The 57,671-nt window shown below is 46.0% G+C and carries 55 protein-coding genes and 1 pseudogene (1 of these 56 running past the window's edge); 32 read left to right on the top strand and 24 right to left on the bottom strand.

Features of this window, described 5'->3' with window-relative positions; genetic code table 11:
- Positions 1 to 1,243 carry the 3' portion of a sodium:proton antiporter gene (locus tag C7Y66_RS02485; RefSeq protein WP_106218140.1) on the top strand. The gene continues 374 nt to the left of window position 1, outside the view, so the window shows 1,243 of its 1,617 coding nt (coding positions 375-1,617); its start codon lies off the left edge, out of view; its stop codon occupies positions 1,241 to 1,243.
- Between the two features lie 33 nt (positions 1,244 to 1,276).
- Here the strand turns inward: C7Y66_RS02485 and C7Y66_RS32810 are convergent, their stop codons facing one another.
- From C7Y66_RS32810 to C7Y66_RS02470, 4 genes are all read right to left on the bottom strand, one after another.
- A complete protein-coding gene (locus C7Y66_RS32810) occupies positions 1,277 to 1,408 on the bottom strand; it encodes a hypothetical protein (RefSeq protein WP_255409926.1) in 132 nt (43 codons plus the stop codon).
- A 392-nt stretch (positions 1,409 to 1,800) separates the two neighbouring features.
- Positions 1,801 to 2,301: a GNAT family N-acetyltransferase gene (locus tag C7Y66_RS02480; protein WP_106218139.1), complete on the bottom strand. Its 501-nt coding sequence runs from the start codon at positions 2,299 to 2,301 to the stop codon at positions 1,801 to 1,803.
- A gap of 289 nt (positions 2,302 to 2,590) precedes the next feature.
- Positions 2,591 to 3,940, bottom strand: coding sequence for a relaxase/mobilization nuclease domain-containing protein (locus tag C7Y66_RS02475; protein WP_106544345.1), 1,350 nt, complete (start codon positions 3,938 to 3,940; stop codon positions 2,591 to 2,593).
- Positions 3,915 to 4,373 (bottom strand): plasmid mobilization relaxosome protein MobC, encoded by a 459-nt coding sequence (locus C7Y66_RS02470; RefSeq protein WP_106218137.1) that lies wholly within the window; start codon positions 4,371 to 4,373, stop codon positions 3,915 to 3,917. Before C7Y66_RS02470 ends, C7Y66_RS02475 begins: the two co-directional genes overlap by 26 nt.
- A gap of 19 nt (positions 4,374 to 4,392) precedes the next feature.
- Between C7Y66_RS02470 and C7Y66_RS30420 the strand changes: the two genes are divergently transcribed.
- From C7Y66_RS30420 to C7Y66_RS02430, 9 genes are all read left to right on the top strand, one after another.
- Positions 4,393 to 4,599, top strand: coding sequence for a hypothetical protein (locus C7Y66_RS30420; protein ID WP_146139808.1), 207 nt, complete (start codon positions 4,393 to 4,395; stop codon positions 4,597 to 4,599).
- Between the two features lie 184 nt (positions 4,600 to 4,783).
- On the top strand, positions 4,784 to 5,227 hold the full coding sequence (locus C7Y66_RS02465) for a hypothetical protein (protein ID WP_106218136.1): 444 nt from the start codon (positions 4,784 to 4,786) through the stop codon (positions 5,225 to 5,227).
- A complete protein-coding gene (locus tag C7Y66_RS02460; RefSeq protein ID WP_199197209.1) occupies positions 5,224 to 5,958 on the top strand; it encodes a hypothetical protein in 735 nt (244 codons plus the stop codon). Before C7Y66_RS02465 ends, C7Y66_RS02460 begins: the two co-directional genes overlap by 4 nt.
- Positions 5,955 to 6,719 (top strand): hypothetical protein, encoded by a 765-nt coding sequence (locus tag C7Y66_RS02455; protein WP_106218135.1) that lies wholly within the window; start codon positions 5,955 to 5,957, stop codon positions 6,717 to 6,719. Before C7Y66_RS02460 ends, C7Y66_RS02455 begins: the two co-directional genes overlap by 4 nt.
- Before the next feature lie 221 nt (positions 6,720 to 6,940).
- Complete coding sequence (locus tag C7Y66_RS02450; RefSeq protein ID WP_199197208.1) at positions 6,941 to 9,055, top strand: helix-turn-helix transcriptional regulator; 2,115 nt, start codon at positions 6,941 to 6,943, stop codon at positions 9,053 to 9,055.
- 364 nt (positions 9,056 to 9,419) lie between these two features.
- On the top strand, positions 9,420 to 12,752 hold the full coding sequence (locus C7Y66_RS02445) for a plasmid replication protein, CyRepA1 family (RefSeq protein WP_106544344.1): 3,333 nt from the start codon (positions 9,420 to 9,422) through the stop codon (positions 12,750 to 12,752).
- Between the two features lie 65 nt (positions 12,753 to 12,817).
- Entirely contained in the window at positions 12,818 to 13,642 is an 825-nt protein-coding gene (locus tag C7Y66_RS02440) for a DUF4351 domain-containing protein (RefSeq protein WP_106218133.1), read from the top strand.
- Between the two features lie 519 nt (positions 13,643 to 14,161).
- Entirely contained in the window at positions 14,162 to 14,422 is a 261-nt protein-coding gene (locus C7Y66_RS02435; RefSeq protein ID WP_106218132.1) for a hypothetical protein, read from the top strand.
- Between the two features lie 370 nt (positions 14,423 to 14,792).
- Entirely contained in the window at positions 14,793 to 15,416 is a 624-nt protein-coding gene (locus tag C7Y66_RS02430) for a hypothetical protein (RefSeq protein WP_106544343.1), read from the top strand.
- Positions 15,417 to 15,524: 108 nt separating this feature from the next.
- On the opposite strand, the gene C7Y66_RS02425 is transcribed toward C7Y66_RS02430, so the two are convergent.
- Positions 15,525 to 16,118 (bottom strand): type IV toxin-antitoxin system AbiEi family antitoxin domain-containing protein, encoded by a 594-nt coding sequence (locus C7Y66_RS02425; protein WP_106218143.1) that lies wholly within the window; start codon positions 16,116 to 16,118, stop codon positions 15,525 to 15,527.
- A 646-nt stretch (positions 16,119 to 16,764) separates the two neighbouring features.
- On the opposite strand from C7Y66_RS02425, the gene C7Y66_RS02420 reads away from it, so the two are divergent.
- Together C7Y66_RS02420 and C7Y66_RS02415 are read left to right on the top strand one after the other, a co-directional pair.
- Entirely contained in the window at positions 16,765 to 17,739 is a 975-nt protein-coding gene (locus C7Y66_RS02420; protein WP_106218130.1) for a site-specific integrase, read from the top strand.
- Positions 17,740 to 17,911: 172 nt separating this feature from the next.
- A complete protein-coding gene (locus C7Y66_RS02415) occupies positions 17,912 to 18,394 on the top strand; it encodes a hypothetical protein (protein WP_106218129.1) in 483 nt (160 codons plus the stop codon).
- Here C7Y66_RS02415 and C7Y66_RS31560 read toward each other — a convergent pair.
- Both C7Y66_RS31560 and tnpA read right to left on the bottom strand, forming a co-directional pair.
- On the bottom strand, positions 18,371 to 18,886 hold the full coding sequence (locus C7Y66_RS31560) for a hypothetical protein (protein WP_199197207.1): 516 nt from the start codon (positions 18,884 to 18,886) through the stop codon (positions 18,371 to 18,373). The genes C7Y66_RS02415 and C7Y66_RS31560 overlap by 24 nt on opposite strands.
- Before the next feature lie 93 nt (positions 18,887 to 18,979).
- On the bottom strand, positions 18,980 to 19,423 hold the full coding sequence (gene tnpA / locus C7Y66_RS02405) for an IS200/IS605 family transposase (protein ID WP_106218128.1): 444 nt from the start codon (positions 19,421 to 19,423) through the stop codon (positions 18,980 to 18,982).
- A 14-nt stretch (positions 19,424 to 19,437) separates the two neighbouring features.
- Between tnpA and C7Y66_RS02400 the strand changes: the two genes are divergently transcribed.
- From C7Y66_RS02400 to C7Y66_RS02370, 8 genes are all read left to right on the top strand, one after another.
- Positions 19,438 to 20,448 carry a hypothetical protein gene (locus tag C7Y66_RS02400; protein ID WP_199197206.1) on the top strand — a complete coding sequence of 337 codons (1,011 nt, stop codon included), beginning with the start codon at positions 19,438 to 19,440 and terminating at the stop codon, positions 20,446 to 20,448.
- Entirely contained in the window at positions 20,421 to 20,777 is a 357-nt protein-coding gene (locus tag C7Y66_RS31555; protein ID WP_199197205.1) for a hypothetical protein, read from the top strand. The genes C7Y66_RS02400 and C7Y66_RS31555 overlap by 28 nt, the downstream gene beginning before the upstream one ends.
- Positions 20,778 to 21,130: 353 nt before the next feature.
- Positions 21,131 to 21,880, top strand: coding sequence for a ParA family protein (locus C7Y66_RS02395; RefSeq protein WP_106218127.1), 750 nt, complete (start codon positions 21,131 to 21,133; stop codon positions 21,878 to 21,880).
- Between the two features lie 2 nt (positions 21,881 to 21,882).
- Positions 21,883 to 22,278 (top strand): hypothetical protein, encoded by a 396-nt coding sequence (locus tag C7Y66_RS02390; protein WP_106218126.1) that lies wholly within the window; start codon positions 21,883 to 21,885, stop codon positions 22,276 to 22,278.
- Between the two features lie 323 nt (positions 22,279 to 22,601).
- Positions 22,602 to 22,811: a hypothetical protein gene (locus tag C7Y66_RS02385; protein WP_106218978.1), complete on the top strand. Its 210-nt coding sequence runs from the start codon at positions 22,602 to 22,604 to the stop codon at positions 22,809 to 22,811.
- A 99-nt stretch (positions 22,812 to 22,910) separates the two neighbouring features.
- Complete coding sequence (locus C7Y66_RS02380) at positions 22,911 to 23,303, top strand: ion channel (protein WP_106544342.1); 393 nt, start codon at positions 22,911 to 22,913, stop codon at positions 23,301 to 23,303.
- A gap of 34 nt (positions 23,304 to 23,337) precedes the next feature.
- Positions 23,338 to 23,976, top strand: coding sequence for an NAD(P)H-dependent oxidoreductase (locus C7Y66_RS02375; RefSeq protein WP_106218980.1), 639 nt, complete (start codon positions 23,338 to 23,340; stop codon positions 23,974 to 23,976).
- Complete coding sequence (locus tag C7Y66_RS02370) at positions 23,966 to 25,828, top strand: monovalent cation:proton antiporter-2 (CPA2) family protein (protein WP_106218981.1); 1,863 nt, start codon at positions 23,966 to 23,968, stop codon at positions 25,826 to 25,828. Before C7Y66_RS02375 ends, C7Y66_RS02370 begins: the two co-directional genes overlap by 11 nt.
- Before the next feature lie 67 nt (positions 25,829 to 25,895).
- Here the strand turns inward: C7Y66_RS02370 and C7Y66_RS02365 are convergent, their stop codons facing one another.
- The 3 genes from C7Y66_RS02365 to rppA form a co-directional block, all read right to left on the bottom strand.
- Entirely contained in the window at positions 25,896 to 26,573 is a 678-nt protein-coding gene (locus tag C7Y66_RS02365) for a TrkA family potassium uptake protein (RefSeq protein WP_106544341.1), read from the bottom strand.
- A 265-nt stretch (positions 26,574 to 26,838) separates the two neighbouring features.
- On the bottom strand, positions 26,839 to 28,125 hold the full coding sequence (locus C7Y66_RS02360) for a cell wall metabolism sensor histidine kinase WalK (RefSeq protein ID WP_106544340.1): 1,287 nt from the start codon (positions 28,123 to 28,125) through the stop codon (positions 26,839 to 26,841).
- A gap of 16 nt (positions 28,126 to 28,141) precedes the next feature.
- Entirely contained in the window at positions 28,142 to 28,819 is a 678-nt protein-coding gene (gene rppA / locus C7Y66_RS02355) for a two-component system response regulator RppA (RefSeq protein ID WP_106166097.1), read from the bottom strand.
- A gap of 165 nt (positions 28,820 to 28,984) precedes the next feature.
- On the opposite strand from rppA, the gene C7Y66_RS02350 reads away from it, so the two are divergent.
- Positions 28,985 to 29,371, top strand: coding sequence for a hypothetical protein (locus C7Y66_RS02350; protein ID WP_106544339.1), 387 nt, complete (start codon positions 28,985 to 28,987; stop codon positions 29,369 to 29,371).
- Positions 29,372 to 29,384: 13 nt separating this feature from the next.
- Here the strand turns inward: C7Y66_RS02350 and C7Y66_RS02345 are convergent, their stop codons facing one another.
- Positions 29,385 to 30,107: a bacteriorhodopsin gene (locus C7Y66_RS02345; protein WP_106544338.1), complete on the bottom strand. Its 723-nt coding sequence runs from the start codon at positions 30,105 to 30,107 to the stop codon at positions 29,385 to 29,387.
- A gap of 192 nt (positions 30,108 to 30,299) precedes the next feature.
- Between C7Y66_RS02345 and C7Y66_RS02340 the strand changes: the two genes are divergently transcribed.
- The 3 genes from C7Y66_RS02340 (at position 30,300) to murJ (ending at position 35,413) form a co-directional block, all read left to right on the top strand.
- Positions 30,300 to 33,014 carry a cation-transporting P-type ATPase gene (locus tag C7Y66_RS02340; protein WP_106218918.1) on the top strand — a complete coding sequence of 905 codons (2,715 nt, stop codon included), beginning with the start codon at positions 30,300 to 30,302 and terminating at the stop codon, positions 33,012 to 33,014.
- A 92-nt stretch (positions 33,015 to 33,106) separates the two neighbouring features.
- A complete protein-coding gene (locus C7Y66_RS02335) occupies positions 33,107 to 33,637 on the top strand; it encodes a hypothetical protein (protein ID WP_106218917.1) in 531 nt (176 codons plus the stop codon).
- A 174-nt stretch (positions 33,638 to 33,811) separates the two neighbouring features.
- Positions 33,812 to 35,413: a murein biosynthesis integral membrane protein MurJ gene (murJ, locus tag C7Y66_RS02330; protein WP_199197204.1), complete on the top strand. Its 1,602-nt coding sequence runs from the start codon at positions 33,812 to 33,814 to the stop codon at positions 35,411 to 35,413.
- A 134-nt stretch (positions 35,414 to 35,547) separates the two neighbouring features.
- Here the strand turns inward: murJ and C7Y66_RS02325 are convergent, their stop codons facing one another.
- A complete protein-coding gene (locus tag C7Y66_RS02325; protein WP_106544336.1) occupies positions 35,548 to 35,856 on the bottom strand; it encodes a DUF3181 family protein in 309 nt (102 codons plus the stop codon).
- Positions 35,857 to 36,010: 154 nt separating this feature from the next.
- On the bottom strand, positions 36,011 to 36,283 hold the full coding sequence (locus C7Y66_RS02320) for a 2TM domain-containing protein (protein WP_015157092.1): 273 nt from the start codon (positions 36,281 to 36,283) through the stop codon (positions 36,011 to 36,013).
- Positions 36,284 to 36,507: 224 nt separating this feature from the next.
- Between C7Y66_RS02320 and C7Y66_RS02315 the strand changes: the two genes are divergently transcribed.
- On the top strand, positions 36,508 to 38,133 hold the full coding sequence (locus C7Y66_RS02315; RefSeq protein ID WP_106544335.1) for a response regulator: 1,626 nt from the start codon (positions 36,508 to 36,510) through the stop codon (positions 38,131 to 38,133).
- 145 nt (positions 38,134 to 38,278) lie between these two features.
- Here C7Y66_RS02315 and C7Y66_RS32805 read toward each other — a convergent pair whose 3' ends face one another.
- Positions 38,279 to 38,413: a hypothetical protein gene (locus C7Y66_RS32805; protein ID WP_255409925.1), complete on the bottom strand. Its 135-nt coding sequence runs from the start codon at positions 38,411 to 38,413 to the stop codon at positions 38,279 to 38,281.
- Here C7Y66_RS32805 and C7Y66_RS02310 point away from each other — a divergent pair.
- Positions 38,394 to 39,944 (top strand): response regulator, encoded by a 1,551-nt coding sequence (locus C7Y66_RS02310; RefSeq protein WP_106544334.1) that lies wholly within the window; start codon positions 38,394 to 38,396, stop codon positions 39,942 to 39,944. The two genes, C7Y66_RS32805 and C7Y66_RS02310, sit on opposite strands and share 20 nt — an antisense overlap.
- A 27-nt stretch (positions 39,945 to 39,971) precedes the next feature.
- Here the strand turns inward: C7Y66_RS02310 and C7Y66_RS02305 are convergent, their stop codons facing one another.
- Together C7Y66_RS02305 and rpe are read right to left on the bottom strand one after the other, a co-directional pair.
- Positions 39,972 to 40,211, bottom strand: a complete 240-nt coding sequence (locus C7Y66_RS02305; protein ID WP_106544333.1) for a hypothetical protein — start codon at positions 40,209 to 40,211, stop codon at positions 39,972 to 39,974.
- A gap of 205 nt (positions 40,212 to 40,416) precedes the next feature.
- Positions 40,417 to 41,124 (bottom strand): ribulose-phosphate 3-epimerase, encoded by a 708-nt coding sequence (gene rpe, locus C7Y66_RS02300; protein WP_106544355.1) that lies wholly within the window; start codon positions 41,122 to 41,124, stop codon positions 40,417 to 40,419.
- Positions 41,125 to 41,389: 265 nt separating this feature from the next.
- Here rpe and hslO point away from each other — a divergent pair, with 265 nt between their 5' ends.
- A complete protein-coding gene (hslO, locus tag C7Y66_RS02295; RefSeq protein ID WP_015157098.1) occupies positions 41,390 to 42,286 on the top strand; it encodes an Hsp33 family molecular chaperone HslO in 897 nt (298 codons plus the stop codon).
- Positions 42,287 to 42,498: 212 nt separating this feature from the next.
- Positions 42,499 to 44,640, top strand: coding sequence for a chromosome segregation ATPase (locus C7Y66_RS02290; RefSeq protein ID WP_233222490.1), 2,142 nt, complete (start codon positions 42,499 to 42,501; stop codon positions 44,638 to 44,640).
- 72 nt (positions 44,641 to 44,712) lie between these two features.
- On the opposite strand, the gene C7Y66_RS02285 is transcribed toward C7Y66_RS02290, so the two are convergent.
- Complete coding sequence (locus C7Y66_RS02285; protein WP_106544353.1) at positions 44,713 to 44,976, bottom strand: hypothetical protein; 264 nt, start codon at positions 44,974 to 44,976, stop codon at positions 44,713 to 44,715.
- Positions 44,977 to 45,195: 219 nt separating this feature from the next.
- On the opposite strand from C7Y66_RS02285, the gene ggt reads away from it, so the two are divergent.
- The gene (gene ggt, locus C7Y66_RS02280) at positions 45,196 to 46,836 is read left to right on the top strand and encodes a gamma-glutamyltransferase (RefSeq protein ID WP_106544332.1); all 1,641 of its coding nucleotides are present in this window, start codon (positions 45,196 to 45,198) and stop codon (positions 46,834 to 46,836) included.
- On the opposite strand, the gene C7Y66_RS02275 is transcribed toward ggt, so the two are convergent.
- From C7Y66_RS02275 to C7Y66_RS02265, 3 genes are read right to left on the bottom strand one after another with little or no spacing between them, the layout of a single operon-like run.
- Entirely contained in the window at positions 46,833 to 47,750 is a 918-nt protein-coding gene (locus C7Y66_RS02275) for an isopenicillin N synthase family oxygenase (protein ID WP_199197203.1), read from the bottom strand. The two genes, ggt and C7Y66_RS02275, sit on opposite strands and share 4 nt — an antisense overlap.
- A gap of 17 nt (positions 47,751 to 47,767) precedes the next feature.
- The gene (locus tag C7Y66_RS02270) at positions 47,768 to 48,151 is read right to left on the bottom strand and encodes a cupin domain-containing protein (RefSeq protein WP_158265853.1); all 384 of its coding nucleotides are present in this window, start codon (positions 48,149 to 48,151) and stop codon (positions 47,768 to 47,770) included.
- A gap of 25 nt (positions 48,152 to 48,176) precedes the next feature.
- Positions 48,177 to 49,574 carry an AtzE family amidohydrolase gene (locus C7Y66_RS02265; RefSeq protein WP_106544330.1) on the bottom strand — a complete coding sequence of 466 codons (1,398 nt, stop codon included), beginning with the start codon at positions 49,572 to 49,574 and terminating at the stop codon, positions 48,177 to 48,179.
- A 191-nt stretch (positions 49,575 to 49,765) separates the two neighbouring features.
- Here C7Y66_RS02265 and C7Y66_RS02260 point away from each other — a divergent pair, with 191 nt between their 5' ends.
- Positions 49,766 to 51,460 carry an NAD(P)H-quinone oxidoreductase subunit 4 gene (locus tag C7Y66_RS02260; RefSeq protein WP_015157104.1) on the top strand — a complete coding sequence of 565 codons (1,695 nt, stop codon included), beginning with the start codon at positions 49,766 to 49,768 and terminating at the stop codon, positions 51,458 to 51,460.
- Positions 51,461 to 51,648: 188 nt separating this feature from the next.
- On the opposite strand, the gene crtO is transcribed toward C7Y66_RS02260, so the two are convergent.
- From crtO to C7Y66_RS02240, 4 genes are all read right to left on the bottom strand, one after another.
- Positions 51,649 to 53,337, bottom strand: coding sequence for a beta-carotene ketolase CrtO (crtO, locus tag C7Y66_RS02255; protein WP_106544329.1), 1,689 nt, complete (start codon positions 53,335 to 53,337; stop codon positions 51,649 to 51,651).
- Between the two features lie 72 nt (positions 53,338 to 53,409).
- A complete protein-coding gene (locus C7Y66_RS02250) occupies positions 53,410 to 53,778 on the bottom strand; it encodes a pentapeptide repeat-containing protein (protein ID WP_106544328.1) in 369 nt (122 codons plus the stop codon).
- A gap of 45 nt (positions 53,779 to 53,823) precedes the next feature.
- Positions 53,824 to 56,058: a Piwi domain-containing protein gene (locus C7Y66_RS02245; RefSeq protein WP_106544327.1), complete on the bottom strand. Its 2,235-nt coding sequence runs from the start codon at positions 56,056 to 56,058 to the stop codon at positions 53,824 to 53,826.
- Complete coding sequence (locus C7Y66_RS02240) at positions 56,055 to 56,873, bottom strand: PD-(D/E)XK nuclease family protein (protein WP_015157108.1); 819 nt, start codon at positions 56,871 to 56,873, stop codon at positions 56,055 to 56,057. Before C7Y66_RS02240 ends, C7Y66_RS02245 begins: the two co-directional genes overlap by 4 nt.
- 140 nt (positions 56,874 to 57,013) lie before the next feature.
- Here C7Y66_RS02240 and C7Y66_RS02235 point away from each other — a divergent pair, with 140 nt between their 5' ends.
- Positions 57,014 to 57,361: a helix-turn-helix domain-containing protein gene (locus C7Y66_RS02235; RefSeq protein WP_015157109.1), complete on the top strand. Its 348-nt coding sequence runs from the start codon at positions 57,014 to 57,016 to the stop codon at positions 57,359 to 57,361.
- Positions 57,362 to 57,372: 11 nt separating this feature from the next.
- Positions 57,373 to 57,671, top strand: a pseudogene (locus C7Y66_RS02230) (Zn peptidase); the annotation flags it as partial.

The raw sequence follows: 57,671 nt of genomic DNA, 5'->3' as shown, positions 1-57,671 counted from the left end.
GAAATATGGGCTTGGACTAGCTTGGATACCAGCGTCCCTCATGGGAGTCATTCTGGCAAACACGGATACAGTCTCAATGATTGCCGTCTTTAAAGAGATTCGCGTGCCCTCCCGTCTTTCCACCATTGTTGAAGGAGAAACCTTATTTAACGATGCTGCTGCCCTAGTTTCGTTCAATCTAATTTTGACAATATATGAAACAGGTTCCCTCACCTTCTCAACAGGAGTTCAACAACTGCTGATTGTCGCCTTGGGGGGTAGTTTCTTGGGGTTAGTTATAGGCTATTTGAGCGTACCTATATTCATTCGTTTAGATAACCCCCTTAGCAGTCTTTTACTAACAGTTGCAATTTCATTAGGCACCTTTCAGGTAGGACAATTTTTGGGGGTATCAGGTGCAGTGGCAGTGGTCGTAGCGGGACTAATTTTCGGAAATGTTGGGCTTTCACGTAGTACTTCCGCCTCCGATCGAATCACCTTGTTTAGCTTCTGGGAATATGCCAGTTTTGCTGTCAACACCTTTATTTTTCTGCTAATTGGCATAGAGATCGACCCAATGACGCTGTGGAGAATGTTGCCAGCAATCCTTTTGGTTGTTCTAGCGTATCAAGTAGGACGTATTCTCTCGGTCTATCCGCTGTTAGCTGGAGTCCGCTGGTTCGACCGTCCAATTCCCTGGCTCTGGCAGCACGTTCTGGTTTTAGGTAACATCAAAGGCTCTCTTTCGATGGCACTGGCTCTGAGCATTCCTTTGACTTTGCCAGGACGAGAAGAAATCATCACTCTGGTCTTTGGCGCAGTACTGTTCTCCCTGGTAGGACAAGGGTTAATCCTACCCTGGCTGATCAAGGGATTGAAGCTGTCCAAGGTTTCAAGTATTAGGCAACAGGCTGAAAAATTACAAATTCAATTGATTGCTTCTAAAGCTGCTCAGGATGAGTTGGATAGCCTGCTCAAGGCAGGAGTTTTACCAAGGGCAATCTACGAGGAGATGCGGGCTGCTTACCAGGTAAGGGTGGCAACGTCCGAAAGAAGTCTGCGCGACCTTTACAACCAAAGTTCAGGGCGCTCTGCTAGCGAGCCTAGCGATCGCACCAAATTAGATGCTATTCGCCGCCGCTTGCTGCTAGCTGAAAAAGGCGCGGTGAACGATGCGCTACGCAAACGCATCCTCTCAGAGAACTTAGTACAGGCTTACGTTCAAGAACTCAACGAACAGCTTCTCAAGTTAGAAGACGATTAGCGCATGACTCGCTCTCGTCGATATTCCATCTACCTATGGCATCTTACGGATTTGGATAGTCATGTCAATTAATACCGTACAACCATCGGTATAACCAAATACATTTATTGTCCAAAAGGAGTGAACTGTTTCCAGAATTTCTCCCAAATCCAGACTAAGAGGCATAAGTAGCAAACGAACAGAAAGTATGCTAAGGCTGAAATGCTTGCACATAAGTATTTCAGCTATCTAATCTCAGTGGCTCCCGTGATTTAATTGATAAACCAAACTTATAGCTAAATAGCGATTTTAGAGGCTTTAGGCAGAAAATCTATAATTATACGTTATTATTTTACTTCAAAATTTAACTACTTGCCTCATTAGCGTATGTTCTTGTTCGACTGCTACTTAGGTATTGAGCCGAGATATGACCAAAAACCTGTATTCCGGAGTTCACTCATGCTTGATTTCTCATTGTAGGTAAAGGTATTGAACGACAATTAAATAGGGTTCTTGGCAGCTTTTGGTGATGACTAATCTGATAAGAGTCCAAGCAATGCGACACCCAACTCTTGTTTCTACAAGAACCGTTCGATTAGGATTTCGTCTACATACTTTCCATTGATCTTGGCTTGTCTCTGGGCTGTTCCAATGATGCGAAACCCTTGGCTAAGATAGGCAGCTAATGACGCGATGTTGTCTGCACGGACGAATGCAGATAGCTTCTCGTATCCCTTGCCAAGAGCAGCCTCAAACGTCGCTTGAAACAGACTTCTACCAATCCCCTGTCGTCGATAGCACAAATCGACGTAGGTTCCAATTACTCCGACATGATCGAAAGCACGAGTGTAGGTCGCAAACGGCTCTGTGTTTTGAAACCCCACGACCTTTTGTGTATGCTCACATACCGCTACATGAAAGATACCCCGTGGGGGAAAGTTCAATATAAACTCCCGTTCCGCCTCTACAGAAAACGGGGTAGACAGCGCTGTGTATACTCCAGCTTTGATGATTGGATTGAGGATACTGACAATCGCCTCAGCGTCCTCAAGTTGAGCTTCTCGAATTAACAAATCCAAGCCACTACCTCCTCATACTATGAAGCATTCTTGTCGATTAACGCGATTCTTGAGCTTTTGTCCGCTTTTTGCAGGGTTCTATTTTACTGATTTGCCGCTTAGTTCCATGCCCCATTCCTTCCAAGTATCACCAAAAGCTAATAAGAACCCGATTAGCTTACCAGACAATGTGGTTCGCACCGTTACCGAAAACTGTCAAGTTTTGAAATTTACAAGTTAAGAATTTGAGAATGAATGACGGTTGCATATCACCTGATAAAATCGCAGTTAATTGGTTGAGAGAGCAAACCTATAAACTTATTCCTCTGTCCTGATTTCGTTCGGATTTCTGCTGTTGTTGCCGCTGTTGTTGTTGAAGGCTTTCCCGCTCTTGCTCCCAGTGCGATCGCACAAACGATACTATTAATTTTGCTTCATTCCGCGTCCAATCAACAGGGCTAGCGGCAATTATTTCTTCCACTTCCTCTGCCTTTAGACCCCGATGAAATGCTCGTGCAGCAATTTGTTTGTCTCGGTCGGTCGGTAATAGATTTTCAAGTCCACGGCTGAATGCTTTATACATTGCAGCCGAACGCTTTGATTGATACTGACGTTTCTGCTTGGCTTCTGGCTCTGGGGAAATCGGGGATAGAGTATTTTTAAGTTTGGGTACTGGGGTGGATAAATTCTGCCCTCTATCTTGCTCGATTGGGTGAAGCTGCATCATTTCATTGAGATTTTTAATCAGCTTGTCATCACGTCCTGGCTCGTAAGTCACCCCTAATTCTGCTTGTATTTTCTTAAATGAATACTTATATTTATTGAGATTATTCCCCTGTTTCCATAGCAGACGGGGGGAACCATCCGAGTTTATCTGTCCAATATCAATGCCATACTTGATACCTCTTACCCCGCCGTGGCTGTAATAGCTCACCTCTGCCACGATCTGATGCTCTTGCCATAGTCTGCTAATTAGTTCCGGCAATGTGGGACGATCTGCTGCAACAGCATCAATCGCACGCCGCATGATTTCTTCACCAGGAAGTCCATCCCGCTCTATACGTTCTCGTTGATTGCGAGTCATGGCTTTCTGCTTGCTCTCCCAACTGCTTTGTACTTGGGTCAGGTTAAATTCCCGCTCTAGCAGTCGGGCAGAATGTTCGGAATGCGCGTAATTGTTCCAGGTGCGGATAGATAATCCATTCAAATTATTGACTCTGGAGGCAACAATATGGGTGTGGTCGTGTTCCTTATCTTCGTGCCGTGCTATGAAAAAATCATAAGCTGGCAGTTCTTCTGCTATGAACCGATCGACTAACTGATTTAGCTTGGCATCGGCTATCCTTTTTTCTGGCTGTTTTACCTTGGCTTCATCGCCCTCTAGCCGAGATAGCACAACTACAGTGGCAAAGTGACGCTCGGATATTTCGGCTAATTTTTCATCGCAGAGCGCACCATCCGTCTTTGGTGCAGACAGCATTAAGTGATAGCAAGGGTTTTTGAGTTGGGGGTTAAGATGAGCTGACAATGTAAACTGCTCCACCAATTCGTCTGTGGTAGAGCCATACATATTCCCACCAATAATTTTGGCTTTCTCCTTCTCCAGTACATACTTGGTAGTACCGCGAAAAGATTTATTTGCTTTGGTTTTTGCAATCATCCCTCTGCCCTTCTGCTGGGATAGCTTGGGTAAGCGAAGCACGAGTTTGTTCTAAAAGCGCTGCCAATTCTTCTATTGTTTCCAAGTAGCATTTGACCGAACTATTTAACGGCTGGCTACCAATTTTCACAGCTTCGTTGATTGCCTTGGTCTGCTGGTTTAGGTTGTTGCCGATCTTCTTTAGTTCATAGATAACTTGCCGATTAACTTCTGGAATAACCGACTTAGATTGTGGCAAGGGATGGTCAAATAATCTGGCTCTAATGTAGTCGCTAGCCACCACTCCACTACACCGCTGTTCTAGCCGTTGCTTCTCTGCTGCGCTCACTCTAAACGTGATAGTTATTTCTCGCTTTTCATCAGGAATAACCGAGCGATTCTTTAGCACGTCGGCTAATCGATTGCTTAATTGACTGCGCGGATCTGTTGACATAAATATCTAATTAACTGACGTGAGAGCATGGGGGTTTGGGGGACACCCCCAACAAGCAATCACGCCGTCATTCGTTTACGAATGGGAGCGCGTTAGCGCGTTACGGCGTATTGCTTGCCTCTGCGAGGAGCCGGAGTCATTGGGGGAGTGGAGTGGAGGACGGGGTGTGGATACCTACAGTCAAGCTCTAGGGCAGATCGGGGAATTGTGGCTGTTCGCAGTATAACTGTGATTTGGTCACAAGGGGTACTTTTACCCACTGTCAAGTGGGGATGTGGAAACTATTGTCAGACTAGTAGCTATAAGTAGAGGACATCTACATTAATCTTATTGTTATCACAGCGGGAAATGCTTTTTGGAAAAAAGAAAAAATTGTAGGATAAATTTACCGATACTTTAAAAGCTATTATATGCCGAGAAAGCCCAAGGCTATTAGTAAAAATAAGATTCCCGAAATTGCTGCTAGTTTGAAAGTTAAAGCCGCGACTCCTATCACCGTCACCATCGAGGAGCTAGTACGCAGTCTTGCTATACCAATTCAAGAGATGTTAGATGCTGGGTACTCTTATGAGGATATCGCGGCGGTGTTTGCCGAGCATGGAGTAGAACTGGCAGCTAGTGGGATCAAAAGCTATCACAAGAAAAGCCAAAAAAATCCGCCACAATCCGCATCGTCTGACTCGAAACAATCATCGTCAGAGCCATCGCCACAATCTGCATCGTCTGAGGAGACTCAACTCCAACCAGAGATCCTAGAAGCAGAGCTGCACGAGCTGGAGGAGCCAAATGACCTACCCAAGTCTAAGGTCAGTGCTAAATCGAAATTTAACATCACTGATAGGAGGAACATTTGAAACGTATAGTAATGATTCTTGGGGGTAAGGGTGGCACTGGGAAGACCGCCTTTTTGCGACTGTTACTAGATCAGTTAGTGTCCTTATCCGTCAATTATTTAGCTTACGACGCGGATACAGAAAATCCAAATTTGTACGAATACTATAAAGAGTTTGGCACTGGAGTCAGGCTGCTTAACTTTCTGGAAGTGGCTGAAGCCAAGCGCTTCTTCACCGAAGTAAAAACCGAATCTCCCGATGTAGTTGTCATGGATATGCCAGGAGCAGTCGGTAACAAGACCAGGGAAATTATCAAAAGGTTTGGTCTATTCAAAATTGCAGCAGATTTAGGATATCGGGTCACTTTAGTCACGGTACTTAACCTAGACTATCCGGTAATAAATTCGCTTCGGGCTATGGTCGAATTTTGTGGTGACTCAGTTGATTATGTAGTCGTGAAAAATCTCTGCTGGGATAAAGGGTTAGGATTTCGGCGCTGGGATGACAGCAAAACTAAGGTGGCGGTGACGACGGAATTAAAGGGCATAGAGATTGAAATGCCGGAACTAGAGTATTCCACTTTTGATACCCTGATTGAGCAGGGGCTACCCTATTCGGCGGCTACGGAAGAGAATGGCTTTCCTTACGGAGATTATCTACTGGTGAGTGGCTTCTTAGACCAAGCTAAGCCAGAACTGGAGAAAGCAGCAGAATATCTAGGACTGAAAATCAAAACTTCGAGAGCCAAATGAGTGAAACTAACGGTCAAAGCAACCCGTCACCACCGACGACTAATTCGAGCGATGAAAGTGAATTCCTACTGACTTCTGGTGGCATCGGAGAAATAAAAGAAGCACTGGGCAGATTATACAAAAAAGTTAATGAGTTAGAAATCAATCAAAAAGCTGAGCGAGCGCAAGACAGAGCGGAGTTAAAAGCATGGGCGCAAACGAATTTAATTCAGACTCAACTGATCAGCAAACAGACAGCAGCGATCGAGCTTTTGACTCAGGAGTTGAAGAACTCCGAGAACTCCAAGCAGCAGTCAGAGCTTCACAGAGAGAACTTGCTTCAAGAATTAGCGCTCTTGAAGAATCAGTTACAGAATATGCCCAAATCCTCGCCGCAAATAGGGAGCGTAGAGCTGAAAGGGTTGAAGGCAGAAATCTTGTCGTTGAGGCAAGCTTTGAGCAGTATCCCGACCAAGTTAGAGCAGATCGACAAGAATCAGAGCGGTATAGAAACCCGACTGTTAAGCATAGAGGATCGGAAAATAATCAGCCAGATAGAGGAAGAGGGCTGGAACTATAACAGCTGGCGAAAAGCTGGTCAAACTGCCCTAGTTTTCTTGATTCTATTTTTCATTCTATCTGGAATTGGGTCAGCAATATTTCCTGCTCGTACCCCCGCTGATACTATGGCATATCTTCAAGAAATCTGGGAGCGTACTGGTTGGGCAAATACAAAGCTCCAGCGGTTAGAGAAAAAATTCAGGACAGATCCAACCCGTTAGTTTTCACTGAATGGACTAACGCTCCGGTGGTATTCTTAGATGATTATGCCTAGATAAAATGGGTAAATTTGGCGTAGAAAGTCGGAACTTATTTGCTATCCCAACTTTGATTCTAACAAACTGACTCTCACCCCAAAAAGGCTTTGAAACTCTAAAATTTTTGTTAACTAAGCTGCTCTTATTACTATTGCCTGCAGGAAACCCAGGAGTGTGTTAAAGTCATGAACGACAAAAATGATAACGACGTTTTTGAGTATGACCCAGCAAGTTTCTGGAAAAATACACCTTACTATCAGCCCACGCCTTACGTTCCCGTAGTCAATCAAGATACAGGAGAAGTTGTAATTGTTCCATCTGAAAGATTAAAAACAAATAGCAAAGAACAAATTATTCAACAAGTCGATAAATTTTACTATCGTCTAAATTATTTTAGAAAAAATCTCAAACCCGAACTGGTTCAGCAAATCGCACAATGGGTACGTGAAGAAAGTAATCTTTTGCGTTTGGTGGCAACTCAACTCTGCTTCCATTTAGTGAATGTATATGACCATTTACTTAAAATAGGCTTAGAAAACGGACAATTGTTTGACAAAGGACTTCCTCACTTTTTACTCATTCTCGATAAAGAGCATAATCCTATAAACATCAAATTAAACCTAAGTGAAGCAGGAGTTGAAGAAGTAATTTCTTATTTAGAAGAATCGATTAAATCTCGCTTTGAAACATCGGATATTTGGACTAGCTGTGCCAAGAGTATATTAAGCTATCAAGCAGTATCCGCAACTGAAAAAATGGAAGATGACTTAGGGGAAAAAGCTGTTGATGAAATGAGTGCTGAGAGTTGGCAGGAAAACTTTTACAAATATATCCACGAGCAATCCTCTACATCTTCTTTAGAAGAGCAACTGTCTGCACTTGTACGTAGATTTTCTGATGAAATCGTCCAAGTGATTATTAAAGGGCTAGACTTACCAAACATTTCTCTGGCGGAGTTAGACAAAATTCTTGGGTTAAGTCTAGACGAGGCTACAAAATCAATACCAGTTACAGAGTCTAAATTAACGGACGCTACCTTAGCCGTCCCTACTTTCGCTGCTTTCGCCAGCGCAATTACTGCTCAAACGAGAAAAGACCTATGGCGTAAAGATGCAAGTGGACTTGCTTGCTTTCAACATCAAGCCAAGGGCAATCCAAATAATTACATCGAACACTACATCACTAGCCCTGGTGATATTGCAGTGCTTCCCTGGAATCAGGCTGAGCAAATCATAGACAAGTTTGGTTTCAATACGGTGAAGCTGCATTTGATTTTTGCAGCTCATACAATGAATCAACCTGTACCTTGGGAGGGCAAATTCAGTCTCAAGGCTAGCGATGTAGTCAAGTACCTGGGTTGGGATAAACGGACGGATTTGCCAGTCCATGAAAAGCTAAACGAGATCGCCAAGGCTGCGTTTGTTCTAGACTGTTTGCTGGTGAAATCTGTTTGGGTTGAAGGCAGAAACAAAAAGGGCGGCATCAATGCCAGTACCCCCACGGGTAGAATGTGGAGTGTTGTGGTTGACCCGCGAGGGCAGCTAAACCTAGAAGGGAAGGTAGAAAAACCGGAAGAGGTTTACATCACGGTGCAGCCAGGTTTAATCTTCCAAAGTTTTCTGAACAAGGCTGGCAGCAGACTTAAAGAAGCTTTGTACCAATTTGGCTACTTGGCTCAAGATATTCTCAGAATTGACCCCTACCATGATGAACTGGCGCTACGGCTGGCAATCCACTTAACGATGGATAGCAGAATTCATGCTATCGGAAAGTATCGGGTAGCAACTTTGCTAGAGGCAATGCTGCCCCATACCGTCATTGATGCAGCTCGTAGTAACAAGCATAAAGCATATGACCTAAAGCAACGCTGGGATAATGCCTTGAAACTACTACTGCAACTTAGATGGCAGATCCAGTTTGATGAAACTTACCCAGAGTGGCTACAGCCTGGTGGAAACAATGCTCCAAAGCCGGAAGACTGGAGAAAGATGAAAATTATAGACTGGTTGCTTCAAGCCAAGTTAACTATCAACCCTCCAGAACCCATACCAGAACTGCTTATAGCTAAGATAGAGCCAAAACCCAAAGCCCAGAAGAAGCTACAACTAGCAGCGACGACAACCAAGCTAACGGGCAACCAAATACGTAAGGGTAGGGAAGCCAAGGGCTGGACGCAAAGGCAGCTAGCAGGATGGATAGGAGTTACCCAAACATTGGTTGGCTATTGGGAAAAAGGCAAGCGTACCCCATCTCCAGACATGGACGCAAAGCTGAGGCAGTTGCTGGAGATAGCAGACTAGCTGCTGGATGCTTCTAGCGTTTCAGCAATAGTCTTGTCTTGTTTTCAGGGTGGTTTTGTTTTCAGAAACATTTGTTTATGTTTTCAAAAAAGTTAGCATATAAAATTGGCTTCAAAGCTTTACTATGTATAACTTTGAGCTTGAAAACAACGACTCTAGTATCCCCCGACCAAACCTCTAGTATCCCCCGACCAAACCTCTAGTATCCCCCGACCACTCATTTTTGAAACCTCCATCTGATAAGGGTTTCATCGTCTTGAAAACACCCTAAGTAGTCTGATAAGACTAATCCACTTGAAAACAGCCGCTAAACAAATCTGAGAAGATTTGCCCCTGTATCTCTACACCAGGGACAAACTGCTTCATGCTCGACGACCAGCCGCATCTCACACTCCAGCCGCCCCACCTCAACCCCAAGCATCAGGAAGAATGGTTGCAAAGCGCTGTTGCCCATGAAATTATCTGGGACAATATCAAAAGCTTAGTTGGGACAACGCCCTACGAATACCTTTGCTACTCGGAGAAGCTGGAGCGCACCAACACGGGGCGGTTAGTCTCTCATCTCATCCGGCAGTACGAGCATACGGAACGAGGCGGCTGGTGGTGTGCTGGTCTAGATCCGCTCGACAACTGGCAACCGATGTTGTGGGGGTGCTTGAAACCGGATCGCCCTCGGCTCAACCGCAACAATGGCAAGCCCATCAAGTACGAGCATCCGCCCAAAACCCCAACTCGTGCCTTTTTCCTCCAAATTCCAGACCGCCTGTGGCTAGAAATCGCCATTCGCTATGGAGTAACCGCTGCGTGTACGGAAGGGCAGTTGCATCGATTCGTCAACGACGGTACAACCACTTGGTTGAGAGAGTCTTTTGAATTTTGGCAGTGGGTGCTAGAGCATCCTGAAATTCCCATCGTGCTGGTAGAAGGGGCAAAGAAAGCGGGTTGTTTGTTGAGTTTGGGATACGTGGCGATCGCCCTACCTGGAATTTTCAACGGTCGGCGGGTGACACGGGATGAGTACGGTAAAATCTGGGCTGAGTCCCTCATTCCCGAATTAGAATTATTTGCGAATGCCGGTCGTCGTTTCTACTTCTGCTTCGATCGCGACACCAAACCCAAAACCGTCAAAAACGTCAATCTCGCCATTCTCAAAACAGGTAAACTGCTAGAGCAAAAAGGTTGTGAAATTCACGTCATCTCCCTACCAGGACCCGAAAAAGGGGTAGACGACTTTGTTGTTGCCAATGGCGCTGCCGCTTTTGACGCTATCTACCAGCAAGCCCTGCCCTTGGTTTCCTGGCTGTGGAGGGTGAGGAAACAAGCCGAGTTAACTTACACCCCCTGGCTGCAACTGGACGTGAAAGAACTAACGCTCAAGCAACTCCCATTCGCCCCACCGCAGACGGCTACAGGGGGGCAGGAGCGCTCGAATCTCCCAGACTCCCCCGACGGCGGGATTGTTGTCCTTGCCTCCGGTAAAGGCACGGGCAAAACCAAATTCATCAGCCGCCTGGTGCAAAATGCTCCCAAAGCGATCGCCGCCGGACACCGCATCGCCCTGATGCGTAATCTCTGCGCTCGGATGGGATTAGACTACAAAGGCGATGTAGATCGGGTCAATGGCGACTTCATCACTGGGTCAGCCTACACTCTGCGCTTGGGGCTGTGCGTAGACAGCCTGCTCTCGATTCACCCAGAGAAGTTTGCTGGCTGCGTGCTAGTGATTGACGAGTTCATGCAGGTGTTTGCCCATTTACTCACCAGCTCCACCTGCAACAAAGACGGCAAACGCGCCGCCCTCCTCGCCAGATTGCATTGGCTGATTCGGGTGGCAAGCTGGGTAATTGTGGCGGATGCGGATGCAGCAGATATCGGAATCGACTATCTCCGGTCGCTGCGAGGGGCAGCAAGCCCTGTCTACTTGATTCAGAATGTCTATCAACCTGAAGGCTATTCGGTGCGCTTTCTAGACGCTGCTGGAGACGATGCGATTATCGGGGAGTTACTGGCTGACCTGAGGGCGGGATTGAAAATCTTTGTTGCCACCGATGCCAAGCGGGGATCGCTCGCCCTCAAGCATCTGGTTGAAACCATACAAGGTGCTTCAAAGCAGGGAAGAACAGCTAACTTGGTTTTGATTAATAGCGACACGTCGGGGGGCGAGTATGAAGTGGAATTTATTCGCAACATCAACCAGCGAGTCCTAGACGCAGATACTGTCATTGCTACCCCTAGCATGGCAACTGGAGTCAGCATCGAAGTGGAGCATTTTGATAAAGTGTATGGGCTGTTCTACGGCACTGTGACCGATGCTGATGCCGCACAAGCCCTGAGTCGGGTTAGAGCTAATATTCCGCGCGTCGTCTGGTGTGCTAAAACTGGCAAGAACTTCAGCAAGGTGAGCCAGAGCGAATCCCCGTTCCAGTTAAAACAAGCCCTAAAGACCCGCTGGGAGGCAGAAATCTCTATCATCCGCACCAGTCTCAGCCCCGATATGATTCCTGGGGTCGAAGCCTTTGATTGGGACGACAACCCCCACCTAGATTTGTGGGCTAAGCTGACTGCCAAGACCAACGCCGCGATGTGGAACCTACGAGCTAACCTACTAGAACGGCTGCGCTACGAAGGGAATACGCTGGAAGTTGTGCGCCAGGAGCAGAATTCTCCGGTCAAAGCAGCAATGGCGGAAGCTAGAAGCACGGTCAAGCAAGAGTATTATCACCGAGTCGCTGCGGCTAAATTGCTGAATAAATCAGAACTAGCAGCTCTAGAGCGCCAGGAGAATATTAGTCCCTCCGACCAAAGAGCGATCGAAAAAACCCAAATCGCTGAATTTTACTGCGTGGAAAACGTCACCCCCCAGTTAGTCGCTTATGACAACGGCGGCAAGCGCCGAGGGCAGATCGTAGAATTGGAAGTGCTGCTAGCCGGAGCAGAAAGCTCGACCAAACGCGACCTTGATGCCCTAGAGCGTCAACTTAAGTGGGGGCATGGGGTGCTACCTTTCGACCATCCCTGCTACGAACTGCGGCGATTTGCTAGAGATGCGCTCGGATTGCTGCCATTCCTCGTCCCTGGAAGGGAATGGACGGATGCAGAGCTAGAACCCTTGGGAAAGAGAGCTAGGGCGTGCAGCCGACAGGTGCAGGCGTTCTTTGGCTTTTCCATTCCCAACGATCCCCTACACGCTAACAACATTTGGATTTTCCGGCGGCTATTAGAGCCATTGGGGATCGAGACAAAGGCGCGGCGCGTGAGCAGAGCGCAATCTCGCTGCGTCAAGATCGACGAATCTGCTTGGGATGAATTGCTGTCGATTTTATCAAAGCGTCAGGCTAAACGGTCAGCCCTAGCAGTAGCAACTCCTGTGGCATTGACGGACTCGTTTGATGTTGTAACCCCCCCCTATATAAATAAAACAGAGGGGGTTACAACATCAGGATCGCAAACCCCGATGCCAAAGCAAGAACCGCTAACCCCAATCGCTTTCCAAACTGGGATCGAGTTGTTGGGTGAAATCGCCCAAACGGAGGCGGTAGAAAAGTTGAAAAACTTCACTCCTTGGACTCCACAACAGTTGCGGCAATTGTGGCAAGTCGTACCTAGTTGGGTGAAACAGAAAATCCGCTCCTTCGTCAACGGCAGCGGGGGACGCGCTGACATCTCGCCGTTCCAGCTAGACTGGGGGATGACGTAAGCTCTTGAATTCGCCGCCAATAGGAGCGAAAATCTAGCCAAATCTTTCGTAATCCGCTATCTAAATTGAGTTTTGACAATATCTGCAAGTACCTAGCTGCCTCGTATCCAGAGCCTTTTGTCCGCTGGCTCCTTGCCTCTAATGCCACCGACATTCAACTCCTGCCAAGCGAGCTTTCCCGCGACCCCATTCGCGCCGATGCGGTCATCCGACTGCAATCTACCAACTCTATCTTGCACTTGGAATTTCAAACCCTGCCGACATCCACTCCCCCTTTACCCTTGCGAATGCTTGATTACTGGGTGAGGCTATACCGACAGTATGAATGCCCCATCGAGCAGGTTGTCATCTTCTTGCAGGAGACAACGAATAATGCTGCCTATACTAACCAGTTAAGCGTGGGCAATACCCAGCACCGTTATCGGGTAGTGCGCCTGTGGGAGCAAGACGCTGCTCCATTACTGACCAATCCGGCTCTCCTACCTTTAGCAGTGCTGGCTCGGACGGACTCAAGCGCCGCCTTGTTAGAGCAAGTTGCGACGCAGGTAGATATGATTGAAGAACCCCAGCAACAGCGCAATATCTCCGCTTGCGTAGAGGTGTTGGCTTCTTTGAGGTTCGAGCCGGATTTAATTCGACAATATCTGCGAGAAGAACTTATGCGAGAATCTCCTATCTACCAAGAAATTATTCAAGAAGGCGTGCAACGAGGAAAGCAGGACACTGTAATTCGTCTACTCACGCGCCGGATTGGAACTGTCCCCCCCCAGTTGCAAGCACAGGTTCAAAGCTTGTCTATCGAGCAATTAGATGAATTGAGCGAGGCACTGTTTGACTTTGCTAGTGCTACCGACTTAACAGCATGGTTGCAGCAAGAGCTTATGAGATAAAGCTAAACGGTTTGGGGATTTGAGGCTCAATTTTCGCGCTCGGCAAAGCGGCGAAGCGAAAGTAGCGGCATTTTTAGAAAATCGCTCGTACATCTAGCTAAATGACTGGACGCGGCTGTAAAAACTAACGACACCGTGTAGAGAAAATATATTTGTTGCAGCCCAATGGCAATCGAGCGCGTGAGTTTTGCGCTCGTGAAATATGAAATCTTGGTTCAGTTACACGCAGCCACAGCAAATTTCCTTGACACTCTTGCCCCTTGTATTGCAAAGCAGCAGCGCTGAAGATTTATCAGATATTTGTCTCCCACTGACAACCTCTACAGTCATCGGAAATTACCAGCAGGTGGAAGTTTTAAGGGGCGCAACTGAGTCACGCCACCTGAAAGTTCAAAATTTGTGTGCCAAAAGAAGCACACAAGTTCAAAAGTGTGCTAGTATTGGTAAAGTTTCTACTACAAATAGCAATAGGAGGTCATTTCCTGGTAGGCTACAAAGTTCAAAAGTGTGCTACTACTTATGCCTACCGACAATCCTCGACTCGTTGCCTATCCAGATCGCGCTCTCTACGAGCGGCTGAAGCAGTATCAGGAAGATCTAGGCTTAAAAACTCTTTCCAAAGCTGCAATTACAGCTCTGGAAGACTATTTCAGGCAGCTAGATATGCCCAAAAAAGCAGAGGACGATGAAATCGAATCAATCAAACGCGAATTGGCTCAATTGCGCCAACGCCTAGAGCAACTTTCCCAAAAAGTCGTTCGCTTGGAACAGCAGCTTTAGGAGCAGATGAAGCGCTTGCCAGCAACGAGCTAGCTATACTTTTGACACTTCATGAATTCCTTGACACTCTGCGCTCAAATTATCAGCCTCAAGGGATGATTTCATGCGGTTTTTAAAAGAGTGCAGCTAGATCTGTTTTGCATGGCGTTCCAACAGTGCAACTGAGTCCTGCTATTTTTCCATTCCAGTTTTAAAACCAGTTTGGAGTTAGTCAATTAATCTAAAGCGGCTGCCAAAACTCAGCAGCAATCTCAGGACAACTCAAAAATTCCTGAAAATTCAGTTCGGATAGAAATGGAGCGGTTCTGTTGCCAGTCTATTTCATTAGAAGCGATTTGCTATGCGTAATAGTTAGTTGGAAATGAGAGATATGTCTTCTTACCAAAAAAAACTCAAAGGCAAAATAGCGAGACTTCAGGTAGTTTCCAGTAATATACTAGTAGTTCCCTTTCCAATAATTCACTCTTTTTTTTCCCAGGAGATAGCAGCTGAGGGCAGCTATAGAGGTGACGTTCCTTTGATGTTTCTCTTTCCCAACTCTAAACGGGGAGAAGCTACGCCAGAGGCGATACAAGAGCTGTTTGCGGAGCTGCAAAAAGTCAGAGAACGCCAGCCACCTACCATCGTAGATTTTGCTGAGACTGGAATTTATGTGGATGTTGGTCTAATTGATATCCCAGTATTTTTCCAAGGCGACGAGTCAGATATCTTCTACCTAATGAAGACTAACGGTCAGGTTTTTTTTCAAGAGAATTTAAAACAACTCGATTTAGTTCTAGGAGAAAAATGCCTAAAATATATGTCAACAAGAAGCGAACGAATTGTCACGATAATGGCGCTTCAGTGTTATGCTCCCGATCGGACTTTTCAGCTAAAGTATCACAATGTTATTTTTAATTTAACCAAGAATGGTAGCGAACTGAGCTATCTAAACGTGCGTTTATTCCTATCGGAGTTAGCAAGAGATGGAAGAATTCTCTCTTTAGTAGGTTGACGCTGCTTTGTGCGTATTCGTTCCGGCTGAATCTACAGTGAAACTAGTAGAAAGAGCGCCAGTCTGACATGGGAAGCCAACTCTGGTATAGTGTCACTTCCTCGATCGTTACAGCGATTCCAGATAAGGGCGAATTACATTCTGCACTCGGCATATCTTGGCATAGTGCCAGAGTTCGTCCATCGTGCAGCGTCGTTGCTGCCAACAAGACCGCAGCGCTTCAAGAGCAACATCAAGACCTATTTTGTTGCGATACTTAAAGCAGTCTGCAACCGTTTTGGCAAGACAGTACACTCGCACTGGCACTCCTTCAATGGAGTGTAACTCAATCCCAGCGTATAGTGCTTGACCGGACATATAAACAATTCGTAGAGGCAGAATAGCCTCCTTGGGAGAACGTGCTTTTTGGTCTATAGCCAGCCAAATTTCAAAAGGCGCTTGAGTCGTCAATTCGTGAAAGCTAAGTGCAGAGAGCAGACAAATAACTCCATGAGGAACTCGTTTAGCCGCCTCGACCAGGCTATGCTTCTCCGTAATCTCAGCGTCAGCATAAGTATAAATTCCCCGTCCAGACCGAATCAGCAATCCTTGCTGTTCCAGACGCTTGAGATACTGACGATGGATTCCTTTTGCCTCCGCATCTTTGGCGGCGATCGCGCCTACCTCACGGGCAAGCTCCAGTAGAAGCTGTGTCTTTGACATACGAAGATCGAGCGTCAGGAATGCCGAGCGTTTTGTGATAAAATGTTGGTATGTATTTACATCTACCAACAGATTAACACATGACTCGACGAAATCCACTTGTTTTGTGACACAACTAACGGTAATTATTTAGATTAACTAACGGTTTATCACTTGATTATGAGTTAGGGTGCGTTCGACTCAACCCCAGACTCTTGGTTACAGTTGCAATCCTAGAAAGTAACGCGGTTGGAATTGCAGAAGCGATCGCGCACCATACTCCCGCTGTCGGTTTGCACATAAGTTGAAAAATTAACTACGGCAGAATAGCACTTTGAGCCATCACATTTGCACATAAGTTGAAAATAATTGACGCAAAAGGTGAAAATTTCCTACCCAATTCGTGCATAAAGTGAAATTTTCCGACAACTAGGGATATATAGATTGATAATTTATGCTGAATAAGGGTTTCAAGCTTTTTAAGAGATAATGTGAGCTCTCACCTCATACGACAGCATAAGGGTTACGCGGACAGGATTTTCATCTTATGAGCAAAATTTTCAACTTATGGGTCACGATTTTCACTTTATGTGCAAACCGACACCGCGATCGCCCCTTAAATGTGACAATAAGTTTTAGTCTCTAGAATTGATGTTCCAAAGACTAAATGCCCAAAATAGATCGCGCTTCTGATGCTGCTCAACTAAAGTTACTCGCGCCCGTGCCAGCGACTCTTCATCCGGCAGCGGTGTACTTGGCTTCTTTGAGTGAAGGGTCAAGAGCGACAATGCGCCATGCCCTGGACGCGATCGCGTCGCTGCTGACTGGTGGTGAATGCGACGCGCTGACTTTAGACTGGTCTAAGCTGCGCTATCAGCATACAGCGGCAGTTCGGGCGAGTTTGGTGCAGCGGTTTGCTCCGGCGACGGCGAAAAAAATGGTTTGTGCCTTGCGGCGAGTGCTGAAAGAAGCGGCTCGGTTGGGGTTGATGGGCTATGAGGATTATGCTAGAGCTGTAGATCTGCCTCGGATTGACACGCCGCCGCAAAAACTCAAAGGTCGCGCTCTTGCTACAGATGAGATTGCCTTATTGATGGATGCGTGCGAGTCAGAAGCTAGAACTATAGGTATGAGGGATGCGGCAATCTTGGCTATCCTGCGCGGTGGTGGGATACGTCGGGAGGAATTGGCGAATCTAGAACTGAAAGACTATAACCCTCTTCTAGGCGAACTGGAGATCTGCTCTGGCAAGCGAAAGTCCTACAGAAAGGTTTATTTGCCAGCTATGGCGATCGCCATAGTGGAAGAGTGGCTTGAGATCCGCTCTCGCCAACCAGGGGCGCTGATAACTCCAGTGCGTAAAGGGGGGAAAGTGGAACTGCGGCACATGTCAGGAGATGCGGTGCTGAAGATAGTCAAAAGGCGAGGGAAAAAGGCTGGGGTGGCAGAATTCTCGCCCCACGACTTCCGCCGGACGTTCTGCTCGGAGCTGCTGGATGATAATGATGTCGTTACGGTGCAGAAATTAGCCGGTCATGCAACGCCTGTCACGACTGCCAAATACGACCGTCGAGGGGAGGAGACAAAGCGAAAGGCGGTAGAAAGGTTGTCGATTCCTCGCCACCAACGAACGACGCAATAGTTGCACGCCGAACGCTCAATTCCTATGGTGGCATCTAATATATCTAGATCTGCTGCCAAAATCTAGCTCCTGGTATGCTGTAATAGCACACTCAAACCCAGACTTGGCATACTAAGCGCCAAGGAGTAGGCTGGAACAGTAGCATAAATTTAGCACGAAGATAGCATACCTAATGGCGACCAACAATATTCGAGTTGTGGGCTACCTGCCTCCCCCCTACCACGAAAAGTTACGCGAGTACATGCAATCCCAATCGCTAACCGAAAGTGCGGCGATTGTTGCGATAGTCAAGCAGTTCTTCGATGGCGAGAACGGGAGCGAAGGAGTCGCGAGCCAAGAATTAGACGAGGCGACTGCCCCGTTAAAAGCCCAAATAGCCCTGATTGAGAGGCGCTTGGCGGTTTTAGAATCGGCTTTCGTGTCAAGTCAGCGATCCAAGCCAGCTAGAAGAGCGCCCTATCAGTATGGTCCACCGCCCGTACTGCCTCCCCAAGACATTACCCAGTTGGCTCGCAGGCTAGGGGTGAGCGCCGCTACGCTTGAAGAAGCAGCTCAAAAAAGTTCAGATGAATTTAGGGATTGGAGCAAGAGAAGGGACCCAGCTCAAAGAAGTTGGTGCAAGAAGGGGGAACTATTTCACCCGAATTCCGATTGATGCCAATCCTTTTTCTTCCAGGCGGCACCGCTCTTCGTCAGCTTCCATCTTCAGCAGTTCTTGGTTGGTTTCGCAATAGCGCACGATTTCCACAACAGCATCAACGGGCAGAGAGAAGTTCGCCGCTGTCTCATCAAGGGAAAGCTCGTTGGCGAGCATATCCTGCCAAACGGTAGAAGCGAGTAACCGCCGACCTTTCACGTACAGTTGTCGCCGCCAAGGGTGAGGGCGTTCGACCAAATACTTCCACTGCGCCCAATTAGGAGGCTGAAGACCTGGAATGACTAATTCAACTTGCTCGTCTGGTTTGAGCAAAGCCACCTTGAACCCTTTCTGGGTGTACTCCTTGAGCGCGGACAGCACGGAAACAGCACGAAGTATAGTTTCTTTGGCGCTGGCAGCACCGATTGCTTCTCGCAGCCACTCGATCTGTGCCTCTTGCTCTGGCGTGACATTGAAGTTTTGCCTTTTCGTCTCTCCTGCCTGTGTCATCTGGTGTCTGCCCCAGTCATCTACTTTATGTGAGTATATTTTGAGCAAATCCGCCGCGCATCCTACGCTTCTGTACGAAGTACGAAGCGGTAGTTAGCGGCGGTCAGGATCTTTATCTGCCTTCCCCTGGTTTTTAATATAGGAAATCAATACATCGATACTGGCGCTTGCTCCTACAGAAATGATGGTAGAGCCATCATTCCAAAACTCTCCACCCCAAAAATGTTTTTGCAAATATTCGCCGTACTCTTTACGCATATGACGAGAGGATACGGATTTAATGTTTTTGATGAAGTTAACTAAATTTAACCCAGGATGCCCATCAAACAAGACGTGAATGTGGTCGCCCTCGCCCCCTAGCTCAATGGGTTCGCACTCCCACTTTACCAATAGGGTAGTAAGGATTTGTTTTAGCCTGTCCTGCATCTCGACGGTCAAGATATCCTTTCTATACTTCAATGTCAGAATCAAATGATAACACAACCGAAAAGTCGTGTGTTGTCTCGATTTTAGCCTTAACTTTTTATCTTGATTCATTCTATGATTGATGCATGACTAACTCAATTGTACGCACGGATCGATGGCAGTTAAACCCAACTCCAGAACAACACGAGTTTCTAGAGGCGACGGTTAACGAATATCGCGCTTTCTGTAAAGCTCTGTCTTATGTGGTCATGGGTCACTGGACGGAAATTGCACTAGCCGCGAGTCGCTGTGCGGCGGTTGAAAAGTTAATTCACAAAACTAGCTCTAACCCAAACCCTAAATATCAATATTTTCAAAAACGGTTTTACAAGTTCCCGTCTTACCTGCGCCGAGCGGCTATCGAGTTTGTTTTGGGGCAGGTTTCTTCATTCCTAACTCGCTACTACGATTGGCAGTCCGGTAATCGTAAACGGAGAGATGCACTGCCCCCAAGATTCAATCCAGAAGCGGGATGTTATCCTGCCTTGTATCGAGGGCAGTGTATCAAGTTCTCTGATGATTTTGGTAGCGCCCAAATTAAGGTATGGAATGGCTCTGATTGGGTTTGGACAAACGTTCAAATCATGCGAGTCAGAGAGCGTCATTTATTGGCTCTAAGCATTGGGCTATCGCCGTCACTGATTGTTAGGGATGGAAAGGCTCACTTATCCGTCCCGTTCAAACTGCACCCCAAGAAGTTAACGGGGGATGTAGTATGTGCGGTAGACGTGGGAATCAACACAACTGCAACTGCTACTATTGTTGGTAGCGACGGCACTGTAATCTCTCGAAAATTCTTTCATCGAGGGGGAGACATAGACCGTCGCGACAAAGTATTAGGGCAGATTCGGCGCAAGGCGAAGTTAACCAAGAAGCTGCACAAAGGTTTCTGCAAGGGGTTGTATCGCCGCGCTAGAGGCATCAACCACAACATGGCGCAGCACATTTCAAAGGAGATTGTGCAATTTGCTTCCCAGCATGGCGCATCTGTTATTGTGTTTGAAAACCTAAAGGACTGGAAACCAAAAGCCGGTAAAAAACGCTCTACCCTGAAACAACGGTTTCATGGTTGGTTGCATCGACTATTGGTGGATTAACCCAAAACAAGTTTGTTGAAGTGGGCGGGAAAGTCGAGCTAGTCTATCCCCGTGGTACATCGTCATGGGCATATGATGGTTCCGGTCAGCTAAAGCGCAGTAAAGCTAACTATGCGCTAGCTACTTTCCAGAATGGGAAACGTTACAACGCCGACCTTAACGGTAGTCAAAATATTGCCGCCCGATATTGGGCATACAAGCTAAAACTGGCGTACAGAAATGGTTGTCAGTTACTTTCCAGCAAAAGCTCTGGAAGTAAATCGAGAATGCCGATTGTCTTGTCTCACCTCTGGCGGGATAAGGACGCTACGCTTCTATCGGAACCATGAAGCGTAGAGCATTCACTATGACTTACTTACAAAGGAGTCTACAACTTTTGACCGAACAATATGCAGATCTTCGGAGTTAACTCGCGAGTCGCGCTCCTAATATCCCTTTGAAGTGGCGCTCCTGGTCAATCCTGTCCCAGCAGCGCCTTTAGTTATGGTATGAATCAATTATCGACATAACTTGTTGACAAGTCAGATTGTTGACAAGTCAGGTGATTGACAACCTAACAGCTTGACGTGTTAACTTGTTAGATTGCCAGATTGTCAAAGTGTCAGATTGTTAAAAAGTTGTCAAGTTAGCTTGTCAGTTGGTTAACTTGCTGGCAAGCTAAAGGCGATAATTAGATGCTTTTATGATTACTGCGATCGCCAATCAAAAGGGAGGAGTGGCCAAGACCACCTCAACCATCTCGTTGGGGGGATTGCTGGCACAGCAAAGCTCATGCCTTGCCATAGACCTCGACCCCCAAGGGAACTTAACTACTGGGTTGGGCGTGGAAGTATCGGACAACCAACTCACAACCTATGAAGTGATTACAGAGACTGCTGAGATATTGAATGCAGTTGTAGCGACTAAATCCGGTTTAAATCTGTTGCCTGCTGATATTTCGCTAGCTAAAGGGGAAACAGAATTGCTCGGCAAGGTGGGAAACTTCTACATCCTGAAAGAAAGGCTAGAGCCAGCTAGGGAGAAATTCCAGCACATCCTGATTGATTGCCCTCCCAGTTTAGGATTGCTAACCGTTAACGCTCTTGCCGCTGCCGATACTCTCCTGATTCCCGTCCAGTGTCAGTTTTTTGCCCTCAAGGGACTGGAGGCATTACTAGAAACGGTTGGGAGTGTCAAAAAACGGCTGAATCCGCGCCTGAAGATTTTAGGTGTATTGCCCACAATGGCAGAAAAAAACACGGTGATGACGCAGGACGTGATTGATACCTTGAAGCAGCAGTTGGAGGAGATTAAAGTTTTTGACCCAGTGCCTAAGTCCGTGAAGTTTGCTGAGTCTAATTTAGCGGGAGAACCAATTCACTTGTACGCCGGGGAATGGAAACTGGTGCAACCCTATCGAGCAGTTGTTAAGCAGATGGTAGCGGAGTCGTAGCTATGCCAAAAGAACGCAGGAGCGCTGGCGACAGAATTAACTTGCCAAAGACCAAAGCCGATGAATACTTTGATTCTGTTGAGGTCAAATCTGTTGGCCAGTCAACAAGTCAGGAAGTCAACAAGCAATTTAACAAGTCAGGAAGTCAGGATGCTGACAATCCAACAAGTCAACAAGCAAACAAGTTACGCAAAGCCACTTTCAAGTTGAGTCAATCGGTATTGGAGCAGCTAGACACGTTTCACTTGCAGTTGCAATTGGAACTGGGTAAGGCGAATGCACCTTACAAAGAGGCGATCGTCGAAGAAGCAATCTCCCAACTCCTTGAGCAGATGCTTCAAAACCGCGATCTACTTGTAGCCAGACTACAGGAAAGACAACGCCGGAGTAGAGGTTGAATCTAAAGTGGCATTGTACCGAGATAGACGTAAAATCCTGCAAGATAGACTAAAAATCCTTATCCTATCAAGGTTTGGAAATTTGCTATATCAGAATTTAAAAAGCCGTTATTTGCAATGAAAAAGCAAGTCTTTTGTAGGCATCTTGCAGATTTTGACAAACATCTCGGTGCAATGCCTTGGAGGCTTGGGGGTATTGAGACGGGCTAGAGGAAATGGTTGCAAATTGAACCGCAGTGCTGCCATTCTAGGGGTTAAGATCGACTCTTCTTTCTGACTCAAAGAAATTCTTTGGAAGCCGTACTTCACCGCTAATAAGATAGATGAATGACATTGCAATGGAATTCGTTCTGCCGCTAGATTTAGTCAGAAATTCTCTTACGGGCTTCGTTGCCCGATTTGCAGTGCTGATGATGCTGGGATGGATGACAGACCAAATTCGCAAATCAGAAAAAAGCATCATGCCTGTTCAAAAGGCAATCTTGATTGCAGGGGTGCTGTCAATTGCGAGTAGCTTTACAAATTGGCGTTGAAGCTTAGGTATCCTTTTACAGGACTGAAAGCTCCCAAGCGCGAACGACTTCGTGAGTCAATCATCATTTGGGTTGACATTGTGTTTAACTTATCCATAGATGGAGATAGGTATGGCGATCGATGACCCCATTGAATCCCGCTGGGGTTCAGCAGTCCTGCAATTGGTCTTGCTTTCGTTCGGACTGACGATCTTATTTGCGCTCGTCTACTGGGGAATAGATGGACTGAACTGGGGATTACTGCAAGATCGGGAGGGTAAACGAGCAGTCAGATTTTTACCATTTCTTTATTTCAGCATTGAAACCTTTTTTCGGATTGGGTATGGAACCCAAGTACCGCTGGGAGCAATGTGGATCGCTGTCACCTTAGAAGCTCTCAGTCATTTTGTGGTCGAGATTCTCTTTATCGCTCACTTTGCGACGCTGAGTTTAAACAAATTAGTTTCGCTCAGCAATCGCACGCGCCTGGAAAACCTGCTGAATCGTTTTTAGATTGCCAACTCCATCGTGTCACTCGATTCAATCAATGGATAAGCCAAACCGTATCTTGATTTTATTTGCTCATCCGGCACTGGAAAAGTCACGAATCAATCGCCAATTGATTAAGGCCGTTCGTGGAATGGACTCCATTACCATTCGCGACCTATATGAGCACTATCCCAACTTTCATATTGATGTGAAGTTTGAGCAAGCGCTTCTGGTCACCCATGACATCATTATTTTTCAACATCCCTTCTACTGGTACAGCAGCCCTGCCATCCTCAAAGAATGGCAAGATCTAGTGCTGGAACATGGCTTTGCCTATGGTCATAATGGCACTGCCTTACGCGGAAAAAAGCTCCTTTCTGCTATTACCACTGGAGGGAGCGAGCAGGCTTATTGCCGACAGGGACATAATTACTTCACAATCCGAGAACTTCTGGCTCCCTTTGAGCAAACGGCACATCTGTGTGGGATGGAATACTTACCACCGTTTGTGATTCACGGAACCCACCAACTACAGGAGACTCACCAAATTTCTAGGTATGTCAAAGACTATCAAACCGTGATTCTCATGCTACGCAACCACGCGATTGATTGGGAGCAACTGCTGCAACACCGACATCTAAATCATTACCTTGAGCAAGCGCTCGACACGCAGGAGACACCTCTCCATGTCCAATGAAAACTTATTCTTTCAGGCTTTCGTCTACCTAGCGGCGGCAGTCATTACAGTGCCAATTTCCAAACGACTGGGACTGGGTTCTGTATTGGGATATTTGATTGCTGGAGTCGTTATCGGTCCGTTCGGGCTGCGTCTAGTGGGGCAGGAAGGTCAGGATGTCATGCGCTTCGCTGAGTTTGGCGTGGTGATGATGTTATTTCTAGTAGGCTTGCAACTTCAGCCCGATCTGCTGTGGCGGATGCGAGTCCCAATCTTGGGATTGGGCGGATTGCAGATGGTTGCTAACGTTGTCCTCCTGTCAGGGCTAGGAATCCTGTTGGGACTGTCGTGGCAAACCGCACTGGCGATCGCGCTGATCCTGCCCCTCTCTTCGACGGCGATCGGCGTACAAACCCTGAGTGAACGGGGACTTATGAGAACAGAGGGAGGACAGTCCGCCTTTTCAATCCTGCTGTTTCAGGCAGTTGCCGTTATTCCTATCCTGGCACTGTTGCCCCTGCTATCCACAAATCCTGGAGAGGCGGTGAGTCAAACTGCAACATCAAGCAATACACTGGCAGGCTGGCAACAAACTCTACTGGTCATGAGTACGGTGGGCGGTATTGTCGTGGGTGGGCGATTCTTGATGCGTCCGGTATTTCGCTTTATTGCAGCTACTCGCCTGCGCGAGATTTTTACGGCGACGGCACTACTGCTGGTTGTGGGAATTACCCTGGCAATGCAAGCAGTCGGATTATCTCCAGCATTGGGAACGTTTGTAGCGGGGGTGGTGCTGGCGGAAAGTGAGTATCGTCATGAGTTAATGAGTACCGTTGAACCGTTCCAGAGCTTGCTGCTGGGGTTATTTTTTCTCTCGGTCGGAGCTAGCATCAATTTCAACTTAATCCTGGGGCAACCATTGCTAATTTTCGGGTTAATTGTTGGAGTCTCCATCCTTAAATCTGGGGTGTTAATTGCGCTAGGGAAGCTATTCAAACTGGATTTGAATCAGAGTATCTTGTTTGCGTTTGCCCTGGTACAAGGTGATGAGTTTGCGTTTGTTTTGTTTTCTTTTGCAGCACAGAGCAACGTGCTTTCAGAGAATCTGGCAGGCAGCTTGATTGCCGTTGTCGCCCTTTCGATGCTGCTATCGCCGCTGTTTATGATTGCCTACGATCGCCTGATCGTACCTCGTTTTCTTTTACAGTTAGACGATCGGGAAGCCGATGACATTGAAGACAATGAAAACTCTGTAATCATTGCTGGGTTTGGGCGATTTGGTCAAATTGTCGGACGGTTGTTGCTCGCGAATGGCTATCCAATTACCGTTTTAGAGTATAACCCAGCCCAAATTGAGCTATTGCGGCGCTTTGGCTGGAAGGTATTTTATGGTGATGCCTCTCGGATCGATCTGTTATATGCAGCTGGGGCAGCACAGTCTAAACTTCTGGTCGTAGCGATCGACGATCGCGAGCAAATCCTGGAGATTGTAGACTTGGCACGTAAGCACTTTCCGCACCTCAAGATTTTAGCGCGGGCGATCGATCGTCGCCATTGCTACGAGTTGATTCGCCGTGGAGTAGATGTGATTCAACGCGAGACATTTGGGTCGGCGTTAGATATGGGCGTTGAGGCATTGAAGCTATTGGGATTACGAGCCTATAAAGCACATCGCGCTGCTCAAACCTTCAGACATCATGATGAAGAAGCATTGTATGATATGGCTTCTGTAGAAGGAGATGACACCGCTTTGATGGCACGCTCTCGTCAATTAGCACAAGATCTGGAGCGAATTTTGCAGTCTGACGAACGAGAAATCGCCCATGACGATCGAGCTTGGGATGTCCTAGCTCAGCAAAGAGATGCTATCTAAGACGTGTAACAAGTCAGAGCAATCGCTGCAATTGCTAAATAAAAATCTAGATCCAGTTTCATGAAAACTACTTGCAGCCTTCCACAAAATCAATCACTTGATGTAAAGACCCTGGTTTGGTCACAATCAATATAGTTGAATTGGGTTCCAGTACCGTACTACCGTTAGGAATCATCAGATTCTCGTGGGGATGGGGTTGATAGCCAATAATTAAAGAACCTGCGGGGAACCGGGGATCTCGAGCAATTTCGGCAACGCTACGATTAGCAACATAACAACTTTCTGGAATGGAAAGTTTCAGTACCTCAATCTGCCCTTGCTCAAAATGCATCATCGATTCTACTTGCGGATACTCGATCGCATTCACCATTGTGGCAACTGCCAAGTCAACAGTACTGACAATATGGTTGGCTCCTGCAAGGCGTAGCGGTTCGGCAAAGTCGCGATGTCGCATTCGTGCCAAAATGTGGGAAGCTCCGTAGTGCTTGGCAAGAGTCACCATTGCCAAATTCAAGGCATCATGGCGAAGGACAGCCGCTACAGAATCAGCTTTGCGAATCCCTGCTTCTAACAAAACTTCCGTATTTACCGCACTTCCTTCAAAAGCCATCACCCCCACTTGTTCGCGGGCATAACGGCAAGCAATAGGATCGATATCAATAATGGCTACGGTATGCCCTAGTTCTACAAGGCTTTGCGCTAGACTTAGCCCGACTAAACCTGCTCCGCCAATGAGGACGTACATTGTTGTTTCCTAATGCTACTGTTCCTTGCTTTACTTTAAGGGCTAGCAAACGATTAGATTGTACTTTAAACAAATGTAAGTTTGCGCGCACCAGAAGTAGATGAGTTTTCTATAGCAGCCAATGCAATGTCTGTGCTCACCTAAACATAGCAAGACGAGTAGAGGAAGCCTATGCTGCTTCTACCTTAAATATCGACAAACCTTTACTGAAGCCTTCGATCCACTTTACGAGCGATGGCAAGTGAGCAACAGCTCATCAAGCGGTCTAAGCCATGCTTCGGGGTTTGATTGGTAGTTCAACCTGAAAGTTCGAACCTTTACCTACTGTACTTGCTACATGAATTTGACCGTTATGGGCTTGAACAATTTGTCGAGCGATCGCCAATCCTAACCCAAAGCCGCCACTATCTTGCGATCGTTCTGTGTCAACTCGGTAAAAGCGATCGAAGATATAGGGTAGATCTGCTTCTGGAATTCCAATACCAGTGTCGATGACCTGGATGACTGCCCAACCTGGATGGGGGACTAAGCGCAACTGCACAGTTCCACTAGCAGGAGTGTATTTACAGGCATTGTCGAGCAAATTTTCTACTGCTTGCCGCAGTAAGTCTGGGTCAGCCCATAACTCAATTGGTTGCTCGGATAACTCATAGGTTAGACTGATGCTTTGGGACATTGCTCGCTCCAGATATTGTGATGCTAAATTCTCCAGCAGATCGTTGAGATTTAACAGCTTGAGAGATTGAGGCAGAATTTGCCCTTGTTGACGAGCTAATAGCAATAAATTGTTAACCAAAGTCCCCATCGATTTAGCACTATCTATAATATTTTCCAACGGCTGATGGTATTGCAAATCGTCCGCTGCTATCATTAACGCAACTTGGGCATTGGTAAGAATGGCAGAGAGCGGCGAGCGTAACTCATGGGAAGCATCAGCAGTGAACCGTTGAAGTTGGTGATAGGATTGTCGAATCGGCTGCATCGCTGCTCCACCAAGCAACCAACCTGTCAGTCCGATCGACCCCAGTGCTACAGGTACAGCAAGAGTTAATACAACTTGAAACTGACTAAGACTGTTTTGAGTCTCTGCCAGCGGCATGGCAACTTGAAGATAGCCAAGTATCCCGTGCCGTCCTTCAACGGGCAACGTGACTTGACGAAGCCAGAGTTCGTCTTCCAATAGCGGATCGACAGATTTAATCGTGAGAAATCCAGGGGATACATTCAACTGCTCTGGGGGAGGAGTACCGAAAAATCGAATCGACTGCCCTTGAGGGTTGTACCACCGAACGTAGACTAAATTTTTATCCAAGGGGTGAGAACCGCTGCCTAATAGCGGTACATTGCTCAGATCGACTTGTTTGTGCCCTTGACGCCACTCATATTGCACGCTAGCTGCCATCACCCTTGTTCTGTCATATAGCAGCCGATCTAAAACATCTAGTTTGTCTTTAATTTCAAAATAATAAATTCCCCCAGCGAAGACCACGAGAATACTACCCATTGAAAGGGTGAACCAACGAGCTAGATTCCGACGACTATGGTTGAACACTTTTCAAACTTCAAAGTCAATGCTTTTGAGGAACAAGACGATAGCCCATACTATAAACAGTCTCAATCCAATCAGCTGCTCCCACCGCCTGCAAGCGTTGACGAAGCTTGCGAACCAGAACAGTTATGGCATTGCTTTCTGGCTCAGTCCCCCACTCCCATAACGCTTGCTCAATCTGGTTGCGAGTCAAAACTTGTCGGGGATGACGCATGAAGTACTCTAACAACTGAAACTCTCGACTGGAGAGAGAAACGACTTTGCCTTGTCGTTCCACAGCCAGCGTGTCGAGGTGGAGTTGGAGATCGCTAAGGCAGAGAATATCTGCCTCCCAGAGGGGAGATCGCCGCCGCAATGCCCGCACTCGTGCCATGAATTCTACAATGTCGATTGGCTTAACCAGATAGTCATCTGCTCCTGCATCTAACCCAGTTACTTTCTCAGGTGTGGTATCTCTGGCTGTAATCATCAGCACCGGAGCAGTTTTACCTGCTGCTCGATACTGGCGACAGAGATTTAACCCACTGATGTGGGGTAACATCCAATCTAAAATCAGTAGGTCATACTCTTTTTCAGATAAGAGCCACTGAGCGGTTTCCCCATCCTTCACCCCGTCCACGCTATGTCCTGCTTGGGAGAGAACGATTTGAAGGGGCATCAATTGTTTAGGGTCATCCTCAACCAGTAAAATTCTCATACCATTCCAGCAAGATTCTCATACCATTGCTGTTGCGCTTTGCTTTATCAGCATAGAATTTAATGTAATTAGCACATCGTCTATAGGTAAGATTTCAGGAGGGCGATCGCGGCATTAGAGTGCAGATACGAGCGGATTTATGAAATGAATGGGACAAGGTGAAGCGTGTGGCATGGGATTAAACGTTGGCTACAAGTGTCAGGGATAGAGTTTTGGTTGCCTTTACCATTTGTGGCAGCTGGATTCTGGTTTGTCTGTAGTCTCCTGGCTGCTCAGGAATTAAGCCGCTCCTACAGTACAAACAACAAACTCCAATCAGATACTCAATTGGAAGCAAAGGTATCGGTAAACGTATTGCTGATCAATGCTACTATCAACAGAACAAAGGGAGTGACTCAGGTAGAAGTGGAGACAGCGGAACCGATCCTGAAGCGATTGGAATTGGAACTGCCAACAATAGAGGTCGAGCGGATAGAAACGGCGATCGCTCAAGAACTAGGATTATCCCGACAAAATATCAGGCAGTTAGTACGCTACGAAATCATCGAGTGAAGTTAGTTTCGCTTTAATAAAAGCTTTTTTGAGCTGAAGCAATAACACGAGCTTTAGAGGCATTTAAACGCCGCAAACCATTCAAATCCAAATAGCTAAACCCAACTTTCGAGAAGAAGGGCAGGACGCAGAACAGGAGTGTCTCAATCGTCTGATTGACCCAACCCAGCCCCGAAGGACCGATCAGCCAAGTAATTGGGTAGCTAATCCACAACACTGTGAAGTAAGTGACGAGTTTGTCATAGAGTTTTGATAGTTCCACACCTTGCCCGCGAGTTTTGGCGCGTAGAGGCAGCCAAATTCCCCAAAGCACGATTGAAAATGCGGCTACGCCGCAGGCATACCACAGATATCTCATCCAATCCACAGTAGACAAATCAGCTACTAGCCCAGTCACCACCACGATCGCTTGAGTTCCCATCAGAGAACCAATTAGAGTCCAGTCTTTTGCAATGTAGTACATCGCTGTCCAAGAGAGTGCCAACAATAGCAAGGGGGTAGTCACAATCCAATCAATATAACGAGCATAATGGACGACCTGACCTGCCACTTCCACTTTTCCCTGATTTAATGCCATTGCCATATACGCTAGCCCTGACCAGATCGGGATGAAGGTGGCAACTAAATATTCGGATTGAGGAACGCCACGAGGTTTGGTGCCCAGTGAAATGAAGTAAAGCGCCCCGATTGCCATTGCTGCTACATAAATCCAGTGAAACGTTGCCTGCAAGTCCATAAGCTACCTCCATTGGCTTGCCTATTAGTCTTGAGGACAAATGTGATCCAAAAGTGAGCAACGTCAACAAGTCGATCATATTTCACTCACATTTGCAAACGACGCTAGAGACAACGTGAAGCAACAGAAAAACCCTTGACTTAAATCATCTTTAGTTGCTCTCTCGTTGCCATTTTGCGTGAAGGAAGTGCTATGGCAGTAGCGGATGTAGAGACATCAACCAAACACCTATGGCATTATCTTGCTATAGAGGAAGTTGCTCGGCTTTTAGCAACCGATCTTGAAACGGGTCTATCTGCCAATGAGGCAGCAGAACGGCACGATCGCCTGGGTCCAAATCAGTTAACAGCGAAAAAAAGAGAAAGCGCCTGGTTACGATTCCTCCAGCAATTCAATCAGCCTCTACTTTACATCTTGTTAGTTGCAGGGGTGGTGACTGCATTTTTGCAAGAGTGGATCGATTCAGGCGTGATTTTTGGTGTGACTCTAATCAACGCCATCATTGGCTTCGTTCAAGAAGCTAAAGCTGAGAATGCGATCGCCGCCTTAGCAGAATCCGTAACGACGGAGGCAACCATTGTACGAGATGGTCAAAAGCTGGTCGTTTCTTCTAGCGATCTAGTTCCTGGCGATCTCGTTTTGCTATCCTCCGGTGACAAAGTGCCTGCCGATTTACGGCTGAGCGAAATTCGCGATTTACAAGTGGATGAGTCTGGCTTGACAGGAGAATCGGTTCCGGTTGAAAAAGATCTCAAACCGCTGCCTCCGGAGACTGCTCTAGCAGAACGGATAAATATGGCTTACACGGGTAGCTTAGTCACTTTCGGTCAAGCGCGTGGGCTAGTTGTGGGAATTGGAGAGATGACAGAAGCAGGACACCTCTCCCACTTGATGCAACAGAGTACAAGTCTAGAAACCCCATTGACTCGTAAAATTGATAAGTTTAGCAAAACTCTGCTGTATGTCATCTTGGGGTTGGCTGCATTCACCTTTGCTGTGGGAGTTGCCCAAGGTGCATCCTGGGTTGAGGTGTTTAAAGCTGCTGTCGCTTTAGCAGTGAGTGCAATTCCTGAAGGCTTACCAGCTGTTTTAACCGTTACTTTGGCGATTGGCGTTTCACGGATGGCGGCTCATCACGCCATCATTCGCAAGTTACCAGCGGTTGAAACATTGGGTAGTACAACGGTAATCTGTTCCGACAAAACAGGGACGCTGACTGAAAACCAAATGACAGTTCAAGAGATTTATGCTGGTGGACAACGCTATACGGTCAGCGGTGGGGGCTATGCACCGCATGGAGAGATTTTCCTGGACGAACAACCTGTTGACTTGGCGAATACACCAACTTTATACGAATGCTTGCAAGCAGGATTGTTGTGCAATGACTCGCATTTGAAGGAAGAGGATGGCAACTGGGTAGTGGTTGGCAGTCCTACGGAAGGAGCGTTGGTTGCTGTAGCTCGTAAAGCAAGTTTAACATCGCAATCTTTGGAACAGACACTTCCCCGACTCGATACGATTCCTTTTGAATCTCAGTTTCAGTACATGGCAACCCTGCATGACACCAGAGCAGAAAGGTCGATCTATGTCAAGGGTTCAGCCGAGGCGATCCTCAAGCGATGCTACCAAATGCTCGATACTCATGGAGATAGGATTGCAGTCAATTCAAAGCAGATAGAGCGATCTGTAGATGAGATGGCGAAGCAAGGGCTGCGGGTACTCGCACTTGCCAAGAAAGTTGTACCGCGTTCGCAGTCTTCAATTGAGCATTCTGACATTGAGAAAGATTTAATTTTTCTGGGACTGCAAGGCATGATCGACCCACCTCGCCCAGATGCGATTGAAGCAATTCATTCCTGTCAGTCGGCTGGTATCCAAGTCAAAATGATTACGGGCGACCATGCAATGACTGCGGCGGCGATCGCCCAGAAGATCGGGCTGAACCAAAGCGAAGATGCTCCCGTTTTCACGGGTCAAGATCTCAGCCAAATGGACGATCGGCAACTGGCAAATGCTGTAGAGCAGAGCATGGTATTTGCTCGCGTTGCACCCGAACAAAAGCTCCGCATCGTTGAGGCGCTTCAATCCAAAGGTGAAATTGTGGCGATGACTGGAGATGGAGTTAATGATGCCCCAGCCCTAAAACAAGCCGATATTGGGGTGGCGATGGGGATCGCTGGTACGGAAGTGGCGAAAGAAGCGGCTGATATGCTCCTGACTGACGATAACTTTGCCTCAATCGAAGCGGCAGTTGAGGAAGGACGCACGGTTTATAAAAATTTGCTGAGAGCGATCGCCTTCATCTTGCCTGTAAATGGTGGAGAATCGATGACGATTTTGATTGGGGTACTTTTGTCAACGGCATTGCCGATTCTTCCGGTGCAAATTCTTTGGTTGAATATGGTTAGCTCCGTAGCTTTGACAGTACCTTTAGCATTTGAGCCTGCCTCTGTTGGGGTCATGCAACAACCTCCTCGTCCGACGAACAAACCCCTTCTATCGGGTAGCCTGCTGACACGGATTCTGACAGTCTCTGTTTTCAACTGGATTGTAATTTTTGGCACGTTTGAATGGATCGTTCAAACCACAGGCAATGAAACTTTAGCTCGGACGATGGCAATTCAGGCATTGGTTGCAGCAGAAGCTTTTTACCTGTTAAGCATCAGTCGATTTATCCCAGCGCTCTTTGCCAGAATACGCGGTAAAGATGAATCCATTGGCTATGCTGTGGCGGTCGGCATTGGTTGTGTATTCATCTTCCAAACGCTTTTTAGTCAATGGAGCGTGATGAACCAGCTATTTACAACTGAGGCACTGAGCTTGATTCAAGGCTTAATTTGTCTTGGTTTGGGAATCCCGATGATTGCTCTAGCAGCCCTGTTAAAGCGTTTTGCACCTCTCAAGTAGCCTCTCTATAGCGCGGATTGCTTGGCAACTATTTTCCAACTCTACTGGTAGAGAGTATTCACCTTTACAGCATCAAACTTTCAAAAATCAATATGACCGATCGTAACCTTAAACATGGTATTGGTATATTTTCTCATCGTCAAAACGCAGAACAGGCACTTACCGAGCTGCAAAGCATTGGCTTCCCCATGCAGAAGATTTCTATGGTGACAAAAACCCCCGAAGGCGATGAGATTCTAGGTTGTAATGTCATTCAACGACCGCCAATTACACGAGCTGAAAGTGCGATAAAAGGCGCGCTTGCAGGGAGTACAGGAGTAGGATTAATGACTTTAATTGTTGGACTGGGCATCTTGCTAGTCCCTGGAGTGGGTCCTGCCTTGGCTGTGGAAAGTATGGTAGCGGTTATTTTAGGTAGTGGAGCTGCTACAGTTGCCGGCGGACTGCATGGGGCGCTGCGAGGTTGGTTTGTCCCCGAAGAACAAGCCAGATTTTACAGCGAGCGATTCAACCAAGGAGATTACTTAGCGATCGTAGAAGCTACAGAGGATGAGATCCAAAAGGCTGAAGCTGTTCTCAGCCATTGGGGAATTCAGGAGTGGCATATTTATAATGTTCCCTAAATAGTTTTCAGAAGTTACGCAGTCGATTCCCCAACAGAGTTAAAAAGAGGACATTAGTTTCCCCCCCCCTTTTTTGTTAAGGGAGTATAGGGGGGATCGAGATCTGAAACTTCAAGTGCGTAACTGCTGTGCTCCCTCAACCCCCTCAGCTTCCCTAGCCCCGAGTCCCTAGTTGTGTCCGATCGACAAAAATCTCGAACTTTAGCTGGAATTGCGGGGATCGTTGCAGTAGCAACCCTGTTGAGTAAATTAGTTGCCTTGTTTCGCCAACAGGCGATCGCGGCGGCTTTCGGTACGGGTATAGCTGCTAACGCCTACAACTATGCCTACATCGTCCCTAGTTTCTTTTTAATCTTGCTGGGAGGTGTGAATGGTCCAATCCACACCACGATTGTCAGCATCTTAGAAAAGCGTAGCAAACAGGAAGCCGCTCCCCTAGTGGAAAGCATCACGACTCTAGTTAGCGGAGTGTTGTTGCTCGTATCCATCGCCCTGTTCTTGTCGGCGGATGGATTAATTTATTTGGTGGGTCCGCAATTGAGCCAGACAGCCCACGCGATCGCCGCCGAGCAATTGCGAATTATGTCTCCGATGATATTACTGTCGGGATTAATTGGGATTGGTTTTGGCACGCTCAATACTGCCAATCAATACTGGTTGCTGTCTCTCAGCCCCGTACTTTCTAGCATCACGATTATTTTGGGGCTGGGAATCTTATATTTATCTTTGGGGAGCCAAATAATTTCTCCTGCTTATGTGGCAATTGGCGGGCAAGTTTTAGCCTGGGGAACGCTAGCAGGGGCATTATTTCAGTGGATCGTACAATTAATCGTACAGTGGCGATTACGACTTGGTACGCTGCGCCTGCGATTTGATTTTCGCTCTCCTGCCGTACGGCAAGCAGTTAAGTTGATGGCTCCGGCTGTTTTTGCTTCTGGAATGCTACAAATTAATCTGTTCACCGATTTTTTCTTTGCTTCCAGCATTCCTGGGGCAGCTGCTGCTTTCAACTACGCTAACTTGATCGTTCAGACTCCCCTGGGCATCATTTCCAATGTCATTTTGCTCCCCTTATTTACAATTCTCTCTCGGCTTGCCGATCCATTGGAGTGGCACAATTTGAAATCGCGACTGCGTCAGGGATTGATTCTAACGGCTCTCACGATGCTGCCTTTAGGAGCTTTGTTTGCGGCTCTAGCGATGCCAATCGTCCGAATCGTTTACGAACGCGGAGCCTTTCAACAAGATGATTCGCAACTCGTAGCTTCAATTTTAGTTGCCTACGGCATTGGTATGTTTGTCTACTTAGGGCGCGATGTCTTGGTACGAGTATTTTATGCTTTGGGAGATGGAGAAACGCCCTTCCGCGTTGGTTTGTTAAATATATTTCTCAACGCTCTACTAGATTTTATCCTCATCAAACCTTTTGGCGCACCTGGAATTACACTGGCAACAGTAGGAGTCAATACGATTTCGACGCTGGTGTTTTTGGGTATCTTGCATCGTAAACTCCACGGCTTACCATTGCGGCAATGGAGTTTACCCATTTTAGGTTTAATTGCCAGTGGTTTTACCGCCGGAATCGCTAGTTGGGGAACTCTTTGGAGTTTGCAACATTTCTTCGGTAGTCAGGGACTAGTTTTACTACTGCTGCAAACGATCGCTTCTGGGTTAGTAGGCATTGGAATTTTTGCCCTCATCGCCACTCGGATGAAATTGCCAGAAATCGATTTTTTAGTGGCTCGGTTGACTAAAAGGGGAGCCGGGAGTCAGTAGGGGCGGGTTTAGAAACCCGCCCGTACGGGAGGGAAAGAGAGCTGAGGAGGCGCTCGGGAGCTGAGGAGGACAAGGGGGACAAGGGGGACAAGGGAGCAACTACCAATTACCAATTACCAATTACCAATTACCCATTACATTTCATCTTGATACTTCTGCAAAATCTCCATTAAGTCAGTTTGACCTCGGGCTGGTATCAAGTCAATTAGGGGGATTTCTTTTTTCCCGCCCCCAAGTTTAACGGGAATATTTTGTAAAACTTGCTGGACTCGATCTTCTGAGAGCGATCGCGCCGTCAAAATGGGATAGAGTTGTTCGGCAAGCAGGGTATGAAGTTTGGCATCGGCAAGATAAAGATGCCATTTGGCAATATCTATATATACGTTTTCGCCGATTTCAGCTGCGATCGCTTCAATAACTTCTGAAGTACTTTGTTTAGCCATAAAACTGAACTTCCTTCTATTTGAAAAGGGTAATGGATAAGTCGCAAGTCAAAAGCCTGTTGCAAGAAAGCCTCTTTGCCTCACTCACCAATTACCAATTACCCATTACCACTCTTCACTGATAGCTGATAACTGACAACTGATAACTGACTCTCTAGGTAGATTTGGGCGGTGTATCTGGCGCAGCTGACTCAGAATAGTTGGCGATCGCGGCAATGTAAATTAAATGTCCTAATAATACAGTTGCCCATCCCCCTGTTAACCAAGGCAACCACTCCCAAGCTGTGGTTTTGAGAATGTGGACGAACCACAGACCGGAATTCATGGCAGCGAAAATCGCTACGTGGGTAGCAAAGTTCATGCGATCGTCTAAACGTCGATAGGCAGGATCGCGGCGGTCTGGTTTACGGGGCCAACGAGGAGGCATGTGTTTGCTGTTCACCGATTGAGTTGTCTATATTTTATCGACTTCTTGCTGCGGATAGTAAGTATCGATGCCAAACTGGGCAAACTAGACCTGAAGTAAGAAACTCTCTCAAAACCAAATTTAAGTTTTATGGAGACAGTCATTTATATAAAAATGCTCGTTTGCCGCTATTGACAATGAGCCAAATAGAAATTTGTTGAATTTAGACAATTTAGGCATGACCTATGAAAAAGATCTTAGTTATAGAAGACGAGCGTTTGATTAGAGACAACATCCTAGACTGTTTGGAAGATGGGGGCTATGAGGTTGTTGGAGTTGATAACGGTCAAGTTGGTTTGGACTGGGCAAGCGAACACAAACCCGATCTGATTTTGTGCGATGTGATGCTGCCGGAGTTAGATGGCTACGAAGTATTGCGATCGCTGCGTCAAGAACCAACCACTGCACTGCTGCCGTTTGTTTTTCTCTCTGCCAAGGTGGAAAAAGCTGAGATCCGTCATGGCATGAACTTGGGAGCTGACGATTACATTACAAAACCCTTTACTCCTGACGAACTACTAGATACAGTGGCGGCGCGGCTGAAAAGACGGGATGCGATCGTCCAATATGCAGAACTTTTGCAGGCTTCTCTATTCAACAGCGATCGCATTTCGCTCGCACCTCAACCCATAATTAATGCTCCTTCCACGCCTGCACCAGCTCAATATCAAGACTTCAACGCATTTGCTCAGGAACTAGCAGCACTCCAATCGGCTCAATTTACTGGCAAATTAAATGTTAAAAGCGCCACGGCTCAGTCTTGGGACTTTTACTTGCATCAGGGGCGCTTGTTGTACGCTACAGGAGGGATGCATTTAGCGCGGCGCTGGCAAAGGCACGTCTCGACTTACTGCCCCCAAATTCAACTGACTCAATTAAATTTACCAGCAGAGCTTTTTACTCGACCTGCTTGGGAATATCAATTACTCGGCTTGTTACTGAAACAACAACAGATCGGTCGCGAACACATTGCCCCAATAGTGCGCGATTGTGTTGTCGAAGTCCTGTTTGACATGATGCAGGCAGGGCAAATCAATTACCAAAAATCGGAGCAAGCCTTGCCTTTACAACTTCTTGCTTTAGAGTGGGAGCAAGTCTTCACCCCAGCCCAAAAACTATGGCAAGCTTGGCAATCGAGCAATCTAACTTCGCTTCTACCCAACTATGCCCCCCTAGTCAAACAGCCAGAAGCTTTACAACAACAAACTTCACCAGCTGTCTACCGTCAACTGACAGCAGTACTCGATGGCAAGCGATCGCTGCGCGAACTGGCAGTATTGATGAAGCGTCAAGCTGCCGAAGTTGCTGTGTCTCTCCTACCCTACTTTCAATCTAAGATTGTCGAATTAGTCCAACTGCCTGACCTACCACTACCACACGCAGCCACCGCACAACCTGCAACACCACCAACATCAGCTGCACCCGCCTCATCTACGGCTGCCAAATCGCTCCTAATTGCTTGTATCGATGACAGCCCTCTCGTCTGCCAAACGATGGATCAAATGCTGTCCAATGCAGGTTATCAGGTATTAACAATTCAAGATCCTCTACGGGCAATCTCAACTTTGCTGACGCGCAAGCCAGATTTAATTTTCTTAGATCTGGTTATGCCCAACTTGAACGGCTATGAAATTAGCTCGCGACTGCGTAAGATTGCAGCTTTCCGCGATACACCGATTGTCATCCTTAGTGGTAATGCGATCGACCGCGCCCAAGCGCAAGCAGCAGGAGTCTCGGATTACCTAGAAAAACCCGTACAAACAGAAAAGTTATTGCAAATGATTGGCAAACACATTTCTGTAGGAAGCTGAAGAGAAAAGTCGTAAGTCGGGAGTTGGAGACAAGGGAGACAAGGGAGACAAGGGAGACAAGGGAGAGGGGGGAGACAAGAGAGACAAGGGAGACAAGGGAGACAAGGGAGCAAGGGAGCTGAGGAAGAAAACGACCAACTACCAACTACCAACTACCAATTCCCCACACCCTACACCCCACACCCTGTTCGCTGATAACTGATAACTGATAACTGAGAACTGATAACTGAGACTGGCATGAGATCCGCAGGTAGAGCGAAATGACAAAGATTCTGGTCATCGAAGACGAGCAGGCAGTTAGAGAAAATATTACCGAGCTGCTAGCGACGGAGGGATACGAAATCGTTGCCGCAGAGAACGGTCACGTTGGTATTACCTGGGCTTGGGAACATAAACCCGATCTGATTTTGTGCGATGTGATGATGCCGGAATTAGACGGCTATGAAGTGTTGAAGTTGCTGCGCGAAGAACCAACTACAGCGCTGATGCCTTTCATTTTTCTCTCAGCCAAAGCAGATAAAACTCATTTGCGCCAAGGGATGGAATTAGGTGCTGATGATTACCTAACTAAACCGTTCTCAAAAAAAGATTTATTAGGGGCGATCGCCGCGCGGTTAAAAAAGCAAACAGCGTTACGCCAACCGGAACCATCCCACGACGAACATCATGGCGATCGCGACAACGCAAATATTTTTGTTGCCGAGTTTCTTTCGCTCAAGTCAGCTCAAGTGACTGGCAGACTATCTGTCACCAGTGCTTCGGGGCAAGAGTGGACTTTTTATCTGTACTCCGGTCGAGTTTTATATGCTACTGGAGGGATGCATCCCATCCGCAGGTGGCAAAGGCTTATAGTCACGCACTGCCCGCAAATTTCAATCGATCGACTGAAATTACCAACCGATCTAGCTGGCTCGGCATGGGAGTATCAAGTTCTGAGTTTATGGCTCAAACAGGAGCAAATTACCAGTAAGCAAGTCACGCAAATCGTGCGCGGTAGTATCACGGAAGTGCTATTTGATATTTTGCAAACTGGGCAAGTTATCAAATATCAGGTGCAGATCGAAAATTCTTCTGGGTTGCAATTATTACTCATGGACATCGAGCAAGCACTTGCGTCAGCTTATCAAATGTGGCGTAACTGGCAACACGCTAACTTAACAAATGTTTGTCCCAATCAAGCTCCGATCCTCAGAAATCCAGAATTATTGCAACGAAAAACTTCCCCCAACACATACCGTCAGTTGACTACACTACTAGACGGACGGCGGACACTACGCGATTTAGCCGTACTCATGAAGCGTCAAGTTTTAGAGCTATCCTACACTTTGTCACCCTACCTTCAAGACGACATGGTGGAACTCACAGACATTCCCGATCTGGCTATGCCCACGGCTGGAGAGGTTGCATCAGAACCACCAGTTACGCCAATAGCACTGAAACCGACGATCGCTTGTATTGATGATAGTCCATTAGTGTGCGAGGTGATGCGGAACATTATTACGGATGCAGGATATCAGTTTATAGACATTCAAGATCCTTTGCGGGCGCTTGCGACTTTGTTAAGTCAAAAACCAGACATGATCTTTTTAGATCTCGTCATGCCAAAACTAAATGGTTATGAAATTTGCACGCGCATCCGTAAGATTAATGCGTTCCGCGATACGCCGATCGTCATTCTCAGCGGCAATTTGATCGATCGCGTGCGGGCGATGGTTGTGGGTGCATCGGATTGTCTGGACAAACCCGTGCAAGCTGATGCAGTTGTGAAATTGATTCACAAGCATCTATCCGCGTCAGAGCGATCGACCTAGCTCGACTTTTGCTAGAATTTTGACAATTTAGGGTGAAATAACTTCTGCAACTTCGTCTTCTGCTAAACTCCAGTCTTCAAAATATTCGTAAACTTCAGACAAACTTTCCAAACCATCAACCGCGCTTTCCAAAGCTTGAAAATAAGCTGCTGTAGCTTCTGCGGATTCAGTTGAAGTATTCCAGCTCAAAATTTCATCAGTTTTGGTTTGCAGCTTGGTAATCAAATGAAGTTGTTGCATCAGGATTTGCTCTAATCGGTCGTTCATAAATTCGATCTAACGCGAGCAGTGAATAGCAATTTCAATCTTACAAGTATGGAATTAATACAAAGTTAAGAATAGGCAATCCCGAATATATTACTGATTTAGATATAGCCGCTTTCAAAAAGTATATATAGTAGCAGGGGCGCACGCTGTACGCCCCTACGATTGAAATGTATTGCAATTCTAACGAGAAGAAATGCTATGTTTTCTAAACGGTTGCCAACTCAGGTGCGGGACGCTTGCTGTTACGAATGCCTGCGATCGCCTCAGCATAATCTTTAGCTTTAAATACTGCTGAACCAGCTACAATCGCATTTGCGCCTGCTTCTAGGACTTGCCAAGTGTTGCTGCCTTTCAATCCACCATCAACCTCAATCCAGGGATCTAAACCGCGATCGTCGCACATTTGGCGCAGTTTGCGGATTTTGGGTACGACAGATGGAATAAAGCTTTGACCACCAAAGCCTGGGTTAACGCTCATGATTAGCACTAAGTCGCAAAGTTCTAGTACGTACTCGATCAGTTCTAATGGTGTAGAAGGATTGAGTACGACCCCTGCTTGTTTCCCTAATTCTCTAATTTGACCGAGCGTGCGGTGGAGGTGAGGGGAAGCATTATGCTCGGCATGAACGGAGATAATATCGGCTCCTGCTTTGGCAAAATCTTCAACGTACTTCTCTGGCTCTACGATCATCAAGTGAACATCCAGAGGTTTTTGAGTTACAGGGCGAATTGCTTCGACAATCAGCGGACCAATGGTGATGTTAGGCACAAATCGACCGTCCATGACATCAACGTGAATCCAGTCAGCTCCAGCCTCATCGACTGCTTTAATCTCAGCTCCTAGACGGCTAAAATCTGCTGATAGTATGGATGGAGCAATAACAGTTTGCTTTTTGGATGGCGTTTGGGTCATGGTTGGAGATTCTCCTGCTTCCTCTGTTGTCAGCATTTTAACAAAATGTTTAGTTTTCCCCCAAGTGTTATCTGAATTCGGAATTCGGAATTCGGAATTCGGAATTGCGACCGGGAGTAGTAGGGTGGGCATTGCCCACCCTACTTGAATTTGACGAACTTGCGATCGCCAGCCAGGAAAGCCGTACTTCACCCCTCAACCTTTTACCGGATCGCCAACATAGAATAAATAGAGTAGCTTTCGTAAAGAATTGTAAGGTTTTCTCATGGCAGATCGGTTAATTCGTGCCACAGCCGCCGATGGGGGAATTCGCGCTGTCGGCGTTATCACCACCAAGCTGACTGAAGAGGCAAGAAAACGGCATGAACTTTCCTACGTGGCGACGGCAGCGCTAGGACGCACTATGTCCGCTGGGTTGTTATTTGCTTCTAGCATGAAACGCCCTGATTCGCGAGTCAATATTCGGGTCAAAGGTAATGGTCCGTTAGAGGGAATTTTAGTCGATGCAGGTTTAGACGGTACTGTAAGAGGTTACGTCGGCAATCCCGCGATCGAACTACCACCAAACGATCGCGGTAAATTGGATGTTGGCGGTGCTGTGGGTTCAGAGGGTTATCTCTACGTCGTACGCGATGTTGGCTATGGCTATCCCTACTCCAGCACGGTAGAGCTAATATCGGGAGAGATTGGCGACGACTTGTCTCACTACCTAGCTACGTCAGAACAAACACCGTCAGCGTTAGTATTAGGCGTATTTGTCGGCGCTACAGGAGTGACAGCAGCAGGAGGATTGCTAATTCAAGTTTTGCCCAAAGCAGCCCGCGATGAAGCTTTAGTACAAACATTAGAATCAAGAATTGCTCAGCTAGCAGGATTCACGCCCTTACTCCAAGCTGGAAAGACCTTACCGCAAATCTTCGAGCAACTGTTAGGAGATATGAATTTGGAGATTTTTCCAGAATCCCAGTTAGTGCGCTTTTACTGTGGTTGCTCTTTTGAGCGCGTTCTAGGAGCGCTGAAAATTCTAGGCGAAGCAGAATTACAAGACATGATTGCCAAAGATGACGGAGCCGAAGCCACATGTCATTTTTGCGGACAAGTTTACAAAGCCAGCAGCAATCAGTTAGAGCAGTTGATTTTGGATTTACGGGCAGAGTCTTAATCAGTGACCAGTGACCAGTGACCAGTGACCAGTAGAGAGCGATCGATTAATCTGAATTGCGTGCATGGCGCGAATTGCCCATTACCAATTACCCATTACCAATTACCCATTACCAACTACCAATGACAAATGACCAATGACCAATATAGGATGACAATGAATGTGCTTAGCAGGCAAAATCAAGCATAGTACTTAAGATATTGGGGCGAGTCATGAGCGATCGGAGTATGCCAGAGGATTGGTCTGTGAGTCAGCCGCCAGCAAAGGGGGACAATGGCAATCAGCCTCATACCCAACATTCTGTAGACTCCGCTTCTCAATATCCAACGGATCGCGAGCTGTCTCAATACCTGTCCCAGCAAAGGCACAATTCAGAAGTCATGCCACAATCACCATCGCACTCATCACAATCTGGTAGCGTTTCCCCTTCATCAGCTACAGACGGTAAGTTGTGGTCTAGCGTACCTCCATCGGGAGAGCCGCCTAGTGTCGGACGCAAGCGGTGGTGGAAACACTGGATGCTTTGGGCAGCTCTGGCAGCGTTGGGGGCTAATGGAGTGGCGATCGTCGCCATGACGATGTTATTTAAGTTACCATCTGCACCTAATTGTCCGGCAATTTTTTGGCCTCTGGCTTCAGGGACGGTGCGGTTGCATTGCGCTCAAGTCGCAGCGGCAAAACGAACTGTACCAGATTTAATGGCAGCGATCGCCTTAGTAAAGCCATTACCACAAAATCATCCTTTAAGTCAAGAAATCGAACGGGGTTTAGCAGAGTGGTCGCAAGATTTACTCGCCTTAGCAGAAGAAAAGTTTCAAGCCGGACAGCTATCGGAGGCGATCGCGATCGCCTCCGATATTCCGTCAGATGTCTCTACAGCCTCCACCGTCCCAACGCAAATTGAAAAGTGGAAATCGATTTGGGCGGAAGCAGAAAAAATTTATGCTGAAGCCGAGTCCCAGATCCCGAAAGAAAACTGGTATCGGGCTTCGATGGCAGCGGTACGTTTGCTCAATGTCGGTAACAACTATTGGGCAAATACAAAATACGAAGAATTAAAGTATGCGATCGCCACCGCCAGAGAAGATGGCGGAAGATTGGAGAAAATTCAAAATTTGGTCAATCGAGGCAGAGCCGACGATTTTCTAGCTGCCATACAGCAAATTCAAGCAATTGAAGCAGGTAGCTATTTTTATCAGAAAGCTCAAGCAATGATTCCCGATATCGGGCGCAAAATGCTCGATTTAGCCCAGGAAACTTTAGATAAAAGAGATGTAGACAAAGCGGTTGAAATTGCTAATCAAATTCCTGCTGTTGCCAAATTAGAAACAGAAGTCCAAGATTTTACCGTCCTGGCTGAGGCACATCGGAGTGCTTTTGTTGGCACTGTTTCTAGCATAGAAGCGGCAATTGCCGAAGCGCAAAAAATTGGACTAGACCGACCGCTTTACTATAAAGCTCAAGATACGATCGCCCGTTGGCAACTTGAAATTGAAGATGTGCAGCATCTAGCCAAAGCACGCAGCTTAGCTCAACCAGGGGCAGTTGCCGATTTAAATGCAGCGATCGCCGAAGCTTTGATGATTCCAGACTCGAATCCCCGTGCTGCTGAAGCCAAGCGAGAAATTGACGGCTGGCGGCGACGGATACAAACATTTGAAGACCAACCTTACCTTAACCGTGCCGACGAGATAGTGGTTGAAGGCGATGTCGTCGCTTTACAAGCAGCAGTTGATGAAGCGAGTAAAATTGGTGAAGGACGCGCGCTTTATGGCGAAGCCCGTAAGCGAATTCGCAACTGGACGCGCCAGATCCAAACGATTGAAGACCAGCCATTCTTAGACCAAGCGCGAGACTTGGCAAATAACGGCAATCTACCAGCGGCGATCGCTGCTGCTGGGCAAATTGGTGCGGGACGGGCGCTACATGCCACAGCGCAGGCAGAAGTTAAGGAATGGCAAACTCAACTTCAGGCGGAACAAGATTGGCGCGAAGCCCAGCAAGTTGCTTTGCAGAATACTCCCGATGCCTTGGCACAAGCAATTCGGCTGGCGGATCGGGTTCCTAACAGCAATTCCTTACGATTGGATGTGAATCCAGCCATTAATAACTGGGGCGATCGCTTGTTGCGATTAGCACAAGACCAAGGGACGTACAACCCACAAGCAGGGATCGATATAGCCCGTAAAATTCCGCGCAGCAGCAGCGCCTACGGAGCCGCTCAAGCGCAGATAGGCGAGTGGCAGAGGATTTTGAACCCTCCTCCTCCCGAACCGCTTCCCAGCCTCGATAACACCGCACCGAGTCCAATAAATTCCGAGCCTATTCCTAGTGCTAGTCCTGATGATAACTAATCCTGACGATTGTAAACTTTAACGGTTTTGATTAGGCATCATAAACATAGCAGCAAAACATTATTATCGCTCTTATGGATTGCCGACAAAACCAAATAATTTAGCCAACCCACCAAGAATAGCTAAAATCAAACCGACTAAAATTCCTCGATTGATAAAATCTTGGCTCTTAACTCGTTCATCTAGTCCATTTATTCTCTCACCCAGAGTTTTAATTTCTCCTTTAATTTCAGTTTGCCCTACTTTTAGATCGACAACATCTTTTTGTAAACTATCCAATCTCTGGTCAAGCTTAGCTAAAATTTCCTTTAAGTCTTGCTCTATTGTGACTGACATAGGTAAAATTCCCATTTGTGAGAAATTAATATAGATTCTTTTAGCATAGTTGCGATCGCATTTCCCCTGGAATGGTAAAAGCGATTCCCTACAATCAAGTTTTTTACCTTATAAGGTATAGTTTATACCCTGTAATATATAAATGGTGACTCAGCACAGAAGACGGTAAGGAAACTCAAGAGTCAACGCGATTCGCGCTTTTTTCACCTAAAAATAGCTATGTCTCATTTGACAAACAAAGCAGCCATTTCTACTAATGGTATAGTCACAACCCCTCACTACCTAGCTTCCCAAGCGGGTTTAGAAATACTTCAGCAAGGGGGAAATGCTGTTGATGCTGCGATCGCTGCTGCTGCTACGCTAACAGTAGTTTATCCTCATATGAATAGTTTGGGTGGCGATAATTTTTGGTTGATTTATAATATCAAAAAACGAGAATTAAGAGGTTTGAATGCTAGCGGTCGAGCGGGAGAAAAGGCAACAATCGATCTCTATCAATCTCAAGGTTATGACAGAATTCCTTTTAGAGGTTATTTAGCTGTAAATACCGTACCTGGAGCAGTATCCGGCTGGGACTTAGCATATAAATATGCTCGAGCAACCATAAATAATTCTTTGCCTTGGCAGCAACTTTTTGCTTCTGCAATTAAGTTTTCTGAGAATGGTTTCCCAACTTCTCAAAATCAAGCACGCTGGACTCAAATAAGTATTGATGCAGACGAAGAGTTTTTTAATTTACAAAGATTTTCTGGTTTTCGTCAAATCTATTTGAAATCAGATGGAACAGTTTATCAAACAGGTGAAATATTTAATCAACCGCACTTAGCTCAAAGTTTAGCAGCGATCGCCTCTCAAGGTGCATCAGAATTTTATCGAGGAGAAATCGCCCGAAAGATAGTTGCAGATTTACAGGATAACGGGGGAATTTTAACTCTGCAAGATTTTGCAGAGCATACTGCTAACTGGGTAGAAACAATTTCAGTCAATTATCGCGATTATATTGCTTATAACTTACCACCCAACACTCAAGGAATTGCTTCTTTATCAATTTTAAATATCTTAAATAATTTCGATTTACGCAAACTAGGGGAAGGAACGACTGATTACTATCATTTGATTGTAGAAGCAACCAAACAAGCATTTAGCGATCGCGATAAATATGTGAGCGATCCTGACTTTGTAAATATCCCTTTAGATTGGCTATTATCTTCAGAACGTGGTAAAGAACTAGCAGCACAGATTAACTTGCAGCAAGCCGCTAACCAAGTACAACCTCTCGATCCAAAAGGCGATACAATTTGGTTGGGAGTTGTAGATAAAGATGGTAACGCTGTCTCTTTAATTCAAAGTATTTACTACGAATTTGGTTCGGGTATAGTTGCAGGCGATACGGGGATTTTATTACAAAATCGAGGGTGTTTTTTCTCCTTAGATCCGCAACATGTAAATTGTTTGCAACCTAAAAAACGTACTTTTCACACGTTAAACCCTGCCATGTTATTTCAAAACGGCAAACCGTATTTAGTCTACGGTACGATGGGAGGAGAAGGACAACCTCAAACTCAAGCTGCGATCGCAACTCGAATTGTCGATTTTGGTTTTAATGTCGAAGAGGCAATTTTTGCACCAAGATGGTTGCAAGGACGTACTTGGGGAGTCGCTACCAACGAACTTAAAATTGAAGGCAGAGTTTCAGCAGATATTGTTCGAGAATTAGGCGATCGCGGTCACTCTGTTAGAGTCGTTGAAGATTATACAGATGTGATGGGACACGCTGGGGCGATTTTAATCGACGCTGAAACTAATATAAAATACGGTGCTGCCGATCCGAGAAGTGATGGTGCTGCTGTAGGGTATTAATAAGTTGCCTCCAAGCGGCTAATCAAGTAATCTTTGGCAGAAATAGAAGGATATATTGCTACTCGATCCGTACAACAACTAGGAAGACAAGCAACCTCAGTATCATCGTTAGGATGGCAGAAAAAAGCTATTGAATAACGCGATCGCTTCATTTTTTCATCTGTTGGAATCGCTACCCGATGTTTGGTAGAACAAAAAACATGATTTGTCCATCGTTGCATTAAATCTCCAGTATTTACAATTATCGTATCAGGAATCGCTGGAGCTGCAATCCATTTTCCATTTTTAGTTTGTACTTCTAATCCACCCATATCATCTTGAAATAACAAAGTAATACTACCATAATCAAAATGTTCTCCCGCCCTTACTTGTCCTAGTTTTGGAGGTTGTTGTAATGGGGGATAATGCAGTAATCTCAAAGTATGAGCTTGTGCATTATGATTGGCAATAAAAAAGTCTTCTGGAATTTGTAATGCCAAAGTAAAAGTTTGTAATACCGTGTTTGTTACTTGTACGCAAGCCTCCCAGAAATTCACTACACAACTACGAAATTCAGTCCTAAATTCTAAATGTTGATTTATAGATTTTAAATTCAGATTTAATGCTTCTTTTAAATCTCCTGGCTGCTTCGGATCGAGGCGTTCCCTTTCTATACTTACATAACCGCTATTATGAGATTCATCTAACCACGCTATTTGAGTCTTTGTTTCAAAAGAAAGATTGAAAAAATGCTGAGAGTGCATGAATAGCTGTTGGATTAAATGAGAAGAAATACCTGAATTTTTGATATATAAAAATCCAATTTCATGACAAGCTTGATAGACGCGATCGACAACAGCTTGTCTTTCTGATTCATCTCCATTTACAAACGTTTGCAAATCGATAATTGGAATTTGCACTATAGGATTAGTCATAAGTAGTTTGGCAATAGTTAAGTAGAGCTTCTAGAAGCTCTCAATTTTCCTGTATCGTAAAGTGCCTGCAAGTCGAATGCTGGTGTAGCAGCAGAAATATAAGTTAGCACTTCACTTGAGTCATTCACTAAACTGTGAACTACATTTGAAGGTATATGAACTAAATCCCCTTTAACTACATCCTGCTCTTCATCCCCAATAATTATTCGCCCGTTACCGCTAATAATTATATAAACTTGTTCTGGTGCGTGACTGTGAGGACGTTGACTGCAACCAGGCGCAACATCTACCCAAGTAACAGCTAGATTATCTGTTGAAATATCTCCTTGCTGCAACAGAATATACGAAGTTAAACCATCGCGATCGCGTTTTGGTGCTTGAAATTTGTTCTGCTTGAACATGGATGTTAGTAATAGGTAATTGGTATTAGTCAACAACAGATGCAGCAATAACACCTTCAGCCTCCAACATTGCAGCCACCTGTAAAATTTTCCCCTCATTGTAGGGTGCAGCAATCAACTGTACCCCCAAAGGCAACCCATTCGATCGCGCGATTGGCACGGATAAAACAGGTAAACCAATAAAAGATAGCGGCTGAGTAAACAATCCCAAATGGGGACGAACTAAAATTTCCCGTCCATCTAACTGAATCGTTTGTTGTCCGATGAATGGTGCAACACATGGTGTTGTAGGGGCTAGAATCAAATCGACGTGTTGAAAAATTGCGCGGACGCGATCGCGAAACCACCGTCTAAATCTCTGCGCCTGAATATACCAACTCGCAGGAATCATCGCCCCAGCCAAAAAACGATCGCGGGTAGCCGGATCGAAGTCTTCAAGACGCGATCGCAAGTTTGCTAAATGCAGATTTGCCCCTTCACACGCTGTAATCACAAAAGCCGCTGCCCTAGCACGGTGCGCTTCTGGGATAGTAACGTATTGCGTTGCACCTAAAACTTGGGCGACTCGTTCCACAGCAGCTAAAGCTTCCGGTTCCGCACCTGTCCGAAAATAATCTTCAGCAATGGCAATGCGTAACCCATCAATATTGTCCGGTTGTAGAGACGCTACATGTAACGTCTCTACAGGGGAACGTTGCGTGCAAACCGGATCGCGACTGTCCCATCCTTGCAACACGTCAAAGGCGATCGCCGCATCTCTTACAGAACGGGTAAACGTGCCAATGTGGTCGAAACTACTGGCAAATAAAAACGCTCCCGCCCGCGATAATCTGCCATAGGTGGGTTTGAGTCCGTAGACACCGCATAAAGCCGCAGGGACGCGAATAGAACCGTTGGTATCGGAACCTAGCGTCAGGGGAACCATTCCCCCCGCTACCGCCGCCGCCGATCCTCCAGAAGAACCGCCAGCAATACGATTTGTGTCATGCGGGTTACGGGTTGCACCGTAGTGTGAATTTTCCGTGACAAAACCGTAGGCGTATTCATCCATATTGAGCGCCCCGACTAAAATTGCTCCGGCTTGTTTCAGTCTGGCGATCGCCGTAGCATCTCGGCTAGCGGGAGGATTGTCAGCATTGATTTTCGAGCCAGCTAGGGTCGTTATCCCAGCAATATCAAATAAATTTTTGACCGCAAAGGGAACGCCAGCTAGAACGCCTGGATCTTGCCCAGAGGCGATCGCCCGGTCGATCTTCGCTGCATCTGCTAAGGCTGTTTCAGTTGTAACGGTGGTGAAACAATTCAGTGCTGAATTCCGTGCGGTAATTCTGTCGAGGGTGGCGATCGCCACTTCTACTGCGCTTACCTGTTGCGCGCGCACGGCTGTTGCTATGGTTACGGCATCAGCAAGGTTTAAATTCATGCTTTCATCTTAAGGCAGGATAATCTAACGCGATCGCCCTTGTTCGAGCCTCGTCTACTAATGAGTGCTTTTGTCAACTACCTCCATCTATAGACTTGTTTAGATAGTTGACTGGGATAAAAATTTATTCATAAACCTTTACAAAGTTTAGTAAAATGATTTGTAAGAAATAAGTATTTATTCTTAACGTCATGATGACGGAACAATTTCCCTGGCTAACCGCGATTGTCCTGCTACCCCTTGTAGCTTCCCTACTCATCCCCGTACTGCCTGATAAAGACGGCAAGCGCGTGCGGTGGTATGCCTCAGGCGTGGCGATCGCGGACTTGATTCTGATGTGCTACGTTTTTTGGCAACACTACGATGCAGGCATCGCAACTTTTCAATTAGCGGAAAAGTATGCCTGGGTTCCCCAGTTGGGTCTAAATTGGGCTGTCTCAGTTGATGGTTTATCTGTCCCGCTCGTACTGCTAGCAGGATTGGTGACGACACTTTCAATATTTGCGGCGTGGCAAGTCGATCGCAAGCCCCGCTTATTCTATTTCCTGATGCTGGTGCTGTATTCTGCCCAGATTGGGGTGTTTGTCGCCCAAGATATATTGCTGCTATTCATTATGTGGGAGATCGAGCTAGTCCCCGTTTACTTGCTCGTCTCGATTTGGGGTGGACCGAAACGACGCTACGCAGCGACAAAGTTTCTCCTCTATACCGCACTGGCTTCTATATTTATTCTCGTTGCAGGGCTAGCATTGGGTTTCTACGGTGGCAACCCTACCTTCGATATGGCAGCTCTGGCTGTGAAAAACTATCCGCTAGCGCTTGAATTGCCGATTTACGCCGGATTGCTGATTGCTTTTGGCGTGAAGCTAGCGATTTTCCCCATGCATACTTGGTTACCTGATGCCCACGGTGAAGCTTCTGCTCCCGTATCGATGGTTTTGGCGGGTGTACTGCTGAAAATGGGCGGATACGGGTTGATTCGCTTGAATTTGGAAATGTTACCTCACGCACACGTTTACTTTGCCCCAGTGCTGGCAACTGTAGGCGTGGTTAATATTATTTACGGTGCGTTGGCTTCCTTCGCTCAGTCCAACATGAAGCGCCGTCTCGCCTACTCGTCTGTTTCCCACATGGGATTCGTCCTACTAGGTATTGCCTCTTTTACGGATGTTGGCATCAGCGGCGCACTCCTGCAAATGCTGTCTCACGGTTTGATTGCCGCAGTTCTGTTCTTCCTCGCAGGCGTAACTTACGATCGCACTCATACGTTATCAATGGAAGAAATGGGTGGTATCGCTCAGGTTATGCCCAAAGTCTTCGCTCTATTTACCATAGGTGCAATGGCATCGCTGGCACTTCCTGGGATGAGCGGCTTTGTCAGCGAGATTTCGGTCTTCGTTGGTGTGACGACCAGCGATATTTACAGCTCAACCTTCCGCACGGTGACGGTATTTTTAGCCGCCGTAGGGCTGATGCTCACTCCAGTCTATTTACTTTCGATGCTACGTCAGGTCTTCTACGGTTCTGGTATCGCCCCTGCGTGTGTTTTAACGAGTACTCAGTTGCGGACGGATTACCAGGATAGTCAAGAAGCTGTCTGCTTCGGGACTGATTGCGTGTTACCTGGCGAGGCAAGGTTTGGCGATGCTAGACCGCGTGAAGTGTTCATTGCTGTCTCGTTCCTGGTGCTGATTATTGGTATCGGGTTATATCCCAAGCTGGCGACGCAAATGTATGATGTCAAGACGGTTGCGGTGAATGCCCAGATCCGCGAATCTTACGTCCAAATTGCTCAGAGCAATCCTCGCATTTATGCTAGCGGCTTCTTGGCTCCTCGGATCGATAAGCCTGAACTCGCGACTGTGCCGACGGGTGTTTTAAAGTGATTTGATTTTGTACTCCTGTTTATAAGCGATCGCTAGATGAAAGCGATCGCTTTTTCGTGTTGAGTTGTAGTTTATGATGATGTCACGCATCAGCCGTAGGCGAAGCGTAGCGTTAGACGCGAAGGCTCGAAGAAAGGCGCAAAATTTATCTACGCTCGATTCGCAATACACTTGGTATTTGAGCGAAGCTAGGTAAATACTGATTTGACTGCCGACTGAACTGAGTTTTTAGCGTCTTTGAGTGTCTCGGCGATGGGATGCTGTTCGTGTAAGAAAATTCTGGCACAGTTGCGTCCCGGCAGTCCTGAGATGGAGCCGCCTGGATGGGTTCCTGCGCCTGTGAGATATAAGCCTTGAATTGGGGTTTTGTAGTTAGCTATTTCTGGTAAGGGACGGAAGCAAAGCATTTGTTCTAAGGTCATGTCTATGTGGTAGTAGTTGCCTTTGTAGCTTCCTAGCCGTTCTGCTAACTCGGCTGGGCTTTCGACGTGACGGGCAATAATTGAGTGCTTGAGATTGGGTGAGTATTGGGTTAGTTTATTGAGGACGCGATCGGCTACTTTGTTTTTAAGCTCGTCTGTCCATCCCGTACCTTTTAAGCCTGTACCCTCTGCACCAGCAATTTGATAGGGGGCAAAAAATTCAATCCAGAGTGTATGTTTGCCTTCAGGAGCCATTGAAGGGTCGAGTCCTGTTGGCATGACTAGATACATTGAAGGGTCTGCATCAGGAATTTTGCCTAGAGTAATCTCGCTATGGGCTTGTTCTACATGGTTGACGGAATCGGCAATTAAGACCGAACCCATGAGATATTCGTCTCGGTGGTCGTGGTTTTCAAAGCGCAAGGGTTCTGATAAGGCGCAGTCAATTTTGAGAATTGTTTCGTTGTTGTTGACAATGCGGCGGTCTAGTCTTTCGCGTAAGTTAGGATCGGCACTATCGACATCGCTAGCATCCATCAGTTGCAGAAATAGCCGTTTGGCATCAATGCTAGAGATAACAGCTTGATGGGCGCGATATTCTTTGCTACCGCGAACTCGCACGCCCACAGCGCGATCGCGATCGATTAAAATTTGTTCTACACTTTGTTCTGTAAGGATTACGCCGCCTAAACTTTTGACCAACTTAACTAATGCTTCGGTTAGCGCCCCCGTACCACCTCGCGGACGTGCCATTCCAGGTTCGTGACGCAACACAGCCATCATTGCTCCAAATGACATGGCTTTTTGAGAGGGAGGCGAACTTAATTCTGCTGAGAGTCTAGCGAGGGGCGCTTTGACAAATTCAGCGTCAAAATATTCGTTAAGATTATCTACTGGACTTGTGAATAGGGTACGTAGAAGGTCTAAAGTCTCGTTGGGACCACCCAGCACTGAGAACAACTCTTGCAGGTTTTTCAAGTCGTAGTTACCGGAGATATCTACTAAAGATTTGGGTGGAGCGTTGAAAAATGGTGTGACACCACGCACAAAGCGCAGCCAGAAATCTGCATATTCAGCATATTTTTCTGCGTCGCGTTGGCTAAAACGGGCAATTTCCGCACAAGTTTTTTCTACCGATTTATGGGCGAGAAAGTATTTTCCGTCAGGATGGGGACAAAAGGCAACTGGATCGCACGTTAGATATTCTAAGCCGTATTTTTCTAGTTCTAATTCCTGAATCACCGATCCGAGGAAAATAAATAGGTGATTAATAGCACAGGGGTTAAACTTAAATCCTGGTGCTTCTTGAGGCATCAGTTCTTCTGTAGTGGCTCCACCCCCTGGAATCGGCTGTTTTTCTAGAAGCAAGACGCTATAGCCTGCTTTCAGTAAGTAAGCCGCACAGACTAGTCCGTTATGACCAGCACCAATAATAACAACATCGTAAGCTTGCATGGAAGAGAATTCGGAAACACGCTATCTTCTTTGATGCTAGAGAGCAGTTAACAATTCTCAATCTCTCAACGGTTATACCTTACGCATATTTTGACTGTTCGGATCGAAACCACGGGAAAAGCGGGTGCTATTGTCGTAGCAAGCACCACTTAAGTTCGCTCCGTACAATTTGGCGTAGTTGAGTCTGGCTTTGCGTAAATTTGCTTCAGTTAGTTTTGCACCGCAGAGGTTTGTGCGCGTCAGGTTGGCATTAATCAGGTTTGCGCCAGTTAAGTTTGCTCCCCACAATTTCGCTTTGGCTAAATTTGCTCCTTCTAAGTTGGCTCCCCACAGGTTAACTCCTACCAAATGAGCGTTAATCAGCTTAACGTTGGCTAAGTCAGCTTTAGTAAAGTCTCTTTCCCCTGCTGCATAGCGTTTCAGCAGTTCTTCAGCATTCATATTTCTTTACACTTATAGGCGATCGCATCCTACTTTAATCTTGCCTCATAACCAAAATTGGCGATCGCCTTCTAGCAAACCTGGATAAATGCCTTGCAACCGTCGATAAGCCATACGGTCAGAACCAAAAAGCGGTATTGGTAAGCGCGGCTCGTTCAGCGAACCATGATGTAGTAAGGTAAGTTTCAAAGTCGCCTCTACTAAACTTTCTAACGATATCTGATGTCCTGCTTCATGAATTCTCAAGCGTAGAGGCAGAGGCAAACCGATTTTCGCCGAATTTAGTTCTGTCGTGACTAAAATAACTTCCCGCGCCGATAAGCGCAGTGCTAATCCTAGCGTTGGTGCTTTAATAACTTCTTCTTCCCAGTTGTAGAGCCGAGGAATCCCAGACTTATAGCACTCGACTAGAATAAACTCCGAACCAATTGCTTTCGCTCTTTCTTTTAAATGCTGCACTTCATCACCACAAAAGCGTCCATCGCGGTAAATTAGTACGACTTTACCTTTCAGTTGAGCTGCGGGAAGAAAGCTTTCTAAAATTCTTTGGGGAATTTCTTCCCCTTCAATTAAAGCATCTTCTAATCGATAGCGAATAAATTCTCCTTTGCGACCGTATAGACGCACGCTAGCGCAAGCATTCATAGTTCCAGAACCTCTCTTTTTGGCGCTTCTGGAAATATCTAAGCCGATGAAATAGTCGGCAATTCCTAATGGTTCAGCTAACACAAAAGGCAAGTTGCCTAGCTTGGCTAGAATACCTGGAATTACCTGATTTAATAAATATTTAGCTTCAACGCTTTTCAAAGTATCTTCGTAAATAACTTGGCTGGCAATTCCACGTCTGAGCAAGCGCGAGTAAATCCAAGAATATAAGCTACCTCCTTCTGTATTATCGCTGTGGCGATCGCTGGTTGGTAAAAATGTCAAAACTATATCGGGATGATTTACCATCAATTCATCGACAGCTTCTTCAGCTTTGGCTCTCGCTTCAACTCCAGATAAATTATCTACCAATAATGCCTTTTTATTTTCAACAGGAAGAAGAGTTTCAAAACCATAGCGTTTGAGTCTCTGTCGCGTTTCTTGCAGAAAAGAATTTGCTGGATAATCGCAAAGTTTCAATGCAGCAATCCGAATTGGTCTTGACAAATCGCTAAAATCTTCATGACGGCGATACACGCCACCTTTGGATAAACCAGATAAAATTTGACCTTGAACGCCAATTTGATTTTTTCCAAATACCAGTTTTGTTTCTGATAATTTAACTGACGGAGAGAAGAATAATTCAGGATGTCTGCGGCTATTTATACTAATCTTCAGTTGAAATCCATAAGTAGCTAAACTTTGTCCAGCTTCTTTTTTGTACAATGCTAAAAGTTCTTTTCGCTCTACATAAGGAATTTTAGTTGCAGACAGTAATTTTCCATAATCTACATCGAATTTTTTAGCAGTTTCCGCTGTTATGCAAGGACGTAAAGCTGCCATTGCATAATAAAAAGGTTGTTGATTTTTACCAAACTGTACGGCAACGACTGGCTGTTCTTCCGGTGCTTCTATCAATGCTTGTTTACTAATTGCGCCAGTTGCATCCTCAAGTAGTTTTTGTCTGTGGTCGGCAATAGTACCTACGATATCAGTTATTGTTGCAAAGCTATTACGTTCGATATCTCGTACTTTTAAGCCAATTAACAGTTGCTCTGGATTCTGCCGATAGGGATGATTATTGTAAAATTCTTCTAGATGCCTTTGATAGAAGAAACTACTATGGACGGTAATTGTCAAAGCTGGCTGAATCTGAGTTTGAATTTCAATCGTTTCTGCCCAAAAATCAATCTCTCGTTTGACTTCTACTTGATTTACTGATATTACAGATGGAGATGAAAAACGGCAATTTATTTTTAATACTCTCACTGCTAACTGTGAAAGAATCTCAGGTGTAATCTGTGGCTGGCTTACCCATTGTATTGCATAAGTGCGATCGCCAATATCTTTTTTTAATTCTTCGCAAATTTCTAGCAGTTTCTCTCGCCACTGTTCTTGGCTTGGCATCGGTCGATTGGGTTTGGCTAAAACCCAGAAAAATTTGTTGTGCCAAATAACAACTACATCAGGAAACTTTTGACTGAATCGCCAACTAAAGCTATTACCAATTTTTCGGTCTATTTCTGGAGTTAATCGAAAACAAATGAAATTTTTCGGAGTAATATCTAGAAGTGAAATTTCACTTAAAAAAGTTGGAAATGAAGCAACTGGAAATTCTTGCATAACATTATTCATGCAGTCGCCTCAGTCATGGCAAATTTACAAATAGAGTTAAAAGCACAATAGCGACAACTTACGCCTGGATTAGGTGGAAAAATTCGATTAAAATCGTCAAAATTTCGACGATAGCGATACAAATCTTTTTGATGTCGTTGAGAGAGCGAAGATAGTTCTACTTGAAACGATTTGAGTATGCTAGATGACGCAATAATTCGCTCTGACTGTTGGCAAGTTTCCAAGTTATAAAATGAAGCAACAGCTTTTTGCTGCGGGTAAATATAGCTAGCGGCTAGTAAATAAATATATGCTTGTCGGCGATCGAAGTCAGATTTTCCAGTTTTAAAGTCTACTATATGTAATGTTCCATCTTCTTCTTGCAAAACACAGTCCATCGCAGCATATAGTTTAAATGTATTATTTCCTTGCTGAATTAAAATCGGTTCTGGAAACCCCTCGTCGCCTCGACTGAGTTTAATAATTTTCTTACTAGCTAGAAACTGATTGTGATGATAATTTTCTAGGATTTGAAGAACTTTTATCCGAACTGAATCTACTTCTTGACTCAACTGCAAAATTTCTGCTGTTTGAGCGATCGCATCTTTTCCGTCTGCGATTAAAGAGGTTTGATAAAACTCATAAATTCCTCTTTGTGCCAAAATTCCAATTCGCTGATGTATATTATCTTTTTGTAATAGTTCTGCAACTTGCGGCTCCCGCCTTCTTGCTTTAGTAAAACCCCTTTTCATATCGCAGTGTAGATGCTCTAAACCGACTGCTGGCGAAAATAAAGACAGTAAATTATAACTAGCAAATTCCCAAATCTTTGGCATAGTTTAATTTCTCATATTGTAATCAATGAGACACACCTTTATATAGCTAAAATGCTGTACACTGAAGGAAATTGATTTACATGACCATATTGACCATTTTAATCAACTTTGTCAAGATATATATGTAAGGGAAGAAAAAAATGAGTCAAAGTTTTGGTAAAGTTATTCGTCAAGCTCGTAAGGCAAGAGAGTTTAGTCAGCGCGAGTTAGCCAAGTTAATCGGGGTAGATTACACTTACTTATCGAAACTAGAGAACGACCATGCTGGCTATCCTCCTAGCGAAGATGTCATTCACAAACTATCTTTGCATTTGGACTTGCCAGAAGCAGAACTGAGACATCTAGCTGGTCGCATTACACCAGATGACACAAAAGTTTTTGAAGAACTGGTTAGAAAGTACAAACAAATGCCTGTCTTGTTACGCCGAATGCGAGACGAACCTGAATTTGCTCAGAAATTATTGAGAGATACAACCAACCGAGATTAGGAGAAATCAAATTGAAGGTTATTAAACCCTATCAGTCCATGTCCAAAAAGGAAATCGAGCATCGAGCATTGGATGTACTTCAGCGCGTGCAAGCAAAGCGTAAACGTCCTTTAAAATTTCCACTCGATGCAGGATACTTAGCTGAATCTCTTGGTTTAGACATGGATTGTGGGAAAATAGCACCAGATGAGCAAGGTGCGATCGCGGCTATGATTTTACCTACAGAACGTAAAATTATAATGAATGAAAGTAGTCTAAATTTGCCTAAAGGATTTGAAGAATCTTCAATTGCTGTCTCTTATACACATCT

The sequence above is a fragment of the Chroococcidiopsis sp. CCALA 051 genome (assembly GCF_003015105.1).
In the GTDB taxonomy this organism is placed as follows: Bacteria; Cyanobacteriota; Cyanobacteriia; order Cyanobacteriales; family Chroococcidiopsidaceae; genus Chroococcidiopsis; species Chroococcidiopsis thermalis.
This window is presented reverse-complemented; position numbering and strand designations above follow the sequence as displayed.

Excerpts from the sequence above, each read along its gene's own strand:
- C7Y66_RS32810 (WP_255409926.1), bottom strand. The coding sequence starts at position 1,408 with ATGCCTCTTAGTCTGGATTTGGGAGAAATTCTGGAAACAGTTCACTCC.
- C7Y66_RS02475 (WP_106544345.1), bottom strand. The coding sequence starts at position 3,940 with ATGATTGCAAAAACCAAAGCAAATAAATCTTTTCGCGGTACTACCAAG.
- C7Y66_RS02470 (WP_106218137.1), bottom strand. The coding sequence starts at position 4,373 with ATGTCAACAGATCCGCGCAGTCAATTAAGCAATCGATTAGCCGACGTG.
- C7Y66_RS02465 (WP_106218136.1), top strand. The coding sequence starts at position 4,784 with ATGCCGAGAAAGCCCAAGGCTATTAGTAAAAATAAGATTCCCGAAATT.
- C7Y66_RS02455 (WP_106218135.1), top strand. The coding sequence starts at position 5,955 with ATGAGTGAAACTAACGGTCAAAGCAACCCGTCACCACCGACGACTAAT.
- C7Y66_RS02450 (WP_199197208.1), top strand. The coding sequence starts at position 6,941 with ATGAACGACAAAAATGATAACGACGTTTTTGAGTATGACCCAGCAAGT.
- C7Y66_RS02445 (WP_106544344.1), top strand. The coding sequence starts at position 9,420 with ATGCTCGACGACCAGCCGCATCTCACACTCCAGCCGCCCCACCTCAAC.
- C7Y66_RS02435 (WP_106218132.1), top strand. The coding sequence starts at position 14,162 with ATGCCTACCGACAATCCTCGACTCGTTGCCTATCCAGATCGCGCTCTC.
- C7Y66_RS02430 (WP_106544343.1), top strand. The coding sequence starts at position 14,793 with ATGTCTTCTTACCAAAAAAAACTCAAAGGCAAAATAGCGAGACTTCAG.
- C7Y66_RS02425 (WP_106218143.1), bottom strand. The coding sequence starts at position 16,118 with ATGTCAAAGACACAGCTTCTACTGGAGCTTGCCCGTGAGGTAGGCGCG.
- C7Y66_RS02420 (WP_106218130.1), top strand. The coding sequence starts at position 16,765 with ATGCCCAAAATAGATCGCGCTTCTGATGCTGCTCAACTAAAGTTACTC.
- C7Y66_RS02415 (WP_106218129.1), top strand. The coding sequence starts at position 17,912 with ATGGCGACCAACAATATTCGAGTTGTGGGCTACCTGCCTCCCCCCTAC.
- C7Y66_RS31560 (WP_199197207.1), bottom strand. The coding sequence starts at position 18,886 with ATGACACAGGCAGGAGAGACGAAAAGGCAAAACTTCAATGTCACGCCA.
- tnpA (WP_106218128.1), bottom strand. The coding sequence starts at position 19,423 with ATGAATCAAGATAAAAAGTTAAGGCTAAAATCGAGACAACACACGACT.
- C7Y66_RS02400 (WP_199197206.1), top strand. The coding sequence starts at position 19,438 with ATGACTAACTCAATTGTACGCACGGATCGATGGCAGTTAAACCCAACT.
- C7Y66_RS02395 (WP_106218127.1), top strand. The coding sequence starts at position 21,131 with ATGATTACTGCGATCGCCAATCAAAAGGGAGGAGTGGCCAAGACCACC.
- C7Y66_RS02390 (WP_106218126.1), top strand. The coding sequence starts at position 21,883 with ATGCCAAAAGAACGCAGGAGCGCTGGCGACAGAATTAACTTGCCAAAG.
- C7Y66_RS02385 (WP_106218978.1), top strand. The coding sequence starts at position 22,602 with ATGAATGACATTGCAATGGAATTCGTTCTGCCGCTAGATTTAGTCAGA.
- C7Y66_RS02380 (WP_106544342.1), top strand. The coding sequence starts at position 22,911 with ATGGAGATAGGTATGGCGATCGATGACCCCATTGAATCCCGCTGGGGT.
- C7Y66_RS02375 (WP_106218980.1), top strand. The coding sequence starts at position 23,338 with ATGGATAAGCCAAACCGTATCTTGATTTTATTTGCTCATCCGGCACTG.
- C7Y66_RS02370 (WP_106218981.1), top strand. The coding sequence starts at position 23,966 with ATGTCCAATGAAAACTTATTCTTTCAGGCTTTCGTCTACCTAGCGGCG.
- C7Y66_RS02365 (WP_106544341.1), bottom strand. The coding sequence starts at position 26,573 with ATGTACGTCCTCATTGGCGGAGCAGGTTTAGTCGGGCTAAGTCTAGCG.
- rppA (WP_106166097.1), bottom strand. The coding sequence starts at position 28,819 with ATGAGAATTTTACTGGTTGAGGATGACCCTAAACAATTGATGCCCCTT.
- C7Y66_RS02345 (WP_106544338.1), bottom strand. The coding sequence starts at position 30,107 with ATGGACTTGCAGGCAACGTTTCACTGGATTTATGTAGCAGCAATGGCA.
- C7Y66_RS02340 (WP_106218918.1), top strand. The coding sequence starts at position 30,300 with ATGGCAGTAGCGGATGTAGAGACATCAACCAAACACCTATGGCATTAT.
- C7Y66_RS02335 (WP_106218917.1), top strand. The coding sequence starts at position 33,107 with ATGACCGATCGTAACCTTAAACATGGTATTGGTATATTTTCTCATCGT.
- C7Y66_RS02325 (WP_106544336.1), bottom strand. The coding sequence starts at position 35,856 with ATGGCTAAACAAAGTACTTCAGAAGTTATTGAAGCGATCGCAGCTGAA.
- C7Y66_RS02320 (WP_015157092.1), bottom strand. The coding sequence starts at position 36,283 with ATGCCTCCTCGTTGGCCCCGTAAACCAGACCGCCGCGATCCTGCCTAT.
- C7Y66_RS02315 (WP_106544335.1), top strand. The coding sequence starts at position 36,508 with ATGAAAAAGATCTTAGTTATAGAAGACGAGCGTTTGATTAGAGACAAC.
- C7Y66_RS02310 (WP_106544334.1), top strand. The coding sequence starts at position 38,394 with ATGACAAAGATTCTGGTCATCGAAGACGAGCAGGCAGTTAGAGAAAAT.
- C7Y66_RS32805 (WP_255409925.1), bottom strand. The coding sequence starts at position 38,413 with ATGACCAGAATCTTTGTCATTTCGCTCTACCTGCGGATCTCATGCCAG.
- C7Y66_RS02305 (WP_106544333.1), bottom strand. The coding sequence starts at position 40,211 with ATGAACGACCGATTAGAGCAAATCCTGATGCAACAACTTCATTTGATT.
- rpe (WP_106544355.1), bottom strand. The coding sequence starts at position 41,124 with ATGACCCAAACGCCATCCAAAAAGCAAACTGTTATTGCTCCATCCATA.
- hslO (WP_015157098.1), top strand. The coding sequence starts at position 41,390 with ATGGCAGATCGGTTAATTCGTGCCACAGCCGCCGATGGGGGAATTCGC.
- C7Y66_RS02290 (WP_233222490.1), top strand. The coding sequence starts at position 42,499 with ATGAGCGATCGGAGTATGCCAGAGGATTGGTCTGTGAGTCAGCCGCCA.
- C7Y66_RS02285 (WP_106544353.1), bottom strand. The coding sequence starts at position 44,976 with ATGTCAGTCACAATAGAGCAAGACTTAAAGGAAATTTTAGCTAAGCTT.
- ggt (WP_106544332.1), top strand. The coding sequence starts at position 45,196 with ATGTCTCATTTGACAAACAAAGCAGCCATTTCTACTAATGGTATAGTC.
- C7Y66_RS02275 (WP_199197203.1), bottom strand. The coding sequence starts at position 47,750 with ATGACTAATCCTATAGTGCAAATTCCAATTATCGATTTGCAAACGTTT.
- C7Y66_RS02270 (WP_158265853.1), bottom strand. The coding sequence starts at position 48,151 with ATGTTCAAGCAGAACAAATTTCAAGCACCAAAACGCGATCGCGATGGT.
- C7Y66_RS02265 (WP_106544330.1), bottom strand. The coding sequence starts at position 49,574 with ATGAATTTAAACCTTGCTGATGCCGTAACCATAGCAACAGCCGTGCGC.
- C7Y66_RS02260 (WP_015157104.1), top strand. The coding sequence starts at position 49,766 with ATGATGACGGAACAATTTCCCTGGCTAACCGCGATTGTCCTGCTACCC.
- crtO (WP_106544329.1), bottom strand. The coding sequence starts at position 53,337 with ATGCAAGCTTACGATGTTGTTATTATTGGTGCTGGTCATAACGGACTA.
- C7Y66_RS02250 (WP_106544328.1), bottom strand. The coding sequence starts at position 53,778 with ATGAATGCTGAAGAACTGCTGAAACGCTATGCAGCAGGGGAAAGAGAC.
- C7Y66_RS02245 (WP_106544327.1), bottom strand. The coding sequence starts at position 56,058 with ATGAATAATGTTATGCAAGAATTTCCAGTTGCTTCATTTCCAACTTTT.
- C7Y66_RS02240 (WP_015157108.1), bottom strand. The coding sequence starts at position 56,873 with ATGCCAAAGATTTGGGAATTTGCTAGTTATAATTTACTGTCTTTATTT.
- C7Y66_RS02235 (WP_015157109.1), top strand. The coding sequence starts at position 57,014 with ATGAGTCAAAGTTTTGGTAAAGTTATTCGTCAAGCTCGTAAGGCAAGA.